The sequence below is a fragment of the Oceanobacillus polygoni genome, from assembly GCF_008304605.1.
Taxonomy (GTDB): Bacteria; Bacillota; Bacilli; order Bacillales; family Amphibacillaceae; genus Oceanobacillus; species Oceanobacillus polygoni.
This window is the reverse complement of record NZ_PIJY01000021.1, coordinates 1-57671: the sequence shown is the minus strand read 5'-3', so window position 1 is coordinate 57671 and position 57671 is coordinate 1. Positions and strand designations below refer to the sequence as shown.

General features: G+C 35.8%; 54 protein-coding genes and 1 riboswitch (1 of these 55 running past the window's edge). Of the genes, 18 read left to right on the top strand and 36 right to left on the bottom strand.

Features of this window, described 5'->3' with window-relative positions:
* The 5 genes from dapA to F1560_RS08070 form a co-directional block, all read right to left on the bottom strand.
* Positions 1-248 carry the 5' end (the start) of a 4-hydroxy-tetrahydrodipicolinate synthase gene (gene dapA, locus F1560_RS08090; protein ID WP_149474131.1) on the bottom strand. 646 nt of this gene lie to the left of the window's left edge, so the window shows 248 of its 894 coding nt (coding positions 1-248); the start codon lies at positions 246-248; its stop codon lies off the left edge, out of view.
* A gap of 16 nt (positions 249-264) precedes the next feature.
* Positions 265-1584, bottom strand: a complete 1320-nt coding sequence (locus tag F1560_RS08085) for a TRAP transporter large permease (protein WP_149474130.1) — start codon at positions 1582-1584, stop codon at positions 265-267.
* Positions 1581-2078, bottom strand: coding sequence for a TRAP transporter small permease subunit (locus F1560_RS08080; RefSeq protein WP_149474129.1), 498 nt, complete (start codon positions 2076-2078; stop codon positions 1581-1583). The genes F1560_RS08085 and F1560_RS08080 overlap by 4 nt, the downstream gene beginning before the upstream one ends.
* 12 nt (positions 2079-2090) lie before the next feature.
* On the bottom strand, positions 2091-3173 hold the full coding sequence (gene dctP / locus F1560_RS08075; RefSeq protein WP_149474128.1) for a TRAP transporter substrate-binding protein DctP: 1083 nt from the start codon (positions 3171-3173) through the stop codon (positions 2091-2093).
* A gap of 608 nt (positions 3174-3781) precedes the next feature.
* Entirely contained in the window at positions 3782-4387 is a 606-nt protein-coding gene (locus tag F1560_RS08070) for a hypothetical protein (protein ID WP_149474127.1), read from the bottom strand.
* 373 nt (positions 4388-4760) lie between these two features.
* Here F1560_RS08070 and F1560_RS08065 point away from each other — a divergent pair, with 373 nt between their 5' ends.
* A complete protein-coding gene (locus tag F1560_RS08065) occupies positions 4761-5303 on the top strand; it encodes an NADPH-dependent FMN reductase (RefSeq protein ID WP_149474126.1) in 543 nt (180 codons plus the stop codon).
* Between the two features lie 164 nt (positions 5304-5467).
* A complete protein-coding gene (locus F1560_RS08060; protein WP_149474125.1) occupies positions 5468-6514 on the top strand; it encodes an AbrB family transcriptional regulator in 1047 nt (348 codons plus the stop codon).
* A gap of 265 nt (positions 6515-6779) precedes the next feature.
* On the opposite strand, the gene F1560_RS08055 is transcribed toward F1560_RS08060, so the two are convergent.
* The 3 genes from F1560_RS08055 to F1560_RS08045 form a co-directional block, all read right to left on the bottom strand.
* Positions 6780-7703, bottom strand: a complete 924-nt coding sequence (locus tag F1560_RS08055) for an LCP family glycopolymer transferase (protein ID WP_149474124.1) — start codon at positions 7701-7703, stop codon at positions 6780-6782.
* Between the two features lie 86 nt (positions 7704-7789).
* Positions 7790-8242: a VanZ family protein gene (locus F1560_RS08050; protein ID WP_149474123.1), complete on the bottom strand. Its 453-nt coding sequence runs from the start codon at positions 8240-8242 to the stop codon at positions 7790-7792.
* A 584-nt stretch (positions 8243-8826) separates the two neighbouring features.
* Positions 8827-9057, bottom strand: a complete 231-nt coding sequence (locus tag F1560_RS08045; RefSeq protein ID WP_149474122.1) for a hypothetical protein — start codon at positions 9055-9057, stop codon at positions 8827-8829.
* 466 nt (positions 9058-9523) lie between these two features.
* On the opposite strand from F1560_RS08045, the gene F1560_RS08040 reads away from it, so the two are divergent.
* Positions 9524-10741: a YeeE/YedE family protein gene (locus F1560_RS08040; RefSeq protein ID WP_149474170.1), complete on the top strand. Its 1218-nt coding sequence runs from the start codon at positions 9524-9526 to the stop codon at positions 10739-10741.
* Positions 10742-11128: 387 nt separating this feature from the next.
* A complete protein-coding gene (locus tag F1560_RS08035; RefSeq protein WP_149474121.1) occupies positions 11129-11320 on the top strand; it encodes a hypothetical protein in 192 nt (63 codons plus the stop codon).
* Positions 11321-11427: 107 nt separating this feature from the next.
* Here the strand turns inward: F1560_RS08035 and F1560_RS22095 are convergent, their stop codons facing one another.
* Complete coding sequence (locus tag F1560_RS22095) at positions 11428-11601, bottom strand: hypothetical protein (protein WP_187773663.1); 174 nt, start codon at positions 11599-11601, stop codon at positions 11428-11430.
* A 228-nt stretch (positions 11602-11829) separates the two neighbouring features.
* On the opposite strand from F1560_RS22095, the gene F1560_RS08030 reads away from it, so the two are divergent.
* Positions 11830-13278 (top strand): DEAD/DEAH box helicase, encoded by a 1449-nt coding sequence (locus F1560_RS08030; protein WP_149474120.1) that lies wholly within the window; start codon positions 11830-11832, stop codon positions 13276-13278.
* Between the two features lie 1144 nt (positions 13279-14422).
* Positions 14423-15607: an endonuclease gene (locus F1560_RS08025; RefSeq protein WP_149474119.1), complete on the top strand. Its 1185-nt coding sequence runs from the start codon at positions 14423-14425 to the stop codon at positions 15605-15607.
* A gap of 402 nt (positions 15608-16009) precedes the next feature.
* Here F1560_RS08025 and F1560_RS08020 read toward each other — a convergent pair whose 3' ends face one another.
* Together F1560_RS08020 and F1560_RS08015 are read right to left on the bottom strand one after the other, a co-directional pair.
* Entirely contained in the window at positions 16010-19030 is a 3021-nt protein-coding gene (locus F1560_RS08020; RefSeq protein WP_149474118.1) for a M14 family metallopeptidase, read from the bottom strand.
* 94 nt (positions 19031-19124) lie between these two features.
* Positions 19125-20726 (bottom strand): glutathione ABC transporter substrate-binding protein, encoded by a 1602-nt coding sequence (locus F1560_RS08015; protein ID WP_149474117.1) that lies wholly within the window; start codon positions 20724-20726, stop codon positions 19125-19127.
* 334 nt (positions 20727-21060) lie between these two features.
* Between F1560_RS08015 and F1560_RS08010 the strand changes: the two genes are divergently transcribed.
* The 9 genes from F1560_RS08010 to F1560_RS07970 all read left to right on the top strand — a co-directional run bounded on the left by F1560_RS08010 (position 21061) and on the right by F1560_RS07970 (position 29719).
* Positions 21061-21408: a cupin domain-containing protein gene (locus F1560_RS08010; protein WP_149474116.1), complete on the top strand. Its 348-nt coding sequence runs from the start codon at positions 21061-21063 to the stop codon at positions 21406-21408.
* A 24-nt stretch (positions 21409-21432) separates the two neighbouring features.
* Positions 21433-22470: a TRAP transporter substrate-binding protein gene (locus F1560_RS08005; RefSeq protein WP_149474115.1), complete on the top strand. Its 1038-nt coding sequence runs from the start codon at positions 21433-21435 to the stop codon at positions 22468-22470.
* Positions 22471-22509: 39 nt separating this feature from the next.
* Entirely contained in the window at positions 22510-23025 is a 516-nt protein-coding gene (locus F1560_RS08000; protein WP_149474114.1) for a TRAP transporter small permease, read from the top strand.
* Positions 23022-24314, top strand: a complete 1293-nt coding sequence (locus tag F1560_RS07995; protein ID WP_149474113.1) for a TRAP transporter large permease — start codon at positions 23022-23024, stop codon at positions 24312-24314. Before F1560_RS08000 ends, F1560_RS07995 begins: the two co-directional genes overlap by 4 nt.
* A gap of 26 nt (positions 24315-24340) precedes the next feature.
* The gene (locus F1560_RS07990) at positions 24341-25108 is read left to right on the top strand and encodes an IclR family transcriptional regulator (protein WP_149474112.1); all 768 of its coding nucleotides are present in this window, start codon (positions 24341-24343) and stop codon (positions 25106-25108) included.
* A gap of 52 nt (positions 25109-25160) precedes the next feature.
* Positions 25161-26324: a CaiB/BaiF CoA transferase family protein gene (locus tag F1560_RS07985; RefSeq protein ID WP_149474111.1), complete on the top strand. Its 1164-nt coding sequence runs from the start codon at positions 25161-25163 to the stop codon at positions 26322-26324.
* A 561-nt stretch (positions 26325-26885) separates the two neighbouring features.
* Positions 26886-26985: riboswitch (TPP riboswitch) on the top strand.
* A gap of 137 nt (positions 26986-27122) precedes the next feature.
* On the top strand, positions 27123-27875 hold the full coding sequence (locus F1560_RS07980) for a 3-oxoacyl-ACP reductase (protein ID WP_149474110.1): 753 nt from the start codon (positions 27123-27125) through the stop codon (positions 27873-27875).
* 81 nt (positions 27876-27956) lie between these two features.
* Entirely contained in the window at positions 27957-29267 is a 1311-nt protein-coding gene (locus F1560_RS07975; RefSeq protein ID WP_149474109.1) for an LLM class flavin-dependent oxidoreductase, read from the top strand.
* Positions 29268-29524: 257 nt separating this feature from the next.
* The gene (locus F1560_RS07970; RefSeq protein WP_149474108.1) at positions 29525-29719 is read left to right on the top strand and encodes a hypothetical protein; all 195 of its coding nucleotides are present in this window, start codon (positions 29525-29527) and stop codon (positions 29717-29719) included.
* 252 nt (positions 29720-29971) lie between these two features.
* Here the strand turns inward: F1560_RS07970 and F1560_RS22305 are convergent, their stop codons facing one another.
* From F1560_RS22305 to F1560_RS07960, 3 genes are all read right to left on the bottom strand, one after another.
* Positions 29972-30430, bottom strand: coding sequence for a uroporphyrinogen decarboxylase family protein (locus F1560_RS22305; protein ID WP_210095887.1), 459 nt, complete (start codon positions 30428-30430; stop codon positions 29972-29974).
* Positions 30431-30578: 148 nt separating this feature from the next.
* Positions 30579-30746 (bottom strand): hypothetical protein, encoded by a 168-nt coding sequence (locus F1560_RS22300; RefSeq protein ID WP_210095879.1) that lies wholly within the window; start codon positions 30744-30746, stop codon positions 30579-30581.
* A gap of 126 nt (positions 30747-30872) precedes the next feature.
* Positions 30873-31274, bottom strand: coding sequence for a cupin domain-containing protein (locus tag F1560_RS07960; RefSeq protein ID WP_149474107.1), 402 nt, complete (start codon positions 31272-31274; stop codon positions 30873-30875).
* Between the two features lie 349 nt (positions 31275-31623).
* On the opposite strand from F1560_RS07960, the gene F1560_RS07955 reads away from it, so the two are divergent.
* A complete protein-coding gene (locus tag F1560_RS07955; protein WP_149474106.1) occupies positions 31624-32952 on the top strand; it encodes a flavin monoamine oxidase family protein in 1329 nt (442 codons plus the stop codon).
* 224 nt (positions 32953-33176) lie between these two features.
* On the opposite strand, the gene F1560_RS07950 is transcribed toward F1560_RS07955, so the two are convergent.
* Positions 33177-33326 carry an aspartyl-phosphate phosphatase Spo0E family protein gene (locus F1560_RS07950; protein ID WP_149474105.1) on the bottom strand — a complete coding sequence of 50 codons (150 nt, stop codon included), beginning with the start codon at positions 33324-33326 and terminating at the stop codon, positions 33177-33179.
* 233 nt (positions 33327-33559) lie between these two features.
* Here F1560_RS07950 and F1560_RS07945 point away from each other — a divergent pair, with 233 nt between their 5' ends.
* Positions 33560-34129, top strand: coding sequence for a helix-turn-helix domain-containing protein (locus F1560_RS07945; RefSeq protein WP_187773662.1), 570 nt, complete (start codon positions 33560-33562; stop codon positions 34127-34129).
* Positions 34130-34973: 844 nt separating this feature from the next.
* Here F1560_RS07945 and F1560_RS07940 read toward each other — a convergent pair.
* Positions 34974-35915: an agmatinase gene (locus F1560_RS07940; RefSeq protein WP_149474103.1), complete on the bottom strand. Its 942-nt coding sequence runs from the start codon at positions 35913-35915 to the stop codon at positions 34974-34976.
* 29 nt (positions 35916-35944) lie between these two features.
* Positions 35945-37177, bottom strand: a complete 1233-nt coding sequence (gene gltS / locus F1560_RS07935) for a sodium/glutamate symporter (RefSeq protein WP_210095880.1) — start codon at positions 37175-37177, stop codon at positions 35945-35947.
* Between the two features lie 125 nt (positions 37178-37302).
* On the opposite strand from gltS, the gene F1560_RS07930 reads away from it, so the two are divergent.
* A complete protein-coding gene (locus F1560_RS07930) occupies positions 37303-38196 on the top strand; it encodes a LysR family transcriptional regulator (protein WP_149474102.1) in 894 nt (297 codons plus the stop codon).
* A 511-nt stretch (positions 38197-38707) separates the two neighbouring features.
* Here F1560_RS07930 and F1560_RS22295 read toward each other — a convergent pair.
* The 19 genes from F1560_RS22295 to F1560_RS07845 all read right to left on the bottom strand — a co-directional run bounded on the left by F1560_RS22295 (position 38708) and on the right by F1560_RS07845 (position 57414).
* Entirely contained in the window at positions 38708-38812 is a 105-nt protein-coding gene (locus tag F1560_RS22295; RefSeq protein WP_223116401.1) for a putative holin-like toxin, read from the bottom strand.
* Between the two features lie 249 nt (positions 38813-39061).
* Positions 39062-40408: a sodium/glutamate symporter gene (locus tag F1560_RS07925; protein WP_149474101.1), complete on the bottom strand. Its 1347-nt coding sequence runs from the start codon at positions 40406-40408 to the stop codon at positions 39062-39064.
* A gap of 369 nt (positions 40409-40777) precedes the next feature.
* Entirely contained in the window at positions 40778-42172 is a 1395-nt protein-coding gene (locus F1560_RS07920) for a M24 family metallopeptidase (protein WP_149474100.1), read from the bottom strand.
* Between the two features lie 562 nt (positions 42173-42734).
* A complete protein-coding gene (locus tag F1560_RS22655; protein WP_338112758.1) occupies positions 42735-43061 on the bottom strand; it encodes a substrate-binding domain-containing protein in 327 nt (108 codons plus the stop codon).
* On the bottom strand, positions 43049-43597 hold the full coding sequence (locus tag F1560_RS22650) for a LysR family transcriptional regulator (RefSeq protein ID WP_338112759.1): 549 nt from the start codon (positions 43595-43597) through the stop codon (positions 43049-43051). Before F1560_RS22650 ends, F1560_RS22655 begins: the two co-directional genes overlap by 13 nt.
* 160 nt (positions 43598-43757) lie before the next feature.
* Positions 43758-44162, bottom strand: coding sequence for a VanZ family protein (locus F1560_RS07910; RefSeq protein WP_187773661.1), 405 nt, complete (start codon positions 44160-44162; stop codon positions 43758-43760).
* A gap of 85 nt (positions 44163-44247) precedes the next feature.
* Positions 44248-44700: a JAB domain-containing protein gene (locus tag F1560_RS07905; RefSeq protein WP_149474098.1), complete on the bottom strand. Its 453-nt coding sequence runs from the start codon at positions 44698-44700 to the stop codon at positions 44248-44250.
* A 237-nt stretch (positions 44701-44937) separates the two neighbouring features.
* Positions 44938-45501, bottom strand: coding sequence for a hypothetical protein (locus F1560_RS07900; protein ID WP_149474097.1), 564 nt, complete (start codon positions 45499-45501; stop codon positions 44938-44940).
* Between the two features lie 153 nt (positions 45502-45654).
* Positions 45655-46554 carry a hypothetical protein gene (locus F1560_RS07895; RefSeq protein WP_149474096.1) on the bottom strand — a complete coding sequence of 300 codons (900 nt, stop codon included), beginning with the start codon at positions 46552-46554 and terminating at the stop codon, positions 45655-45657.
* A 527-nt stretch (positions 46555-47081) separates the two neighbouring features.
* Positions 47082-47183: a flagellin gene (locus F1560_RS07890; protein WP_425466043.1), complete on the bottom strand. Its 102-nt coding sequence runs from the start codon at positions 47181-47183 to the stop codon at positions 47082-47084.
* Between the two features lie 358 nt (positions 47184-47541).
* Complete coding sequence (locus F1560_RS07885) at positions 47542-48270, bottom strand: flagellin N-terminal helical domain-containing protein (RefSeq protein WP_149474095.1); 729 nt, start codon at positions 48268-48270, stop codon at positions 47542-47544.
* Positions 48271-48343: 73 nt separating this feature from the next.
* Entirely contained in the window at positions 48344-48532 is a 189-nt protein-coding gene (locus F1560_RS07880) for a carbon storage regulator (RefSeq protein WP_149474094.1), read from the bottom strand.
* Positions 48533-48662: 130 nt separating this feature from the next.
* Entirely contained in the window at positions 48663-49208 is a 546-nt protein-coding gene (locus tag F1560_RS07875) for a sigma-70 family RNA polymerase sigma factor (protein WP_149474093.1), read from the bottom strand.
* A gap of 151 nt (positions 49209-49359) precedes the next feature.
* The gene (locus F1560_RS07870) at positions 49360-50298 is read right to left on the bottom strand and encodes a DnaD domain-containing protein (RefSeq protein ID WP_149474092.1); all 939 of its coding nucleotides are present in this window, start codon (positions 50296-50298) and stop codon (positions 49360-49362) included.
* Positions 50299-50778: 480 nt separating this feature from the next.
* Complete coding sequence (locus F1560_RS07865; protein WP_210095881.1) at positions 50779-51486, bottom strand: toxin regulator; 708 nt, start codon at positions 51484-51486, stop codon at positions 50779-50781.
* Between the two features lie 447 nt (positions 51487-51933).
* Entirely contained in the window at positions 51934-53100 is a 1167-nt protein-coding gene (locus F1560_RS07860) for a nucleotide sugar dehydrogenase (protein WP_149474091.1), read from the bottom strand.
* 51 nt (positions 53101-53151) lie between these two features.
* Positions 53152-54177, bottom strand: a complete 1026-nt coding sequence (locus tag F1560_RS07855) for a GDP-mannose 4,6-dehydratase (protein WP_149474090.1) — start codon at positions 54175-54177, stop codon at positions 53152-53154.
* Positions 54178-54999: 822 nt separating this feature from the next.
* Positions 55000-56460 carry a lipopolysaccharide biosynthesis protein gene (locus tag F1560_RS07850; RefSeq protein ID WP_187773660.1) on the bottom strand — a complete coding sequence of 487 codons (1461 nt, stop codon included), beginning with the start codon at positions 56458-56460 and terminating at the stop codon, positions 55000-55002.
* 240 nt (positions 56461-56700) lie between these two features.
* Positions 56701-57414 carry an O-antigen ligase family protein gene (locus F1560_RS07845; RefSeq protein WP_149474088.1) on the bottom strand — a complete coding sequence of 238 codons (714 nt, stop codon included), beginning with the start codon at positions 57412-57414 and terminating at the stop codon, positions 56701-56703.
* Positions 57415-57671 lie beyond the last annotated feature (257 nt).

Sequence of the window (57671 nt, the reverse complement as noted above, 5' to 3'; positions counted from 1 at the left end):
GTTTCAGCAGCAGTTCCAACGATTAGTGGAATCCGCCCATCCACTTGTTCGACTGCAATTTCTACCGCTTTAAATCGCTCTTCTTTCGTCAGACTTACAAATTCACCTGTACTACCATTAATTGCAATCCCTGCAACACCTTCATTGATAAATTGTTCAATATTTTTTTTGAAACCTTCCCAATCAATATCTTGTTCATTTAACATTGGTGTAATTAGAACTGGAAAAACACCTTCTATTTTTGTCATTTACTTTTCCTCCCTATTAATTATTTAGTAGATTTGGCAACCATACAGCAAGTATGGGAAAGATAATTAAAGTAATTGCTACAAGTAACTGTATTGCTATAAATGGTAAAGTTGCTCGATAAATCTTGTTGATTGCAACTTTATCTCCGACTGCGCTCTTCAAATAGAAAATTGCAAAGCCAAACGGCGGTGTCAAAAATGCCATTTGAAGAACGACCATAAATAATACGGCCCACCACAACGGATCGAAACCAGCTTCCACTATAATTGGGGTTATAATTGGAGCCGCAAGCATAATCAACGCCATCGTTTCTAGAAACATGCCAAGCAGAATAATAAACAAAAGTGAAAATACTAAAACTCCCCATCTTCCACCCGGAGCTGCTTGAGCCAAATCAGAAACGAGCTGGTTCCCGCCAACCCCGGAGAATACTGCACTAAATGTTGCAGCCCCAATCAATATCCAGCCAACCATTCCAGTCATTTTGGTCGATTCTTTAATAGCCTCTTGCGTTTTATTCCAGTTTAAGCGCTTTGTTCCAAACCCTATCAATACCGTACCCAAAACCCCCACAGCTGCTCCCTCTGTTGGAGTGGCCACACCAGTGAATATGGAGCCAATGACAATAATAATCAATATGATGGGAAGTGTGATGGATTTAAGAGAGGTCACCTTTTCTTTAAATGAAGCACGATCTTCTTTAGCGAGTGCAGGTGCTGCATCCTTCTTACGGTAGGCTTGTATCAAAATATACACAATGAAAAAGAAAATAAGAAGGAATCCTGCACTTAACCCCCCAGCAAATAAACTGGATACAGATACCCCCGTGATTGCTCCATAGACCACCATATTAAGATTAGGAGGGATGATTTGCCCAAGAGTACCTCCACCCATAATTGAACCCAGACTAAGATTTTCGTTATACTTGTATTTCATCATCTGAGGTAAAGCGATTAATCCCAACCCGATGACACCGGCTGCAACAACACCAGAAATTGAACCGATAATTGCTCCCACAATAATAGCAGCAATTGCAAGTCCTCCACGAAAACCGCCGGACCATTTATATACAGAATCGAATACTTCCGATATAATGTTCGTTTTTTCCAGCAAAACAGACATCAATATAAATAAAGGTATTGCAATGAGTGTGAAGTTATTCATTACACCCCAAACAGCACTTGGGAGGAGAGCTGTACTGTCAATTCCCCACATTATTAAAGCAAAAAATACTCCCACTGCTCCAAGAGAGAACGCTATTGGAATTCCTAAAAACAACAAAACCAACAATAAAACAAACATAGCAATTGGTGCATATTCAAAAAACCACATCATTCTTGCTCACCCTCCCGCCAGACTTTATAGATTTCAGCCCATGCCTGAAGCCATAAGAGCAGTCCTCCGATGGGAATAAACCATTTAAACCACCAAATTTGCGGATTGAATGAACTCTGATGGGATGAATGCTCAAGTATTCGAGTCGACTCAACAGCCACTTCCATTCCTTTGAATAATAGAAATGAACACACAACTATTATGATAAGTAAAGAAAAAGTGTACATTATGCGGCCCCAACGTTCTGAGAGATGGGCATAGATAATATCTACTGCAACATGCCCTTTTAATCTTAATACATCTGCACCGGCAAGCAGGATTGAAATACCAAAAATGAAAATTGACACTTCAAAACCCCAATCGGGAGAATTTGAAAAGATCCTACGCATAATAATGGTATATATCATAACTAATGTTAATGGGATTATAAGATAGCCTGAAATTTTACCAGCGATGGAAGATAATGAGTCAATTCCTTTGATAATTGGTTTCATTCTTCCATCACCTCAATCCTCATATCCGAGTATTTTTGCTTCTTCTAGATACCCTAAATCAGCTAGAACCTTTGCATATTCTTCTACATACTCTTTACTTGCCTCACTCTTGGTTTTATAATTATTCAAAAGTTCAAAGGCTTCTTCCCGCATTTTTTCAACGTCTTCTTCAGGGAGTTGAATGAACTCTATGTCAGGGTTTTCCATCCATTCTTGTTTCGCTTTTTGATTTTCAACTCCATAGGCAATTGCGGACTCATAGCGAATCTTATCACGAGCCACGTAAAGAGCAGCTTTAAGGTCTTCCGGAAGCTCTTCCCACGCGTTTGGATTGACAATCAATTCCTTATCTGTGCTTGGTCCAACATGAAGGGCGGGCTCAATAACGTATTTAGTTACCTCATCCAATCCCATTTCTCCATTTACAAGATAGTCATTAAATTCTGCAGCTTCAACAGTCCCTAATTGAAGTCCTGTATAAATTTCTGGAGCAGATAAGGAGATTGCTGATGCACCGAGCTTACTGTAATACAAACTTGCAACTCCTGCAGCTCTAATATTTTTACCTCTGAAGTCTTCTATTGAACGAATGGGTACTCTTGAGATCAACACTTCTTCAGGCGCATAATCAAACGCCCCGAGATTTTGAATTCCGTGCTTTTCATATGCCTCATCAATAATTGGTTTTAATTGATCAGAACGATAGAAATGCTCTTCAAATCCGTTAATCGGATCCCCAGGTATGGTTCCACCACCAAGTGCAAATACTGGATCTTTCCCTGTCCAGAAACCTGTATATACAGCGGCTATTTCTACTACCCCATTTTTCACCATATCGAATGATTCATTTGTTGGGAAAAGGATATCTGCGCCAAATGGTTCAATAATAAGTCGTCCATTAGAAATTTCTTCCACTGCTTTTGCAAATTCCCGAATTGTACCTTCATAGCGAGCTGTCCCCGGAATTTGATGTGTTACCATTCGCCATTCATAGACCCGTTGTTCTCCTTCAGCAATTGTTTGATATGGTTGACAAGCACTTAATACAACTAATAAAGACAAAAGTAACAATAGTACAGTGCTTTTTACTCTCATTTCATCCCTCCTACTTTAGTAATCGTTTACATTTAGAATTATCGCTCTATTTAAAAAGTATTATAATTAAGCTGGAGTGAAAAGTCAATAGAAAATTCACTCTCACTGTAAAATATTTAAGTATTGAAAATTGAGATGCAGAAGTTCTTGTGTATTTTATACACATAATTTATAGAGTGCCTATTACTAAAAGTAAGATAAATAACCAAAACAGAAATTGTACTATTAGAAAAATTTATCCATAAGAAATATACACTAATTGTACGTGCAATCACTCTCAAAACATCTCTTATATACTCCGTCATCAGTTAGTAAATAAGCACCTTTTAATTTCTAACAGACCTAACTTTGATTCATATTGATAATAAGATCCCCTTATTTTTCTTTCCTTTATCAATTTGCCCCCTCCCCCAACACACCAAATTAAACTTTAATTAAAGTGGGTATTCTAAATATTTCCGATTAAATTAATCATTATCGTAAATAAATTAATCAAAGATCGTTGTAACTAGTTCCAAACAATCGTCTTAAGAAGATAAATTCTCCCCTAAAAAATCATAACAAAATAAAAGGCATTTACCACCTAACGTGGCAAATGCCTTTCACTCTTAAAGAATTAAAAAAATAAGTCGATAAACGAAATAGAAACCAGCAACGAACAATACTGCTGTCTTTAAGTTATTTTTTGCAACAAAGAAGTAAGAAATCAAAAATATAGATAAATACAAGAATGTATATGCTAATGAACTAAACCATGAATAGATGGTGATATCTACAAGCTCTAACGGAATGGACACTAATAATAATATGCTTGGAAACACAAGCAGTGCACCTAGTTTTTCAAAGAAAAAGTTCAGGTCATATGTTTTTCCATTTTTATTAGCGACATTTTTTAAAACAAACAGCAATAAAGCTAGTGCTACCGCGTAAGCAATAGTACGTTCAAAGTAATTGAAGTAATCACTGAATCCAAGGTAACGCAATGCATCTAAATATGTAAAAATACCAATAACATTACTTAGTAATATAAGACCAAGAAAAGCTATTAACGTAATAAGACCGAATTGCTGCTTGCCTTGCGTTTCATCTGAAAGAAGATGATCTGGCTCCTTTATGACTTGCATCACATATTGAAAGTAATTACCTAGCTTTCCTTCTTTCCCTTTATTATCTTCCTGTTTTTCAACTACTTCATTTTGGTTTTGGTTTTTCATTTTTCCTTTCATCCCTCCAATGTATTTACTACTTATGATATATAAGTTTTAGGAAAATTTATATACAAAATCGGAAGAATGAATCGTTAGTACCCCTTTTTCCATTTCATGGGTATAAAGTATGTAATCACCTTAAAATGGGATTTTTAGCCTTGTTTTAATCATCCATCACTTTCCTTTTAATTAATGGGTTAGGCGTGTTCTCCATACTTCACAGCTTTAATGGAAATTATAATGCAGTAACTTTACACAACATCATTCAAGAAGTAACTACGAACACCTTCAAGTTAATCCTAAGAATAGAACCTTCTCTCCTTAAATGATAGACTCGTACTAGACATCCAATATAATAAATTGAAATGAGGTAGAAACGATGAAACTAGTCGGAATATCAGGAGCACTCGCTGGTGAAAAGACATCTATCGTTGTAAATGATGTTCTAGTCGCTGCTCAACATCTTGACTCAACCGTACAGACTGAATTAATTGACTTGAGGGACTATGAAATTGATTTATTTAATGGTTCCCCATTAGTAGCATATAGCGAAGATACTTGGAATGTTGTGCAAAAGATTTTATCTGCTGATTTCCTCGTATTCGGTACCCCCATTTACCAAGCATCTATTTCAGGAGCTTTGAAAAACCTGTTAGACCACTTACCAGAATATGCATTTAAACATAAAGTAACAGGTATGATTGCGACTGGATGGTCAAACAGACATTTTCTTGTAATGGAATACCATTTGAGATCTATCCTATCTTACTTTAAAGGATTAGTTCCAACAGGTAATGTCTTTGTCCACAATCATTCTTTTAATGAAGATAGTGATGAAATTATAGATGAACGCGTTTCGGAAAGGATTCAAGCGCTGGCGGAAGAAATCGTCTATTTACAACGTGGAATAAACAATAGGTAATCACAACCTGTCTGAGCGAGGACATCGTACCATTTATTAATGTAATTCTACTAAAGGGATTCCTGTTGCATGGTGTCTTCTCTCTAGACGAGACAACAAATAAGATAACAAACTAATACGTGCTTAAAAGTATGCTTAAGCGACCATAGAAAGAAGGACATAGCGTGCTGTATAAGAAAATTGCAATCATCCTATGCGGATTCCTATTCGGTAGTATATTTAATTTTTTTAATATACCAGCAGGTTGGCTCTTAGGAGCACTATTTGCAGGTATTCTTTTTTCTATCACATTTGGAAGCGTAGAAAAAACACCTATCATTTTTAAAATTGGCTTCGCCATTATTGGTACGGGAATAGGCATAAATGTCGATACAAGTTTTTTCGTCTCCATTAAAAACTATATATTACCTTTATTCATTAGTATTCCTTTAACGATTTTATTTTCTGTTCTACTAGCAGAAGTTTTATTTAAAAAATCCAACTTGGATTATAAAACTTCTTTATTTAGCTGTATTCCAGGTGGAGCTTCTGAAGTAATCGCTATGAGTAAAGAAGTTGGTGCAAATGAACAAATCGTTGCAGCATTCCATACCGCAAGAATATTATTATTCGTTTTAACCATTCCAATAATTGTCGGAACAACAAGAGATTACCATTCAGCATCCGTAAATGCGATAGCAACAGATTTATTGCCTTTAAACGCTTATGAAATATTTTCCATACTAATCATTATCTTTATTTCAATTTATCTTTCGAAGCTGATCAAAGCTCCGATTGGTACGCTTATTTATGCAATGCTGCTTGGTTTCCTAGTCAATCAATTTATGAACCTAGAAGACTTCTCCACCTTTCTTCCGATAATCGGACAGGTAATTATTGGCTCAATTATTGGTCAAAAATTTGATATAGCTACTGCTAAGCAATTAAAACAACTTGGCTTTGCTGTGGTCAAAACAATCGTATTATTATTTGGATTTAGCTTAGTGATTGCACTTATATTCTCACTGATTTCCCATTTATCCTATGCTAGCAGCTTATTGGGAACCGTTCCCGCAGGTGCTGCAGAAATGTCATCTACTGCGTTTGCATTAAACCTGGATCCATCTATTATAGTAGCATTACAAACGATACGTTTATTAACTATTTTTCTATTGCTGCCTTTCCTTATTTCATATGCAGAAAATAGGGAAATAAAGCTTAGGGGGAGATGAAACCCTATATTTCGAACAAGATTGGTAAACACATAGAATATTAGATTGTTGTAATAAACCAACTACTAACTCTAAATGATATTAGGATAATAGTAAGCATACATGTAAACGACCACTTATTAAAACAAGTGGTCGTTTACCGTTTTAATGAACCGAGATTACAACAATAAAGGATTGCCCTTCTTTTCAAAAAAAGCAATCCCCTTTTAAATGTTCCCACTAACCTATCAGAAGTATAAACCTAAATTAATAAATTCCTTCTATCCTAAACCTCTCCCTCAATCATCCCTCTCACCTTCTCAATCTCCTCACCCGATACAATCAAATAATAAACGCCATCAATCGTCGTTCCGTCCCCTTGCAGCTGATAGCTTTCAATATTCTTTCTTGTATTTTTATATCCGGATAATAGTTTCTTCATATCATCAAAATCCAGATTTGTTGCCATGTTATTACCTAAAACATCGATTGTGCTGTTGATTTTTGTAACGGAACCAACAGAAGCTCCTTTGTTAATAATGCCTTCAATCACTTGTCTTTGTCTAGATGTTCGGCCAAAATCACCGTTTGGGTCTTGCTTGCGCATTCGAACGTAAGCCATTGTTTGATCGCCATCGAGTTCAACTGGGCCAACATTAAAGTCATATGTATGATCATTCCAAGCAATCTCATTATCTACTGTAATCGTTCCGAGTTCATCTACCAGCTCTGAAAGACCATCCATGTTCATTCGAACATAATAATCTAGCTCAATATCCAAGAAATTTTCAATGGTTTCTATAGACATTTCTGTACCGCCAAATGCGTGAGCGTGATTTATCTTATCTTCAATTCCTTTACCGGCGATAGTTGTTCTCGTATCTCTTGGGATACTAATTAGCTTCATCGAGTCGTCTGTTGGATTAAGTGATAGAACCATCATTGCATCAGATCGGCCGCTTGTCCCTTGCTCGGAATCAATTCCTAACAATAATATATTCAACTGTTCCGTTTCTTTCATTTTCTTTTTCGTTGTTTCCCGATCAATGGACTCTACGGGCTCATGCATTTTTTCGTTTACTGTTTTAGCAGCGTTATTATAAATGGTAAACGCATATGCCCCGACTCCGAGGATAAGCACCCCGATAAGAATCAAGGGGATTTTCAACCATAGCTTGCTAGATTTTCTGCGGTTTGATTTTCTACTCATGATCTGTTTACCTCTTTCAGAATCTAATTTATTTCTTTTACGCTAACTCTTGCAACCATCCTACCAAACTATAATCCTGCCTGCAATCATGTCCTGCGGGCAGGATTTATCAATCGACTTAACACCAGATATCCAACTATCCCAACGCCCGCGCCTGCACTATCAATAAGCACATCCTTCACTTGAGCGCCTCTGCCTGGAATAAAAAGCTGGTGAATTTCATCTGAAATTGCATATAGCACACAGAAGAGTAACGCCAACCCGATTGTTTGGTATCTTGTGTCTTTGCTCGTTCTTAATGCATGAAGTACGAGCATTCCGAGGAAAAAATAAATGAAGAAGTGAGCGTTCTTTCGGATGAGATGGTGAATGCTGCTAACATCTAAATCCTCATTTGGAACAACTTTTTCTATTATCCTTAACACTATTTCTGTAACTCCTGAACTAAGTTCACTAGACGCTGCAGCAGGTTGATGTGATAAGTAAAAAATTAACCCCATCCAGAGGATAACGGCTGCCCAGGAAAGGGTTTTATACATCGAAATCTTCCTTTTCTATTTATATTATGTTGGTCCCATTTCCGCAAATTTGCGGATTATACGTTTGGGTACGATTTATTGTATTAAATCAATTTCTCTACTTGATTTATTCATAGCTTATAAAAATGTAACATCCTATATATTATCAAATATAAGAACAATTATGAAGAAAACTATTATATAGAGATATTGGCATCTAAAAGCTTTCTTTTCGAATCGTACCTACTAATACCGGAACTACTGGTGATTGATTGAATTTCATCAATATAATGAGGGATTAATCTAGGGGCTTCTGATATGGGTGACGGATTAAAAACACTTCAATGTTCTGAGAGGTTATTCTGTAGAAAACTTTATAAGGGGCAGATTTCCCAATTGATATAAACACCATTCGCAGATCAACTGGCAATTTATGAATGATAACTTGTTGACCAGGAATATGAAAAGTGAAATCTTGTTCTTGGAAATATGCGTGGATTGTATGTTTAAGGTGTGTTGCTAGTGGTGGGAGTTCAAAAGTTTCCCTCCGTCGATCTAATTCTAATAAGGATTCAATAGCTGATTTCCGCAAAGTACATCCATTGCTATCTCCTTAACGATTTATTCATTTCTTCTTCAGATAAAATCGGATTATATTTATTTAATGCTTCTAATAACTTTGTTTCCTCTTCTTTATCTGATACTACATAAAAATCGTTTTTGTTTACTTCTTCAACCTCCACTAATAAAAATTTTTTGTTACCGACTTGAATGTAAGTTTTTCCACTTTTAATTGCTTCTTTAAGCCCTTCTTGTTCAATCTTAATTGGTTTCATTTTTTCAACTCTCCCTTTAAAAGCATTGAGGTAATTATAAATGATTTTAGTGCAAAACGAAAGAGGGAAACGGGCTCTGTTGGATTGTTCATCCTCTTCTTTAAAGTATTTCCATGCTTCATATGGTTTAGATTTTCCTTTAACACCGTCCAGATATTCACCTTTAAAATTTGAAATTGTAACAAACGTTTTTATAACTATCCTCTTTTCTCACCCTACTTTTACTTGTTCTATAATTAATTCATTTGTTGTCTACGCACCATTTTAACTTTTTTGCACTTTCTCATGGTAGTCGGATTATCAGAATCTCCTGTCTAAATAGACATCGTAAGCGTTAATCAAATCCAACACCTTTACAAACCTCCCTATTTCTTATAAACTTATTACTCATAAACCCTATTATTTTAATAGGAATAAGGAGGTTTTCAACTTGGAACAGCAGGTAGCTGAATCACCAAAGACATGGATGAAACATCCAACAACCGCTATTAAAGAACTGCAGCCTGTCCAAAAACCATTTTTAACACTCGGAATTATCGCTGCAGTTATCTTATTGATTACGATTGTTAGCACTACCAATATCGTTCAAGGAGTGCTTTATATAATAGGAATTGCATTGGGTGTAACTTTATTGCAGGCCCGCTTTGGATTTACATCCGCATTCAGACGACTTATGTCCGTTGGAAATACACAGGGGCTCCAGGCACATATGATTATGCTCATGGTTGCAACCACATTATTTGCCATCATTCTGAGTACTGGATTTTCATTTACTGGAGCCGATCCCGCAGGATATGTTTCGCCAGTAGGGATGAGTGTTATATTTGGTTCGTTTATATTTGGTATTGGCATGCAGCTAGGAAACGGCTGTGCCTCTGGAACACTATATAATCTCGGTGGTGGTTCCACTTCGATGATTCTTACATTGACAGCCTTTATCATCGGATCAACAGTTGGCGCACTTCATTTTCCATTTTGGATGAGCACACCGTCGCTTGAGCCATTCTCCCTGGCTACATCTACAAGCCTAGGATATGGTGGAGCTTGGATTGTACAAATAATTATGTTCGTAGTGATTTACTTTATTCTCGTTCAATTTGCGAAGCGAAAGAATCCTCCGATGATGAAGCCGCTCGCGACAACAAGCGGATGGAAGAAAATCTTTCGAGGTGCATGGCCACTAATTGCAGCTGGAATTATTCTAGCAATCTTAAATGCTCTGACACTAGCTGTCCGTGGACAGCCATGGGGAATCACATCTGCCTTTGCTTTATGGGGTGGAAAAGCACTGGATTTCGTTGGTGTCGACGTTGCTTCATGGGGATATTTCCAAGGGGCAAATGGCATGGCACTGAGCCAAAGTGTTTTAGCTGACTCTACAAGTGTAATGAACTTTGGAATTATCTTAGGTGCCTTCATTGCCGCAACTGCACAAGGTAACTTCAAACCTAAAAAACTAAAAGTTGGTCCTGCCAGTGCCGCTATTGTCGGTGGGTTATTAATGGGATATGGCTCACGTCTTGCCTTTGGTTGTAATATTGGTGCATACTTCGGTGGTATTGCATCGTTTAGCTTGCACGGTTGGGTATGGATGGTTATGGCAATGCTTGGCACAGGGGTTGCCTTATTTATTAGACCGTTATTTGGATTAAACAATCCGAAGAAGAATGATTTATTTTGTTAGGAAAAACCTCGTCCGTTAGTGGGCGAGGTTTTTTTGATAATCATAAACAGGTATTGGAGGAGCACGGGAACAGGCTGTTAATAGTAACTGGATATGACTCTCTATTATTAATATCAATCAGGTACATTCATCCTAGGAATATGATTTTCCATCAATGACTAAATTCGGTTTTTCCCAAGAAGGTTCACTGCTTTCTCCCCTACCTATCAACAAATCTCTGCTCATCGTTTAATAGTGCTGATCACTTGGAAATCTTCTCTTTTAATAGGTAATTACAAGCTCCTTAAATCAAAGGTTGTGTAAGCAATTATTAGGCAATCATGCAATTACACAGTATGAGTGCTATACTTACTGAACAATTGGATACAAAAGGAGTTAAGGTAGCAGATGAAATATTATACATCTCACATGAAAAAACTAGTTAAAAATAATGAAGAATTACAAGAAAAGCTAAAAAGTATAATGAAAGAACATGATCTTGAAAAGACCTTTGCGCTTAAGGCTTTGTACCATAATGAGGTTGCTTCAGGCGGAAAATATCAGGATGCATATCGGGAACTTGACTTACCTAATAGGTAGGTCATTTTTTATTTGTATACATTAAAAGCAGTAGCGTCTTAGAGCAGAATCTGTGAAAACAGAAAAAAGTACCGTTTATATAGAAACGGTACTCTCTAAATCAGTTATTAACTTCCCATTTTACGGCGGGTGACACTCGGTTTCTTCGCGAGTTGGCTTTGCATATGCTTTGCTGAGCCTTTGCCATTTTGGGTGTTTCTATTGTTTGCTTGCGCTTGTTTTTTTCGTTCCAGTTGCTGCTGTACAATCTCTCTGGTACTAAGCTTTTTTTCGTTGGACATGTATTGTCTCCTCTTCGTGCGTGATACTCTTATTATAATATGTTTTTGTTACATTTAGCTATCTATATTTTTAATTGTTTTTGCTGCTACCAATCAATAACTTAATATTCAACCTGATCCGAGCCGGGAAGTGACAGGCACCCGATGTTAATGTTTCATGATATACTGGTCTTTAAGTCATACTAAGAACGGAAATATAAGAAAAAATAACATAAAAGAGGTTAACAAATGACAGAGATACGTTTCACCGATTATAAACTAAGCGAAGACATAATGAATGCACTAAAAAGTTTAGGTTACGAAAAGCCAACAGAGGTGCAAAGCAAGGTTATTCCACTTGTGTTAGAGAAGAAAGATCTCGTTGCGAAATCGCAAACTGGAAGTGGGAAGACAGCTTCTTACGGGATTCCAATCTGTGAACTAGTCGATTGGCTCGAAAATAAACCACAGGCACTTGTCTTAACCCCAACAAGAGAACTCGCTGTCCAAGTGACGGATGACTTGACCAATATAGGAAGGTTTAAACGGATTAAGGCAACAGCCATTTACGGCAAACAGCCGATTGCCATTCAAAAGACCGAATTGAAACAAAAAAACCATGTAGTAGTTGGTACCCCAGGACGTGTATTTGATCATATTGAAAGAGGTACACTTTCCCTCGATAAGATTCGCTATCTTGTTATTGATGAAGCAGACGAAATGTTGAATATGGGATTTATTGAACAAGTAAAAGCGATTATTAATAAGTTACCTAAAGAAAGAGTAACTCTGTTATTCTCGGCTACCCTACCAGAAGCAGTAAAAAGCTTAGCACAGAAGTATATGAAAGACCCGATTGATATTGAAATAAAAGCTTCTGGAATGACGACGGATAAAATCGAACATTTTCTTTATAACGTTCGTGAACAAGACAAACTCTCCTTGCTTAAAGACATAACGATTGTAGAAAATCCAGATAGCTGCATCATTTTTTGTCGAACAAAAGATAGAGTCGATATGCTGTGTGATGAATTAACCGATTCAGGCTACAGCAGCGATAAAATCCATGGCGGCATGGAACAAGACGATCGTTTAGCAGTCATGAATGATTTTAAAAAGGGAGAATTCCGTTATTTAATTGCGACCGATGTGGCTGCAAGAGGAATTGATATTGAGAATATTACCCATGTCATTAATTATGATATCCCATTAGAAAAAGAAAGCTATGTCCACCGAACTGGAAGAACGGCACGAGCAGGCTTGAGCGGAAAAGCGATTACCTTGGTAACGCCATTTGAAGACCGCTTTTTGAATGAAATAGAAGAATATATTGGTTTTACAATTCCAGCGAAGCATGTACCGGCAATGGAAGACGTTACACGTAATAAATCTGCTTTTAAGGAAAAAATGAACAAGCGACCAATCTTAAAAAAGTCTAAAAGTGAACAACTAAATAAACAAATCATGAAGTTATATTTTAATGGCGGAAAGAAAAAAAAGCTTCGAGCAGTTGATTTCGTTGGCACAATTGCAAAAATAGATGGTGTTGCAGTAGAGGATATTGGTATTATTACAATCCAAGATACGGTATCCTTCGTGGAAATACTAAATGGAAAAGGGCCACTTGTGTTGGAAACGATGAAGCATACGAAAGTAAAAGGGAAATTGTTGAAAGTGTATGAAGCGAATAAGAAATAATCAGGTGAGATTAATAATAAACCCTGATGCTTTTGAAAAATCATTTATTAGGCGAAAGCAAACCATAGGTAAAGAGATGGAAACAATCATGGTTCAAGAAGTTACTCCGGCCGAACGTTGCTGACCAACGAGGTTTAAAGTTATTAGGAGATGGTCGCAAGTGTTTTTTCATTTATGTATGACCTTATGGGGGCCATACATTGTGGGCAGGGTTTTTGGATTGGATTTTCATAAATAGGTATCGGAGGACTTTGGAAACAAGAACTGTAATTAAGGTTAATCATTGATTTTCTCAATACTTTAGAGCTACTTCTACAAAATCACATACAACTTTTGATGTTTATTATGTAGAGACTATTTATGTTACTTTTAGATGGAGTATGGGCAATCTCCGAATCACTTAAATCTAGAAGCCTGGAATAAATTCATGTCTAATGGATACAGATATAGAGAGAAGTGCGCTAACACTTCTCTCTGCAACCTCTACCGTTAGGGTGATGGTTGTCAAAAAAATTATTTGTTTTGAGAACCAACCTTTTGCTGTGACGGCGCGGGGTGGTTTTCTTTCGTTCAAGAAAAGTTTCTCTCTAGCTGTAAACTTCACAACATCTGAGACTATTCATCCTATATGCTTCTTTTAATATCAAAAAATGCCACTAAAAACAATGAACTACATGAACTTCATTTGTTCTAGCAACTCACTATTCTAATAAAAACAAACTAGATATTTAACATAGTTTAGAAAGTTACAATTCAGACATACTTATCAATTTACTTAGGGGTTATAGCTGTCAGAATTGAATATCGATGCTCTGTTTTATTCATTTCTACATGACTTTTCTCGATCAATCTGCATGTAGAGCGTGATAATTTTTTTAGCTGTGAGCTACCCCCGATAATCAAATCTGCTGCGTTCCATTCATGAAACGCTGAAAAACAGAGCAAGCACTTATTTACTTGGAAACTTTTAGATGTCGTTAGTTTCTTTTATACCGCTATTTTTGATAATAAATCTACCAAATCCAGTATTTCTAACTACGACATATCTCATATTTTTTGTTACAGCAATTTTATACTCCGGTAAACCTAACTTTATAACCGTGTTATATAATACAGGTGAACCAACCAAAAGGAGGAGAATCAATTGCAAAGTAATCAAAAGAGAATACTGATAGTAGCTGTTTTATTGCTTGCGTCTGTACTGTTGTTTATCAAACCGGTAACAAATACTTTCGTGAATGCATCCTCAGGTAATGGGTCAGACTCGTCTCCATACACAGTCACACGGGCGGTGGCCAATCAAGACAATTCGACTAAAACGGTTGAGGGATATATTGTTGGTCAACCAGTCTCCACAACTTCAGTCATCACGACTAATTTTCCAAATAATTATGCTTTTGCCTTAGCTGACAGTCCTGCTGCAACGAACATAGAAGAAATGATTTATGTTCAAATATCATCTTCATTCCGCACTTCATTTGGGCTAAAATCTAATCCTTCCTTATTAGGAGAGAAAGTAAAAGTAACTGGTACACTAACAAACTACTTTGCACATGCTGGAATAAAAAATGGCACTGCTTTTGAACTACAGGATGACGGCGCAGAGCCACCAGAAACAGATCCAGAGCCTGAAGCTCCAGACACTGACGGCTATTATGATGATGCAAACGGTAAATCAGGCGAAGAATTAAAGTCTGCTCTACATAACATCATTGATGATCATACAGAAATCTCCTATGACAATGTTTGGGAAGCACTGCGTGAAACAGACGAAGATCCAAACAACTCAAATAATGTACTCCTGCTTTATACTGGACGTTCACAAGGGAAAAACGAAAATGGCGGAAATGCGGATGACTGGAATCGCGAACATGTTTGGGCAAAATCGCATGGAGACTTTGGTACATCGATGGGCCCTGGCACAGACCTCCATCACCTCCGACCAACAGATGCTTCCGTAAACAGTTCCAGAAGTAATCTCGACTTTGATGAAGGCGGCACAGAGCATGAAGAGGCAGCTGGAAACTACTATGACTCCGATTCCTGGGAACCAAGGGATAGTGTAAAAGGCGATGTGGCAAGAATGCTTTTTTATATGGACGTACGTTATGAAGGAGATAGCGATGAACTAGATTTGGAATTAAATAATGAGGTCAATAATGGATCTGCACCATACCACGGCAAGCTGTCCGTATTGCTGGAGTGGCATGAGGAAGACCCGGTTGATGACTTTGAAAGAAGAAGAAACGACATCATCTATAACGATTACCAGCATAACCGTAATCCATTTATTGATCATCCGGAATGGGTAGCGGAAATTTGGGAATAAAATTGTTGGTAGATAATCTGATGTGAGTGTTGATTTTTCGGCTAAGTAAGGTGCCTTTATATGGGGAGATTTATCTAAAATCGAAGTATCTTTCATTTTTTCTTAGAAACATTGTAAGGCTTAAATGCTTGATTGGAACAGACAATGGATACAGTATCAATAAACAGAAATACGACATCCATTGCCTGTTCTTTTTTAAAACATAGAAGATATCCAGTTCCGATTCAAAATTAACTCCTCTATACTCAAAAACCTCTGATATTGTTCATAATTATGAAATTAGCATGGAAATTACCCCACCGTTGATTCATTACTCCACGTCAACTGTCATATCAAAAACTTCTATTCTAATCTGAAATCCTTCGTTACTCATCAACTTCTTTTCTACAATTATTCAACAACCTAAGACAAAATACGAGAAGTAACAGGCACCTTTAACGGTCGCGATCGCTCGATACGGATCCCTTCTAAATCATAGTTTTTATAAACCTCTTGTATATCACTCCTAATCCATTCTATCGCTCCAAGATTAAACAGTTTTTGTGCTTCTTTACAGCTATCTAAAGCATCACCATAAACTGTTTCATCAGCCGCTTCTGATATTAGATCCGCACTTACCCATTCTGGAAAACGAGAAATTGCACTTGTACTTGTTGAATCTGTTTTTGTTTCCCATTTATAAAAAATAAGCTCTTCCGTCAGTTCAATTGGAAATAGTTCTGGCATAAATTGATTTCCATACTTTTTATACCTTTCCATCCAATAGTTATTCATATCCTGTAATTTGGATGCTTTAACCTTTTGTTGAATCCCGTGCGTAATCTTGTTCAATACAACTGAATGTTCAGGGTACGTTTTTTGATTTAACATACGGGAAATACCATAAATCATAGCATTTGGAATCCAATACGACATATGAAATCTTGGTGGAATATGATATCCAGCAAACGGTTGTGTCCATTCATGACTTGGGATGCCATGATTATCAATAACGATATCAGGAGCCCAGCGATTCATAATCTTTGGTACAACATTCCCCTCGCCGAAAATAGTATCTTGATATCTAACATCTGAATATTCTAACCCAACAGCATTATATCTTGCTGCATGGTGCTTCCATTCCGGATTATCAAGAATCATCTGCTTATGTAATTCAGTCCCATCAGGATTGGCACGGGGGATGATTACCAGGTTCATATTTTCAGTAATGTAAGGGTGTTTTTCAATGATTTCGTCAATTAATTCAGCAACTGCTGGCATACTGGAAACTTCATTTGCATGATGCCCTGTTTCAATAAGTATCGTTGGTTTACTGGCAGATAATTTGATAGCCGAATAATAGGTTTCTTCTGTATTGGCAACTATTTCATATACAAATATTGGTTTATTACGATACGAATAATCAGCTATCCATGTATGGAATTGAGCTTTCGTTGGACGTGGAAGATCATCTGGCAGTTTTTCAACTTGTACATGACTGTTAATGCTTTCATTCATTAACTTTTGTCCTTTTCCAAATCGGTATTTTACCTCAATAGGTGTTCTCTGTTCATGATTAAAAAGCAGTTGCTCTGTTAAAATGGATTCTTTTGTTCTATCTATCCATTTGTATGCTGTTATGTCAGCTTTTGGTTTGATGCCTTCCCTGACACTTATAAAAGGATAGATACCTCCAGGAGAAGTATATCCGTTTCCAACGGTTTGTTCTCCTTTTACAAGAAAATAATCTAATGTGTTAAAATAAAGATCCTCATGCAATGCCTCCAGCGATGAAATCCTTTCCTCTCCTACCGGTAGTTTTAACTCTTCTTCACTCATTTCAACATTTATTTCAATCCGATCAAATAACGGTCTTGTAAACCCTCCATTTGCAGAAGTACGATCTGTCTTAGCCCATAGCTCAGATAAAATACTTTCTGCATAAAATGTATAAAATCGTTCCCGATCTGTCTGGAAGGTGTGCTGAACTATTTGCTTCTTACCTTCGCAAATTGATAAATGAGCCGTTGTGGGATAACTATATTTCCCTTCCTCCACATAAGGGACTTTCGATACTGGGATTACGATTTGGTTTTCATAGAGCTGATTACCGTCAAGGTCTTTTGCGATTACTTCGTATGTAGCATCTAAAGATTCACATAAATTAAAGTCAACAAAGCAAGAATCAATCTGTAATTCCTTAGCCATTACTTCATCAACTGGATAAATTTCCTGTATCCATCGAATCGGCAATTCAAGTCCATCTGCCCTTTCCTCTTTTAAACAATTGATGACAACTGACCCAATTTGTTGTTTGAGTTTCAATAAATTCGGCAAAACTTCTTCGGTCAGCCAAAAATAACCTGGTTTAAATGCGGAACGAACCAAAACGTTTGCCATTGGAAATTTACTTTCAATAGTCTTTTTGATATCATCTCGTATTACATTCGGTTCTGAAATAAAAATATTTATGTCAAGGTCTTTTTTATCCTCTATGTATCTGTTCCATTCTTCAACCTTATCAAAGAGTTCCTGCTTTTCACCTTCGTCTTCCCACGTAACCTGAAAAAGTACCTCATCTTTATTATCCAGCTTTTTAAATTTTTGTTCCCAGCTACCAAAGTGTCCACCAAACGTCCAGTGTCTTTCCCTAAAAAAGTAGGAAATAGCATTTGTTAATGATTTACTTGCTCCTGTAAATTGAATAACATTTCCATCCAATTGTATGCTTGCATTCTCTGCTTCACGAGACTGAAATTGAAACGTCAATGCATTTGTTGAATTCTTACCAGTAATCGGAAAGCTCAACGCAGTGGATTCCATTCCTATCCGGGAAGCCCCATAATAAATTTCAATCCAGGAATGATGTTCCAGAGTATCCTCCGTTAAAAATAAAACATGATGGTTGTTTATTGGACTCGCTTTTTCATTATGCATGAAGCCAATTTCATTCCAGACCTTTGTTAAACTATCTACTTTATATATCTTTTCAGAGATAGTAGTATTCTGACTTTCAACTGGACTAACTGTAATGTTACCGTCTTCCACTTCAATCCAAATTTCACTATCATTCAATTTAATCCTTTTAACAGGAACATCACCGACAAAATTCCGATGCCACTTTCCAGCTAGGAATCGTAATAATATCGAAACTGCTTCTTCATTTTGATAGTAAATTAGGAGGTGGTTCAAATTCCACTCCACATAAGTTTCCTCTTCGTCTTTTACAAAAGATAACCGATTTGAATAACGATTATTTTCCTGAAGAAAATCAAATGATAAGCTGGTAGTTTCAAAACCAAGTCTGGCGCAAAAGTCGATTAAGCCCTCTGGATGAAGTTCATCATTTAAGTCAAACCATATGTTCACTTGATCAGCAACCCTATCTTGATTCTGATCTTGGACTAGACCACCGATTTCCCACATATCCCTTAAGTCTCTCATTATATCAACATACCTTCCTATTAAAATGATTCTATTTTATTGCATTTCACAAAACATCCCACTATATTTAGTGGGATATCCTTACAGTCACCAATTATTCAATATAAACATCTTTCAATTGAAGATATTGTGTAGGTAGCTGCGATAAACCTTTTACTTCGTCACGGACAGCCATCAAATATTCCTGATAGTTAATATTGATGGTTGGAGCAATATCAACTAACTTTTCTTGTAACTGACTGTAAAGATCTAACCGTTTTTCTTCATCTGTCATTTGACGTGCTTCCTCGATCAGTTCATCCAACTCATCATCCTTTGTAAAGGTTCGATTACCAGGAGAACCCAAACTATCCGAATGGAACAGCGGATATACAGAATAATCAGGATCCCCAGTACCAGTCACCCAACCTAGTACAAACATATCATGCTCACCATTTGCTGTTTGCTCAAGATATGCTCCCCATTCTAGAACTTCTACTTCTGCTTTAATACCAATTTCAGCCAATTGTGCTTGAACGCTAGTTGCTGTATCTATTCTTTGACGATCCTCATTTGTCCATATCATTGTGGAAAAGCCATTTTCATATCCCGCTTCTGCTAATAATTCTTTTGCCTTTTCTACATCATAATTGAGATCCTTAACGTTTTCATCATGGCCTTTCAAATCTGGAGGAATCGGACCATTCGCTAACGCACCATAACCATCATAAATCCCATCAATAATTTGCTCTTTATCCACTGCCATAGAAACGGCTTGACGTACGCGTTGGTCATCAAACGGTTCTTTTTCCATATTAAATCCGATATACTCCCATCTTACACTGCTTTGTTGGTGTAAGGATACACCATCCGTTGATTCTATCTGTGCAACATCGGAAGGGCTAAGCGGATTTGAGATGTGGCTATCTCCCGTATTCAATTCCGCAATACGTGTCAAATCTTCAGGAACGACTTTAAATGTTACAGAATCAAGTAGTGCTGTTCCATCCCAATATTCTTCATTTTTTACTAAACGAACGTATTCACCAGTCTTCCATTCATCAAATAAAAAATATCCTGTTCCTATTGGTTTTGAATTTATGACAGTTCCTGGATCTTCACCATTTTCCATTGCCGCATAATCTTCTTCAATTACATCTAAAGAAACCATTCCACTTACTGGATGAGCCAAATGAGCAGGAAGTGGAGCAAACGGATATTCCGTTTCAATATGTATGGTATATTCATCCACTACTTCGATATTTGTAATCATCTCAAACATGGAACTTTGGGACGATCCAACATCAGGATTTTGAATTCGTTCTATGTTAGCTTTAGCCACTTCTGCATTAAATGGAGATCCATCATGGAAGGTTACTCCTTCCTGTAATTTAAACTCCCACACATTATCTTCAATATTTTCCCATTCGCTTGCAAGACCTGGGATTAGTTCCATTTCTTCATTCTGCTTTACCAATGTTTCAAAAATATTTCTCTGAACGTCGTAAGAAGCAATATCATTGGAACCGTTAGGGTCTAAGGATACTACATCGGAGACTTTGGCAATAATTAAATCTCCTCCTTGTCCTTCATTACTTGCATCATTGCCCTCTGCATTACTTTCATCATTATTTCCCGGTTCATTTGCACAAGCTGCAAAAACTATTCCTATTAATACTATTAATGTAATTAAAAAAACCCTTTTGGGTGCTATCATCTCGTAACCCCTTTTCGACAAATTTTATATATTTTAGTTTAAGTTAAAATAATTAAAATAGCAATTTAATTTAGATTATTTACTTTAGACATGGTCTTTATATTATTCGAATCGAGTGTTTAAAGAAATCTCTTACTATATGAACATAAAATAAACACAAAAATTATCTGTTCAACTAAAATAAAATGTTTATTCTGTTTATTCAAACCCTTGAAATATTACTGACAATATGCTAAGTTGTATTTATCTAATTGGAATACTATTCCGAATAATGGAACATTATTAGTTATAACTTATTTGTAAGCGGATACAAAATGTGAGAGGAGCAAATAAAATGGTTTTTTGGAAAAACGAGAAAGATGTTGAGGTCTATTCACCTCCAGGTCACGAAGGCACTTTCAATAGACGTCTAGTAGGGATTGCTGAAGGTATTGAAAATGTGGAGGTAATCATCGGAGAAATGGAGCCAGGTGGTCTAGCAGATCCCCACTTGCATAAAAACATAGAACAAATCATGTATATATTATCGGGAGAGATGTATGCAATCATTGAAGGACAAGAAGCTAAATTATCAGCAGGAGATATTGTTTGGATTCCGAAAGAAGCAACCCACGATATCAGAAATACAGGTAATGAAAATTTACGATTTGTACTAATTTATTCTCCACAGAAAGAAAGATAAAACTAAGCAAAAGGAGGAGTAAAAATGAGAAAAATGACCATTCTCACCCTCTTATTATGGAGTAGCTTACTAATAGTATCTAGTTGTAGCCAAGTCGACGGGAAGAACAATGAGGATAAAATAATACTCAAAATCGCCGATTCCCTACCAACAACAAACTATTTGTCCTCAGAAGGAACCGTGTTTTTCATGAAACGTGTGAAGGAATTAACTGATGGTCAAGTCGAGTTCGAACATTATCCCGCAGAGCAGATTGGGAAAGCCAGTAGCTATCTTGATCTCACATTGTCCAAAACAATAGATATCGGATACACATCCTATTCAACTGAAAGACTTCCATTGACCGAAGTTGTTACTTTACCAGGTGCTTACAATACGGCACAAGAAGGTTCTGAAGTTTTTTGGAAACTCATGCAAGAATATCTAACGGAAGAAGAGTATATGAAACATAATGTGCGTCCAATATTTGCAGTTGCTCTCCCTCAATATCAATATGTAACAGCTAATAAGCCAATTCGTAGTCTGGACGATATTAATGGAACAAAAGCTCGTGTGACGGGGACAATGGAATTTGGTTTCGATTTACTCGGAGCTTCTCCGGTATTCATGCCTGCATCTGAAGCGTATACAGCTTTGGAACGCGGAACGGTAGATGGGGTCACCTTCCCTTACACTAGTTTCGAAGCTTATCAGATTGAAACAATTACGAACTATACAACCAAGGATGCCAACTTTGGAAGTTTTGTCGTTGTATATGCCATTAATGAAGAAATATATGAATCTCTTCCAGAAAGTATTAAAAAGGCCATTAAAAAGGCGGGAGATGAGACCGTTGAGCATTTGTCAAAATTTCTAGACGATAAGAATGAAGAATTAGCACAAAAGTATAAAACGGAAATGGAAGTCTACGAATTGACGGAGGAAGAGTCTGCTGAATGGGATAAAGCTTTTGAACCAGCTTGGGATCGATGGGCAGAAGATTTGGAGAATCGCGGATTTAATGCATATGAAACAATTAAAAGGTATAGAGACATTCAAGAAGAACTGGGTTATGCACAGTAATCAAACTGATGAACTACTAAATCCAGAAGAGGTGAGAATATGGGGTTATTCTTAAGATGGTTTGATCGATTGGAAGTGTTATCTTTACGACTTTCACAGGTCGCTTTAGTAATAATGATGTTATTGACAACTAGTGACGCGGTTAGCAGATATATTTTCAATCAATCCATTGTTGGAGCCTATGAAATAACAGAGATGTATGTGATGGTTGCTCTCGTATTTTTAAGTATGAGTTTCGTAAAGAAAGTTGATGGACATATTCGTCTGGATATATTATTTGAAAAATTCCCGATAAAAGTTCAACACTTTTTAGATGCCTTTTACAGCCTATTAGCAGCAGCAATGTTTTTCTTTATCGGGCTGAGAGGGTTGAATATGACATTAGAAGCAATCCAATACCAATATGTTGCTGCGGGACTGATTAACCTTCCCTTATGGCTTTCTTACATCTGGCTTCCTATCGGTTCATTCCTGTTTGTTATCCGTCTATTGATCTCTTCTATTCGATTGATTTTATTCAGAAATAAAACAACATTGAAGGGTGAGATATTATGACGGTAGCTATCCCATTACTTTTGATGCTTCTATTTTTAGCTTTCGGTATGCCCATTGCTTTTGCTCTAGGGGTATCCGGGAGTATCGGTCTCTTAATAAACAGTGGCTGGGATTCTTTTTTAGGTATCATGCAGACAGCGCCTTACGACAGTGTAAAAAGTTTTATTATGAGTGCAATTCCAATGTTTATTTTGATGGCATCGTTAATGACAGTAAGCGGAATTATGAAAGATTTATTTGAAGCAGCGTATAAATGGTTAGGCAAATTACCTGGTGGACTTGGAATTGCCACAGTATTTGCAGGCGCTATGATGGCTGCCGTTTCTGGTTCAAGTCAAGCTGCAGCTGCAGCGATGTCGAAAGCGGCAACACCTGAAATGAAAAAGTATAATTACAGCACCCCCTTCACTATGGGAGTAATTAGTATGGCGGGAACACTAGCTGTTATGATCCCACCTAGTATCATCCTTATCCTTTATGGAATCTTAACCGAAACCGGGGTAGGATCTCTTTTAATTGCTGGGATTATACCTGGTGTCATCACTGCACTCGGTTATATAGTAGTCATTTTTATTTGGGTAAAATTAAAACCTGATATCGCTCCAAAGATTGAAATCAATCCCACACTAAAAGAAAAGGTTCATGCGCTTAAAAGTGTTTGGCCAGTCCTGACTATCATCCTTTTTGTAATGGGAGGTATTTACAGTGGATTGATTACGGCTACAGAAGCAGGAGCTGTGGGTGCTTTTGTCACTTTTTTAATTATTCTTTTTATGGGTAGGCTAAATAAAAAAAAATTCGGTGTTGCACTCAGTGACACAATAAAGTCTACAACAATGATTATGACAATCATTATCGGTGCCCACATTTTCAGTTATTTCTTGACATTAACCCAATCAACCCAAAGGGTTGTTGGATTGATTGATAGTTTAGATGTTTCTCGATACTTGATTCTAATAACCATTGTTATCATATATTTAATTTTAGGTTTTTTCATGGACCAAATTGCAATTCTCATTTTAACGTTGCCATTAACTTTCCCAATTATTATTTCTCTCGGTTTTAACCCAGTATGGTTTGGAATCATCATCACGAAAACTGTAGAAATCGGACTGGTTACACCACCGGTAGGAATGAATGTTTATGTAGCAACTGGAGCCGCGGGAGTCAAACCGACTGAAGGCTTTAAAGGGGTTATATGGTTTGTTATCGCGGATTTGATTATCTTAGCGGTTCTCATTTCCTTACCTGCATTAGTACTTTGGCTTCCAGAAATGATGGTCAAGTAAAAGTGATTTAGAAAGGACTGTTTAATTTGGGTTCAAATGTCATCTCTAAAACGTTTAAAATACTGAGAGCCTTTACAGATGAAAAAAACGAATGGGGAGTTAATGAGCTTTCCAGACACTTGGAGATGCCAGTCAGCAGTCTCCATAGAATGATTACAACATTAAAGCAGGAATATATATTAGAGTATTCTGAACAAACAAATAAATACAGAATCGGAATTGATTTTATTCGGATGGCATCCATCATATCCTCGAATGTGAATATTAATAAGATCGTTCGACCTTATTTGGAGAGTTTGTCAACAGAATTACATCACTCCATTTATTTTGCGATGTATTATTCGCAGTACAAAAAGCTTTCATTTATAGATAGTGTTAAAAGTTCCTCCGCCCTTCAATATGTTCTTGACCTTGGAGTATTAGAACCCATCCATATTGCAGCAAGCGGGAAAACTATCTTGGCCTATCTCAGTAATCTCGAGGTAGCAGCTGTATTAGAATCAGAAAAAGTATCAGTGAGTGAGAAAAATGAAATATTGGAGGAACTTGCGCGAATAAGGTCACAGGGTTATGCGATTACAGCGAATGAACGGAAAAAGGGAGCAATGAGCATAGGTTCGCCAATCTTTAATTCAAGCGGAGAAGTGATTGGAAGTGTCATTTGTGTCATTCCAATCAGCGACTATAAAAAAGAGCTCGAAAATCAATATATCAAAAAAGTTAAAGATGCCGCTGAAGATATTTCCTACTCATTAGGATACTTGGGTAAACCGATGGAACGTTTGCCTAATTAATATGGTTTATTAAGATATCAGTTTCAAAATATATTTTTAGGAGGAGATAATGATGAATGGCCCACTAGATGGAGTTCGTATTCTTGATTTGACTTCTGTGGTTATGGGCCCGTATTGCACCTCATTATTAGCAGATATGGGAGCAGATGTCATTAAAATTGAAAACCTAACGGGAGATTCGACGCGTTACCTAGGCCCTTCAAAACACCAAGGAATGGGAAGCCTTTTTCTTCATTTAAATCGTAACAAAAGAAGTGTTACTTTGAACTTGAAAAAAGAAGAAGAAAAAGCGGCACTGCTTGAGCTCGTGAAAGAAGCAGATGTTTTTGTTCACACGATGAGGCCAAAGGCTATTGAAAAGCTTGGTTTATCATATGAACATTTGAATTCCTTAAATAGTCGGCTGATATACTGTGGTATGTACGGATTCAGTAAAAAGGGGCTTTATAAAGATAAGCCAGCATACGATGATATTATCCAGGCTGCCTCTGGTATAGCGGCTGCCCAAGGTAAAATTACGGGAGACCCTCAGTACCTTGCAACTGTCTTAGCCGATAAAACTGCAGGTTTGTTTGGACTGAGTGCAATCTTGTCTGCTTTATACCATCGTGAACAAAACGGATACGGCCAGGAAATTGAGGTGCCAATGTTCGAAACAATTGTTTCTTATACGATGTTAGAACATATGTATGGAAAGACTTATTCACCTGCTTTAGGGCCTGCTTATTATTCCAGGGTCACTTCACCGAACAGAAAGCCTTACAAAACCAAAGATGGTTTCATAAGTGTTCTGATATACAATGACAAGCACTGGAAAACATTTTTTGAGGTGGCTGATCGAAAGGAATTAATCAACGATAAGCGATTCAGTGATATGACATCAAGGACAGAACATATTGATTTTGTATACGGTACAGTAGAAGAAACCTTGCTGACAAAAACAACGGAAGAATGGCTTTCTTTATTGAATGCAGCAGATATTCCATGTACAAAAGTCAATACACCTGATGATTTATTTGAAGATCCGCATCTGAATTCCATTAATTTTTTCGAAAGTGTCCAACATCCGACGGAAGGGGAAATCTGGAATATGAAGTTTCCAGTGACCTTTTCAAAAAACCCTCTTGAAGTCAATCGTTATGCCCCGAACTTAGGGGAGCATAACAATGAAGTATTGAATGAATTAGGTTGGCACTTAAAGCAAAAAAATTATTGATTTTAATGCTTTATAATTATTAAAAGGCGAGTAAAACTATACGACGTTCAGACTCGTTTTTCGATCCATGGTTTAAGTTGTAATACGCTAAATTTGTCTCGGTTCCCCCTAGTAATAGATAATGAAGCATTTTCGGCGTACCATCATTGGTACTGGTACTGTCCAATATAAAGCTGAGTAATTAAAACAGATGATGTCAAATTCATAATGTAGATTCTTGAGCCCTCGCTAACCCAATGAGAGTTGCTGAGGGCTCTATTAAACTCCAACTATACAAACAGCAACCATAATTTCCATAATATTGGACATGATATCATATAATTCTGCCCCTCTATTAAAATACATTTGAATAAAATCTGTTAAGACAGCTTAGGATGCCGAAATTAAGATTAGCGTTCGTAAGCCAAACATTTATACCTTCAAGTAAGAAGGTTAAGCATATTACTATAGATTAGTTATGAAAGTAGATATTTAAAACAACAAAACTGTACAAACACATTAACCCTCCCTATTCCCTTGACATAAATTTCTAAAGATTATAACATAAGGATATAACTTAATTATATGCACTAGGGGTGTTATTTAACTGAGATGAGTATTACTCAAACCCTTTGAACCTGAACTAGTTGAAACTAGCGTAGGAAAGTGTAAACTCTAAATACATACTTAAAGAACGATTACACCTTATTCTTAATATGTAGTTATTTGTTTTTACGCAACTTTCCTATGGGAAGGTTGCGTATTTTTTATTTTATTATGTAAGTTTCGCTCTAAATTAAAATTATAGGAGTTGTTAGGATGACTAGAACAGTATTAGTAACAGGTAGTAGCAGAGGGTTAGGAGCAACTATTGCAAAGACATTGGCAGAACAAGGATTTCAAGTGGTTATCAACTACTATCAAAGCAAAGATGCTGCTGAGAAGCTCGTTTCTGAGATTGGTGAAGAGAATGCTATTGCCATTCGGGCTGATGTAACAAATCGTAATGAAGTAGATGAATTAATAAAAAAGGGAACGGAATATTTTGGTCAAATAGATGTTGTAGTCAATAATGCATTAGTAGACTTCAAATTTGATCCGAACAAACAAAAACCTTTCACAGAACTTACTTGGGATGATTATCAAAAACAACTGGATGGTACGTTAAAAGCAGCATTTAATATAGTTCAAAGTGTGATCCCACAATTTATTGAACGGCAAAATGGAAGTATTATAAGCATCGGTACAAATTTATATCAAAACCCTGTTGTACCCTATCACGAATATACTACAGCTAAAGCTGGATTAATCGGTTTTACACGGAATATCGCTTCCGAATTAGGAGTATATGGCATAAAAGCGAATGTAGTTTCAGGTGGATTATTAAAAACAACTAACGCCAGTGCTGTTACAACACCAGAAGTATTCAATTTAATTGCTCAATCAACGCCGTTGAAGAAGGTGACCACACCTCAAGATGTAGCCAATATGGTCGCTTATTTATCTTCGGAAAATGCAGACGGTATTACAGGTCAAAATTTCACAGTAGACGGCGGTTTGACAATGAACTAATAGCATAAAATATACTAGATAATTCTTCAAAAACGGAATACACAAGTCAGTTAATCATGATGTGTTTTGAGGTGTAAATAAATGACAAAAACGAAAGAAAAACAACTACATTTAGGTGTTTTGCTGTATGGTTGTGGACATCATCAAGCTGCTTGGTTAATGCCTAACTCAAGCGTTGAACATATTGGGGAGATTTCTTATTATCAATCTTTAGCACAGGTAGCAGAAAAAGGTTACTTTGATGCAGTATTTTTTGCAGATAATCAATCCTTTCCAGCTAAAAATGCCAGTGATATGCCAGCATTTTGGTTTGATCCAGTAGTTAATTTAACAGCTATTTCTCAAGTGACAAATCATGTTGGATTAGTTGCAACAATTTCAAGTACTTTCTCTAATCCTTTCACAGCTTCACGACAACTCTTAAGTTTAGACCATATTACAAAAGGGCGCGTTGGTTGGAATCTCGTTACCTCCATGACTGATTTTGAGGCGTTGAATCATAGTATGGAAGAACTGCCTCCTCGTGACAAACGTTATGAAAAGGCAGATGAATTCGCTGCTTTAATGAATAAATTATTTCTTTCATGGCACAGTAATGCGTTTCTGCATCAGCGGGAAGAAAGAAAATTGATAAACCCATCAAACATTCAGCCATTTCATCACGATGGTACGTATTTTAAAGTGCATGGCCCATCCACCACGCCAAAAAGCCCGCAAGGCAAACCAGTATCCATGCAAGCGGGTGCATCAAAACAAGGCATTGCATTAGCCGCAAAATATGCGGATGCAGTCTATTCCGTGTCGTGGAACTTAAAACAAGCAAAAAATTTCCGTAAAAAATTAGATGAACAAGTTAAACAAAGCGAAGACAGCAGCAGACATATTAAAGTATTTCCAGGCCTAGTAACGTATGTAGGACATACACGTGAAGAAGCTTTAGCCAAAAAAGCAGCATTAGATGAGCAATTACCTATTGAAACTGCTTTAAAACAGTTGAGTTTCTTTATTCAACAAGACTGTTCAAATTGGGAAATTGATCAAGAAGTACCTCCATTACCTCCTGTAGAAGAATTTACTGGTCCAGTTGGACGTTACGAAACGATACTGGAAATTATTCATGATACACAACCTACAGTAAGAGAATTATTAGGATACCTTAGTGCAGGCGGTGGACATCACACACTGATAGGTACACCCGAAGAAATTGTGGATCAGATGGAAGTCTGGTTTGAAGCTGGTGTGGCTGACGGATTTAATCTTATGCCTCCTACATTACCCGGCAGTTTAGAAGACTTTGTGGAACTGATTGTTCCTGAAATGCAAAAAAGAGGTATTTTCAGAAAGAGTTATGAAGGTCATACCTTTCGTGAACATTTAGGATTAACAAAATAATTAGATTGGACTTACGTTATTATACTTTGCATCTTCACCATTATGTTTGTATAGTTTATTAACAAAGGGAATTTCATAGGCAGACCAACCTTTCTCAATGATCTTTTCAATTGCACGATTGAGATTTCAGATGAGAGTGGAAATAACAGTGTTCATTACCAAGGGAAAGAACGATTGCGCAACAATAAACCGTTGCAACTGGTACATTTATGAAAAAAGAGCGCTAACAAGACAATTCCTTTTGGAGGTAATAAGAATTGAAACGACAAACAAAAATTCATATTATCGGATGGATACTAGCTCTCATTCTAGGGTTCCTTAAATGGCAGTATCCAGCAGAAACTTCTCTTATAACTTCTGGACTCGGAGGACTGATCACTTTTCTATTGGTTGGAGCGTTAATATTTTATCCTTTAAAAAGTAAATCTAAAAGTGATAATAAACCGACTTGAATTATTCAAGATTAAAGGGAAAACAACCTTAATAGGTTGATAGTCTGTTGCTTTGCCGTAGAGTAACTACTACATTAATTGAAAAACGGCCCACACCTTTTTTATGATGTGGGCCCACTTCTACAGTTTAATTAAACCTTCCCTGCCGAGATTGAAAGTTATTCATACCTCGATTTATTTTTTATAATATGTCCCATAAAATTCAACTTTGTTATTGCCAGCAACTCGGGATGTTGCTTCACTTGGATCATATTATGGGGCAACTAATTCCCTAATTCCACCAAGTAAACATTTATCTGTTTTCGAACGAGCTTCTGCTAGAGATGGAGATACCCAACGATCATGCCAATTTAATACATTTACAGGATATTTCTCAATTAGATCAAACATAATCCTATCCCCATGCATATGAGCGATATTTAAAAAAGTTGCTTGATTATAGCTTTCTATTACCTTTAAGTCATAAGATACTCCAAACTCTTTACATTCTTCCTCTGTTAATAATTCGGTAGTTGCGCATTGAGTTGCAAAGAAGAACCCGTCTACATCAGCGTTAACATTTGCTTCAACAAAATTAACCGTAGTCTCCGTTATTACATCAAGTGCTTGTTTAAATAGAGCCGGATTTTCCTTCATATCCATTAAAATTCTATCCCAAGCTAATTTACGCGCTACTGTTAAAGGACTGAAAATAGTTTGAACAAACGGGATATCCTCTTATACCATCTTACTTACATGTTGAGCTAATTGAAGTTGCTTTCCGTACGTACCATATATTGCTGGTAAAACTTTTAATTTACTCCAATTCTTAACCGACTCTATTCCATTTTTTTTAACCACTGGAGGTTTATTAGCTTTACTATAGTACTGAACAACCGCTCCCCCAATCTTCAAAACAGTATAATCCAAATGGCATTAATTTAATAAAATCAATAGCATACTTCTTTGCAAATTCAACTTGATGTTCCGCAAGACTTCTAGGGTTAATATCTTCTGCCGAAATATGCATCCACATACTCACCGGCACACGGTCAACTTCCTTTATATTTATAGCTGCTTCCAAACGCTCAAATTTATTCAGCTATAAAATATGAATAAAGCCAATGTTTTCTATTTAAGAAAACATTGGCTTTATTATTTCAATGTATATTAATTAATTCATCATTCCTGGATCAGCTGGTGCATGTTTCGTGTAGATTGCCTCTCCATCACTTTCACCATCAAATACAACTGGTACATTTGGTGAGAATAAGATTATATCTCCTGTTTCTGCAACGTGACGGTTGCCTTCTTCGTCACGGAGGACAAATTTCCCTTTTGTTACAACTTTGAATTCTAGTGTTTCATATAAGAAATCAAATGATTCTCCTGGCTTCATTGAGAACAAGCCGATTGTAAGTGGATTTAACGATTCCGTTACTGGGATATCTACAATTTCGCTGTTTACTCCTCGTTTGTCAATCATTTTACCTAAATCTAGTAATGGATACTTTTTTTCTAAATCTGCTACTTTAAAGATTTCAAATCCTGGTTTGCTAGCTAATGGTTTAGTCATGATTATCCTCCTATAATTTAATTATTGGTAAGCATTATTAAGCTATACTTAATAGTTACTAGTATATATCTATTTTTTACATTGTACAGTATGGTTTTTTTATTCATATAGTGTGATTATGTATACTATAATGTTAAAAAAAACGTACTACTTTTAATGGTATATATTATATATATGCGTATAGTACATTTTTAAAAAAATCTATATGATTTTAAAATTCCTACTTTTCATTAAACTATTAATGTTTATAATATAAAGTATATTAAGTATAGCTTAACTAAGTTATACTTAATAGGAGGAAATATAAGCTATTCAATTTTTAAAAAATAATAAGAGGAGGGTATTAAAAATGACAAGTACTAATTATGATGTAATCATTGTTGGAGCTGGATTTTCTGGAGTAACAGCATCAAGAGAGCTAAGTAATAGAGGGTTCAAAACGTTGGTCTTAGAGGGAAGAAATCGTATCGGTGGTCGAACTTGGACAGATAATCGATTGGGTAAGAACATTGAAATAGGTGGAACCTATGTTCATTGGAACCAGCCTCATATGTGGGCGGAACTTACACGCTATAACTTACAAGTAAGAGAAAGTCCAACAATGGAGAAAGCGTACTGGATTAAAGACGGTAAAGTGAAGTCCGGAACATATGAGGAATTGCAAGAAAAACACATGATTGGTATGGAAGAATTCTTAAAGGGTGGCCGAGATTACTTTCCTCGTCCATATAATCCTTTCTTTGACAATACTTTAGAGGAAGTCGATCATCTTTCTGTGGCAGATAGATTAAAAGCAATAAAACCATTGGTAAGTAAAGATGTCTATAGTATACTAGAATCTACTTGGAGTGAATATACTAGTACGGATGACTTGGATCAACCTGGCTTGGCGCAAGCTTATCGATGGGCTGCCCTCACAGGTCATGATATGAATCAGTTTCAAGACACGTTTGAATTATTTAGTATTGAAACTGGTACTAAATCACTAATCGAATCTATCGCCAATGATAGTAAAGCAGACTTGCAACTATCTACTCCTGTATCAGTAATTGAAAAGACAGATAAGGGTTATAAAGTGACTACCAGAAATGGAAGCGATTTCACAGCCAAATCTGTGATTGTTGCAGTACCAGTAAATGTAATTAATAATATTGAATTTAAGCCAGCTTTACCGGCTGAGCTACGCCAATTTTCATCTGAAAAACAATCAAGTAGAGGGATTAAAGTATGGGCAAAAGTACGTGGACTTACTACTTCAGTTAAATTGAAAGCAGGACCAGAATATCCAGTAAACAGTGCTCATGCAGAATATATAGACGGAGATGAAGCTATCCTAATGGGCTTCGGTAACGATTCTACTCTGAATATGGAAGATCCTAAAGAAGTTGAGAAAGCATTTCGTCACTGGCTACCTAATATTGAAGTAATTGAAAGTGCTGGACATAATTGGGTAAAGGATGAGTTTTCTCAAGGAACATGGGGAGTATTAAAGAAAAATCAGTTATCAAAATATGTTAAAGAAGTTCCTAACACGGAAAATGGGTTATTCTTGGCTGGCTCAGATTTCGCCAAAGGCTGGGTTGGTTATATGGATGGAGCTATTGAGAGTGGAATAACTACTAGTAAACGTGTAGAAAAATATCTGCAAGAACAGGAACTAGCTTTGGCAAAAAATTAAATTAGATTGTCATGTAATATTAACTAAGGGAGCAAAGAAATGAAAACGATTTTATTATTACCTACAATCAGAATAATTTGTCTCCCTATAACATTTAAAGATCCAAAAGGTCTACTAAACTCTAAGGTTTAGTAGACCTTTTAATATTGCAGTATAAGGAAAAGAACTCATGTCTTTTTTTATCCGTCTATTAATAGTGTAATCATGGTGATGTTATGTGATGACTATAAAAGTTTTTGATATTCATTAATTAATTCATCTAGTTCCATGCTGGATTCAATGACCACTGTAGAATTCAAATCATTATAATCACTCAATGAAATCATTATCTCTCTATATTCTTCAATTTTTTCTAATAAAGCATCTTTAACCACGATAATTTTCCCCCAATTTTATTCACTCACGACCTATTAAGTATGAGTTAACTAAGTTATAATTAATATAACATATATATTAATTCAAAAAAACATTTTTTGTTAATCCCCAACTCATAGCATAACCGATACTATGAGTTCAGTTAGCTACCATTTAATTATGGCGTTTGGAGATATGAAATTTGTTATTATATATGCAGTCAATGTGTTTTACATTAAGGGGGGGTAAAAAATTGGAAGAATATTCTCAAGTAGAGATTGGAAAAAAAATTAGAGATATGCGATTGAATAAAAATATTTCTATTAACAAGGTAAGTAAAATAACTGGATTAACTCCTAGTTTTATTAGTCAATTTGAAAGAGGTCTTACAAGTGCTTCTATCGATTCTATCATTAAACTAGCTGATGCAATTGATGTTAAATTGACTATGCTTTTTAGTGACAATGTTAATCAGGAGAGCCAAAGTAAAAACCCAGTCATTATTCGAAAAAGCGAAAGACCTTCTTTATCCTCTGGATCAACAAATAATATGCTAGAATATTTACTGACACACCCTGATAGCAAATTAGAGGTATACCTTTCTAAGCTAAACCCTGGTGCATCAACTTCTAGTAAGTTTTCTAACAATGGAGTGGATGAATTTTTATTAATTCTAGAAGGGAAATTGGAAATTGAAGTGGAGAATGTAAATTATGTTCTAAGTGAAGGAGATACCATGACAATGGATGGTTCGCTATCAAAATCTTGGGAAAATAGTAGTGATTCTGTAACAACAATTCTATGGATATATAACAGAGCATAATCCGCATTTCTCTGACGATACCCCAAAAAACAATATGCAAAAAATAGCTGATAAAGACGGATTCGGTAAGTCCTTTAAAGAAAAGACAGAACAATTTGATAAGCATATTCAACAAAAAAAGGAAAAACAGAATAGTAAAGAACAGAAGGTAGAAAAGAGAGCAAAAAAAGATAGAGGTCTTTCATTATAAGTATTTCTTCGAGAAATTTTACAACCACCGGTTCGGTGGTTTTTTCTTTATAAGGCATTCTTTAGTGATTCAAAGCATTGATATCGTGCACGAGAAACAACTTAGAAGAAACCAGAGTTTCTTAAATAAGAGATAAATTCCGCTCCCCCCAACTTTTCAACACTGATATTCTCTATCTCGGCTATTTCCTTTATAACAGGCGCCATTCTATATCTCTTATTATTTGTTAACCCGCAAAGAAATGTATGTAGATATAGGCGAAGACTACTTTGATAAACAGAAATGGCAATCCATAGGTCGGCATTCCTTACGTCACCTTGAAGAACGCGAGATAAATTGCATGAGCCAAAATTGGTATTGGCAAAGCGCATTAGCGAGAGAAGCAATGTCATTAGTTGAAAATAGAATTGCTTCTCCAGCAGATGTCGATACAATCTAGAAATGGAGTATTGGAATGCGTTTGCCATTTACAGGTCCAGTTGAACAGCGAGATATCAGTGGTTCGGTGTTTCGAAAATAACCTTAATAGATTGCTAGTCTATTGTCTTGAAGTTGATTATGTACTACTCAATAATTAAAAAGTGGTCCACACCTATTTTTAGATGTGAACCTACTTTAAGATTTAATGAAAACTCCCCTGCACGTGTTTGAAAATTACTCATACCTCGGTTTATTTTTTATAATATGTCCCATAAAATTCAACATTGTCATTGCGGCAACTCGAGATGTTGCTCCGGTTGGATCATACTGAGGGGCGACTTCCACTAGGTCAAAACAGATAACATTTCCTTTCTCAGCAATCCCCACTAGGATATCGTTTAAAAAGTCAAAGGAAAAACCACCAGGAGATGGAGATCCTGTACCAGTTGCAAGAGAAATATCAAAACAATCGATATCAATTGTCACGTAGTACTTGTCCGCCTTAGGAATGCGGTCAATAATCCCTTCCACACCTAATTTAGAAGCTTCCCTGGCTGAGATAAGTTGACTATTATAAGCTTTAGCCGCATCAAAGTCTTCTTTCCGACTGCTTCCTAGTCCACGCAGACCAATTTGCACCATGTCTTTAATATGTCCCATTTCGGACATTCTTCTCATTGGACTGCCATTTCCTAACGTTTGACCACCTGGAGTATCTGACCAGTCTAAATGAGCGTCCAGTTGAATAACTGTAACATCCCCCTCATCTTTTAACCCGCGTGCCACCGGGATAGAAATCGAATGATCTCCCCCCATAATGGCAGGGATTACTCCTTGCTCGCGAATTTTCCTGACAGCATATTCAATCGCATCAAATGAATGCTCAATTTTACCATGTACAACATCTGCATCACCGACATCAACAATTTTCGCAGGGGCTCCTAACAATACCTCATCACTTTCAGGATCATAAAAACCAGCATCCCCCCGTGCATAATGGGTGGAAACTTCACGGATTCTTCTCGGACCAAAACGACAGCCTGATAAGAAGCCTACTCCTGTATCATAAGGTATACCCAATACGGCGATATCTGCATCAATCTTCTCCCAATCGCTCACAATTGGATATTTTGCAAATGAAGCAATTCCTGTAATTGGCATATTATATTTTTCCATTTGTAATACCTCCCTAGAAATGAATTAAATTATAGACCTGCAAATAAATTGGCAAGAAAAACAAACAGTGGTACTCCTACAACATCCGTTAACACTGTACCTGCGATTGGAATAATGATGAAAGCCTTTCTTGAAATGACACCGTATTTTGTACAGATTGCATTCATGACAACCAGTCCATTTGGTGTCGCACCAAGACCGTGACCAATAAATCCAGAAGACATAACTGCCGCATCATAATTTCTGCCTAAAACTCTATACATGATGAATATAGCAATTAAAACAGTAACGATTGTTTGCATGATAAGCAGAACCATGAGTGGCAATGCCAATTCATACAGTTCCCATATTCTCAGATTCATCATTGCCATTACTAAAAACATGTTTAAAGAAACTGTTGAAATCATTTCCATGGCCTTGTTTGAATCTTTAACAAATGCATGCTTTTCAAAGAGTGATCGGAAAATGATACCGAGAAATAAACTAAAAATATGACCTGGGATAGAGAAACCAGTTAACTCCGTAATCCAATTTGCGGTAGGTAAACCAATCGCGAGGATAACAAATATGACAGCGCCCGCAACTGTCACAGATCGAGCAGTAATTTTTTCATTTTCTTCCTCTTTTAACTCCTTGGAAAGTTCGTCCAGGTTTCCTTCTTCTGTTTCTATTTTTAGCTTGTTTCGCTTAATGAGCCAGTTTCCAATAGGTCCTCCCAGCAAAGAGCCTGCTATGAGACCATATGTAGAAGCTGCCATTCCTACAGTAAGGGCATTATCTCCACCAAGCGATTCAATGAGTGGAGCCAGTGAAGCAGCCATTCCATGACCACCTTGCATCGAGGCTTGCCCTGCCATCATACCGATAAGTGGGTCCAATCCCGTTAACGAGGAAACACTTATGCTGATTCCATTTTGCATCAATGCTAAGAACCAACAAACAAGCATATAAATAAGGAGTAATTTTCCACCCTTTTTTAACAAGGTTAAGCCACTTGTTAGTCCAATCGTTACGAAGAAAATAAACATAAACAAATCATAGAGCGTATTATCAAACTCAATTTCAAATAGACCAAATTCATAAACGATCCACATCAAAATAGCAAAACCAAATCCACCAATAACAGGGCTTGGAATGGTATATTTCCAAAAGATTTCGTATCGATTTACCACCCACTTCCCTATCATTAAAAGGATTGCTCCAATTGCAGCAAAGGTAATCATATCAACTTCAAGAATTAACATTCCACCTGATTCTTCCAAACCATTCACCCCCTAACTTTATAAAGAAGACGCTTACTTATGTTGCAATTTTAAATGTTTAGTCATATAATAACAAATACTATTTTCTTATAAATTCATAGCTTTAAGCTATAAAGGAGTAGCATATGGATATTCGAACACTTAAGTACTTCCAAGTCGTCGTAAAACATAAACAATTTACACGTGCAGCTGAAGAATTGCATATTTCACAGCCTTCTTTAAGTAACGCAATTAAAGCTTTAGAAAAGGAGCTTGATTGCATATTATTTGAAAGAAGCACCAGAAATTTGACTTTAACGGAACCCGGAAAAATCTTATATAGGCATGCTTGTAAGATATTAACTTATTTCGGTAGTATTTATAAGGAAATGAATGATGTAAAAAATGAGGGTGCAGGGATTTTAAGCATTGGAATGATTGAATCATATCGCTACTTTATCACTCCAATCATTTATCGTTTCAAGAAGGTCTATCCGAATATCCGAATAAAAATCCATGAAATGGGGCCAAAAGAAATAGAACAAGCATTGGAAAGTTATGACCTACATATTGGGATTACATCTAATATAAATAAGGAAAATGAGCTTAAATATGAACCTATTTTCCAAGAGAAATATGTACTAATCACGCCAATTGATCATCCATTTGAACATCTAAGCAATAATATTGATATAACAGGTTTGAAAGACGAGATGATTATTCATAGTCTTGAGGGGTTTGAAGTTAGAAACACTTTTATTGATGTCTGCCAAAAAGCAGGCTTTACACCTAATTATGAATACGAGGTAGAAAGTTTGGAAACAGCGCGCAGCATGGTAGAGGCCGGTCTTGGTCTAGCAGTTGTGCCGGAAAATTTTATAACATCCAATTCATCCGATAAGATTAAATTAATCTATTTAAATAACCTCTTACCTGAAAGAACGGTTTATTTTGCCTATCACTCGGAACGTTATCTATTACCTGCGATAGAAGTTTTTATGGAAATCGGTAGGACTGAGGGTCATTCTTTCTTCCGTTAGCTTACTCATTAATCTGGCTATGGAGAGAAAAAACGGGCAAAGATCGGAGGGCACTGAAAATCATAAGATTTTCAGTGCCCTCATCAAAGCCAATACGTCTCTTTTCTCCCTGGAGCTGGCTCAACCAGTACATAAAACGCATCGTTGCATGCTGGAGTGACAGGTAACTAATTATGTTACAGTTACGTTAATGGATTCAGTCATTCATCATGAATATATCTTGAGGTTTACTGAGAACAGTTATCGCATTACACGAGTATCAAATCATCAATCAAAATGTTTTTCTTGAATTCAACAATATTCTTGACCTTCACAAATCGATTATAGAATTATTGCATATAGGTAATGAATTCATGTATAATAAGTTAAGAAGCAATATATAATAAAATAGACTGAGTGCTACTAACACTCAGCCAAAGCAACTACATGCCGCATGAAGAGCGGCTGACCAGAATAGTTGGTTAAGTTTTAAAAAGTAACCTATCCTAAACTTTGATCGGGCGAAGGACGGTTACTTTTTTCTTGTTTCTTTGACGATCTGCACAACTAGTGCTAGCACATTTACTAGAACTATACTCGATGTCAGTGCAATGATGATTGCTTCATATGTCGTCATTTTATACCACCTCCCCTCATGGGAGATGGTCAACCGTCCATCCGCTTTATGTGGTTGCTACAACTCTAATTATAGCAATATTCTTAAACAATATCTATCGAATCTATTGAAAGGTAATTCGTTCTCTTATTTTTTTAACATTAATTCACTCTGTAGATCACCTAAAGACATTTATAACCCTCCTCCACTACTAGTACTGAGAATTTTACCTAAAAGGCAAGACAAAATAGTCATGTTTAACTTTAATTGTCAACCAGATTTCCGCGAAGAGTTAGAACTTCCACTAACTTTCTTCTTTCTGAAGAGAAGAAAGGCTAACACTAACGGAACAACCATTAAACCAATTCCTATGAGATAAACAGGAACTACCGTACCTACGAGTATCAAGGATGCAGCTAGAGGCAGGAGGAGTTTATTCCAGAAAAAGACAGCATTATAGACACCCAGTGCCTCGTAAATACTAGATTCATTATTAGGATCAACAATGCGCACAAGAGAAAGTCCCTGCGGGTTGGAACCCGTTGCCATACCATAGTTCATCAAAGACTTTTCAAACCATTCAGGATTATTAATTTTCCTATACCATAAATGGATGAAAATGAATGTAATACCACAAATAATAATTGTTAAGATTAACAGAGGCATGAAGAATTTGCTAATAATACTTAACTGAATAGAAGCGCAAGCAGTTAAAATAATAATTTCTAGAGAGAAATTACTTATTTCATTAATGGTCGGCTTATCAACATACCCATCAAACTTCACCATTTTCATAAGCGGCCATAAAATAAGTGAACCGACAATACCGTAAATCATCGAAGGGATATTACCCATGAATGGAATTAGCGCCCCAATACTCGATAAAACGAGCTCACCAAACTTAAAACTGACAGCAAGAATACCTAGCTGGAAAGCGAGTGACGTTACGTTACTTGGATTGACAGTAAGTCTGCCTATCGGCTTACGGTCTTTTTCAGGCAGAATACCGCGGAAGAAGCTCTTATCTTTATTCTTAATATCCTTCGTAAAAGTACCCCATCCACGACGAATACCATAGTTGGCTAAAATAATACCTGGTATGATAGCTATTAATACACCTAATGTAGCCATAACCATCCCCATACTCTGAGCACCAAGCTCTCCAGTGGGATCAATGACACTAGAGACAATCGGAACACTACCATGAGAGCCGAAGAACGCTGCAACAGCCATCAAGCCCCAACCATCAGGCAGACCGGGCCAGAAACGGAGAAGTATAATCCCGATTAAAACACCAAAAGCTAATTGGAATCCATACATAACCATGTTACCAAAGGCAAAATCCATATGCTGTACAATTTTCTTACCTGTAACGGTAATCCCCAAAGGTACACAGGTCATCAAAATATACATTGCATAAATAGGAATAGATTCGAATGATTCAGGAATCGTAATCCAACCTAACACTTGTTGGCCAAGAATTAGTCCTAAAAATCCAGCAATTACACTGGACGGAATCAGAAACCGTTGAAAAAAAGGAACAGTCTCACGGATAGCTACTCCAGCAATCAATAACATACCGAATATCATCAACGTATCAAATATTTCTTCAACCATAAACACCCACCCTTTTCAATGAATTGAAATTCAACATGATTTGATTTCAGTAGCTTTACTTTCTATCATATAAGAAGTAGATTTAATCCCTTTATTTTATATAAAATATTCTGAAATTAAACACAAGGAAGCTTTAGAATAACACCAAGCAACGATGCACATCTTACACAAATAAAGAAGTATTATTGATTTATCATTTAGGCAGATCGTTTGGCATTATTCCCCTTAGAAAAAGCAGTTTTATAGGCATACAGGTATCTATATCTACACCGCTAGCATTGCATAGATATCGTTGAATTTTCTCTTTTTACAATTTTCCAGTTGTGAGTTAAATAAGTAATTATACATTTGTCAAAAGCACTTCTCAACTTAGTCTTTAATTCGAACTGTTTCAAGTGCTGTATGACAATTAAGGTTCTCGAATCCATCCTCTGTAATTAGATAACAATTACCTATATTAGCCCCCGAATTCAATGGATCGAGCCATTGAGCATGCAATACAAAGACCATTCCAGGATCCATAATATCTGTATTGTGGGATGTGATGTTGAATTTGGGATTACCAGACATACCCACAGAATGTCCCAAATTTGGATTATGCGGTCCAGCTACTGCCGGATAAACGTGATTAAGTTTTCTCCCCTTAATTTCATAATCCACTTCTCGAACATATTCTATCGGAATTTCTCTAGCCGATAAATCATCATTTGGAGCCCAGTTATAAGGCATTGTAGCTGTTAGGTCATCTTTGAGATACCCATGCTCCACGTACACGGAAAATGCAGCTTCATGAAGATCACAAAAACGTGCACCAGGACGCATCTTAGCTTCTGCTCGGCGAACCGCCTCCGTACATACTTCAAGCGTTTCTTCTTGTTTCGTAGTAATATCGCCAACAGCAATCATTCGAGCAGCTTGAGCTGTGTATCCATTATATGGCAAAGCAGACATATATAAGTTGATGAGATCACCAGAATCCACCTTATGGCCATAAGGCTTCCCGCAGTGAGTACCAAATCGATTAATTCCAATTTGATAACCATCCCCACTTTCGCCACCACGAGCCATCTGCGCAAATGTAAAAGCAGCATAAATTTCAAAATCCGTTACCATCGGCTTTGTTACATGACACGCAGCCTGGAATCCAATGTCCATAAGCTGAGCAGAAGCCCTAATCTGAGCCTGTTCGTTTTTCGATCGGATTGTCTGCATATCTATTATTATCTGAGTCTCATTGATTGTTTTTAATTTTGGTAGTTTCGCTCTAAGCCCTTCCCAATACTTCGTGGACGAATTATCACCAATCAACCCAATGCTTGTCGAGCTATAACCTAAATCTGTTAAAATTTTAGCTACAGCTTCAATCAGTTGAGCTTCAGACGTACCCGAACGTCCTGAGTATTCCTCACCTAGCGCTCCAACTTGCCATAGCTTTTCAACCCCAATCGGCTCACCAGGAGGTGGAATAATCACAGATTGGGTAAAGAAAGAAACTAAGTGAATTTCTTTACTGCTATCCGTAGGTATGATTAATACGCCCTCACGTGCCCAATCACACGCATATCTTAAAAACATATTTGTAGTTTTAAACGTTTTAACACCGTCTGCATGTATAAGAAGAACATCGTGTCCTCGTTCTGCTGCTGATTGGCGCAAGCGCTCAATCCTATCGTGAAATTCCTCATGCGGTATAGCCTTTGGGGCTACAAATTCAAATCCTGGTTCAAAATCCTTCAATAACTTTTCGTAATTTACGGATGACATTATTCGTGACAACTCCTTCACTAAAGATATAATTATTTTTTATTCATCATTTTAAATACAAACGGTGCAATATTACTTTCAAGCGCTTTATCTACATTGGAAATTTATTTAGATCTACTAACAATTTTTAAATAAACTTTTGTCCTTTCATACTTTAGAGAAATAAGTAAAAGTTAATAGAATGAGATCGTATCATTTAGTCTCCTTTCGTAAACCTCCCCTCAAGATGGACTCTTATTATTAGATACGTACTTACTTGACGCCAATTTTCGAAGCAAATCTTAAAGAATGAGTGATATTATTTCCCTTACTTTACTAAACCGTCCATCCTCTCTCCTTAACGGAAGCGCTTCCATTAAGGTGTAAAGATTAGCCTCGAATAGTCTGTCTTAGAAAATAACTTAAAGGGTTAACCCAGTTGTAAATAAATTCTTCATGGTTCAATTATAGTTCGTCTTTAGATATAAAAAAAATATCCATTTAGAATGGATAACTATAACTGTTGGGAATATCTAAAATAAAGGACATAAAAAAAGAACCAAACATTTCTCTTTTGGTTCCATTATTCCAGGTCTAACTTTTTAATAAAGTTGACAAAGGCGTTTACCGTATTCAGTTCGAGCGTTTCATTATGATAGTACATCCATGTTTGTCTTAAAATCTGCTTGCCCTGTTTATCTCTGATGTCTATTTTTTTCACTTGTTCATCGTGTTCTAATATTAACTTCGGTAATATTGCATAGCCCAAACCATTGATGATCATTTCCCTGCACGTATCTACATTATCTACTCTTATCCCAATATGCGGCGGTCGGGAGTAGTTTTCCATCCACCAGTTGTCTAGTATGGTTTTAACTCCGTGTTCCGTATGATAATTTATCCGCGGCAATTCCGGGAATCTTCCAGGTTAATATTGTCAACGGAAGCGATACATAAAGGCTCTTCAAATAACAAATGGCTTTGTCCAGACCAATTATAATTTCCACGAAGAAATCCTACATGGACCTCCTTGCAATAAACCAAATCGTAAATTTCCCGTGAACTCCCAGGAATTACTTGAAATTCCACATTTGGATTTTTCACTTTAAACATTTTCAGAATACCTGGAAGCTTTTGTTTCGTAGAGTAATTAGATATACCTATTCTTAAAGTTCCTGCAACTTGATTATCCATATTTTGAACTTTCTCTTTGATTCTACGAAGGTCTGAAAGGACATAATCTGCTGACTTGGCCAAAAATTCCCCCTGAGGAGTGAAATGAATACCCCTTCTCTCCCTTTTCACAATGGTAACAGCATACTCAGCTTCCATTTTACGAAGACGTTTCGTGATAGAAGGCTGAGAGGTGAATAATTCCTGGGCTGTTTTTGTAATGTTTTTATGTTTATAAAGCAGCTGAAGTATTAGCCAATCATAATCCTCCATTGTACGAGTCCCCTTTATGTATGTCATGTATAAATAAAACTATATCACAACGAATCAAGTGGACAAGCTAAAATAGCAACTTGTGAAAAATTATTATCAGTTTCTATTTTAGTTTCAGGTCGATAGCCAGCGATCAATCCATAACTAGGTTTCTCGTTTTTTACGTAACCTCTCCATGCCTACTAACAACTCTATAAACCCCAATAATACAAACAGCAACCATAATTCCCATAATATTGGCCATGATATCATACAATTCAGCACCTCTATTAAAATACATTTGAAGAAATTCTGTTAGGATAGCGTACGATACCGAAATTAAGATTGTCGTTCGTAATCGAACATTTATATCTGCAAGTAACAAGGTTAATCCAAAAAACAAAAGGAAATGTGCAACCACTTCAAACTCACTAATCTGCTCGATTGGATAAAATAAAGTGAAATCTTGCCAAACTGGTTTTGGCTGGAATGTAAAGGATACACTGAATTCATGAATAAATGCGTGAACATCATTCGTACAAGTTTCTATGAGTATGAATACCATCCATAAGACTACTAGAAACACTATCATCACTCCCAAAGGTTTTTATCATTATCGACTGAATGCAGAGGATGTATTCTTGATAAAAATATAATACAAATAATACAGTTCAAATCATGATACCCATCATATTCCCAGCTTCTTTCAATATTCGTGTAACATGAATATCTTCTTGACTTGGTTCGGGCTGCCCCGAAGGATGATTATGCCCGATTAAAATAGAAGCAGCATTAGATAGAATAGCTGGTTTCATCACTTCTCTTGAATGAACAAGACTTGCATTCAAACTACCAATGTAACAGATGTTAATGGCTGTCGGCTGATTCTTTGTGTCTAAGCAGACCACAATAAAATACTCTCGGTCTACTTCACCAAGTAATTTCTTCAACAACTTATACCCATCTTCTGGACTACTGACAGAACGATTCTTGTACAACATACTTGATTCCTTCACTAACCTTAGGCTAACAATATCTACACGCTTTGCAGGTATTCGCTTTTCTTCTTCCTCTCTCACATGTAACAATTCCAGTTGTTCCGCATTCGATTCATATTTTCTCATTAACTTTTCCTCCCCAAATTAAAATAAGCCCTAATTCCAGCAATAGGAATTAGGGCTATAATTGATTCAGGGATATAATATATATTTACTAATTGGGTTGATTCAAAATTATTTTCCATATAAAAATTATACCTCAGCTAAAAGGCAAAGTTCTATTTATTTTAAAATTTTCACTCCTTTAAAGTTCTGGCTATACTTTAAAAGATTCATATCTTATCTTGCCAATATCAAGTAGCTCTATTTTAATAATCCCTCATTAATTAATTTACTAATCATCTTCTCTAACCAATCAATAGAGTATAAACAAAGAGAAACAATATCCTCTGGTCCCTTATCCCATTCTTCAAAAAAGAACTGATGGCTTGTCCTCACGTAATCTTCATTATTGAATTGATCATCAATAAAGATATTATTGTATTCTGGTTCTGTTTCAGTTGTGATCTCAACCTTTTTTCCTTCAGTATTTTCTTCGTATGTTTCAATTTTTATTTCTTCTTTAACATTCACAGTTATTGAGGATTCAATATCAACGTTAACCATTGCTGATGTTTCTAATAATTTTTCGTGAACTGTAAAATTGCGTTGTTCTTTTAAGAATTTCATTTTATAATCTTTATTTACTAATTGGAAAACATCTATTTCTTTAATATTATCCCCTAAGTATGCACTAATACTTCTAGTTGATGTCAAAAAAGCATTTAAGTTATAACTAAAATCAGTTAAATTCCCAACCTGTTGCAACTTTTCCATTTGTACAAGAAAATATTTAGCTTCGTCTAGTTTATAATTACAATATTCCATAAGGCGTAATACCTCCTTTTTTATTATAAATCCTATTTTAAGTTTTTGGATTTAAATGCTCTCTAACGCATTGGCTGCGCTCTATTCGAAGACCTAGAAAGAATGGACGAGGTGTGCCTGTCCCTCTGTCCTTCCAATGGTAACAGTAAAATACTAATCATTACTTCTTCTCCAAAAAAGTATTGCACTACCAATTTTTTTTATTTTGTAATAAGGGATAATTAATTCCTTTGCACTTTCATTCAGTATGTAACTTAATTTATTTATATCTTTCGTTAAACTATCTGCTTTCTTTTTAACTATATTAAATTCTGTCTTTTCAATGAATTTATCATTAATTTTTTCTTCCAATGAATCCAGAAAATAAGTTACTTCATCTAATTGATGCATTTCCTCAGATATATTTGATTTTTTGGTATTTTCTCTCAAATATGTATCTAAAGTAAGCCCTTTAGACTCATCGTAATAAATATCTTCATTTAGTATATTTACATATTTTCTACCTATCCAACATACGATTTCTATTTCCCCCATAAAATAAGCAGCTTTTAAAGCTTTCTTGTTTATAATATTAGAAAAAAGGTCTTTTGTAACTTTTACATCCACATATAAAAATTCAAGTGAATCACTTTTCCATTTTGGAAGTTCTGCTGATAAAATTTCTTCTAGCGCCTGTTTGGCTCTTATGTCTGCAACGTTTTTAAACTGATTTATAAAATTAGCATTCTCAATTATTTCGTTCATAAGGTTTTGTTCTTTTTTACCGAATGCAGCATGAATATAACTTTGTTTAAATTCTGTTATAAAATCAATTTCATACCTATCAGTATTATACAATCCAACTTTGTTGTTTTCTTTTAACTTTTTTAATAAAGGGTCATAACTATCTTTGACTATAAAGGACCTTTTACTAAAATTTAAAGTGTTGATAGCAATAATAACAGCGGATAAACCAACAATATTACCTATAGTAAAATGTTCATTAAATATGCTTACTGTAAAAATCCATAGTTCATTCAGAATAGCTAGCAATTCAATAAAACACTGACTCATTCTATCACCTTCTTAATTAATATTTTTTATCAAATTTTATTTCCAGAATAAAAGTCGTTAAGTAGTATAAACTTTTAAATCACCCTTTTTTATTAACTATAAAAAAAGACCCCAGCCGAAGCTAGAGTCTCTTTCAATATCAATATTACTGAAGTAACTGTAATACCCCTTGAGGCATTTGGTTGGCTTGCTTCGCCACTATGTCTTTCGATCATAGAATAGACTATATCTTCACCCTTAAAATTCTTAAGGGGCTGGGCACTTCGAATGATCAACTTCTGATCACCCTACGAATCTCATTGCCATGAGCTTGAGCTGTTAGGCAGCGCATTCTAGTCGTTGAACCTTCGCCAGGTTTTCACCGTAGGCGCTTGGCTGCTGATTATCCATTGTTGCATTGTTTTGTTTTTCAAACCATCACGCCTGCCGTTTCCAGCTACGTTGTGGTACAAAACACTTTAGGAACTTCCAGCAATTCACCCAGTTATCCTCTAATCCGTTACCAGATTAGACGCCCTGCTCAACAATTACTGTAAGAGTTGTAATACTCCTTGAGGCATTTGTTGAGATTGAGCTAACATTGATTGTGCCGCTTGTGAAAGGATATTGTTCTTAGTGAACTCCATCATTTCTTTCGCCATCGTGCGAACATTTGCTTTAACAAATGACTAGACTATATCTTCACCCTCTAATTCTAGTAGGGGCTGGGCACTTCGGATTCGGATGGGTTTGCGGCTCCATCTTTCACCTACGAATTTCATCACCATTGCATGTGCGTTAGGTGGTATATTCTAGTCGTTGAACCTTCTCCAGAGTTTCCTCACAGGAGCTTGGCTGCTGATTGCCCAATCTTGTCTTTTTTCGAACCTTCACGTCTACTGTTTCCAGTTGCGCAGTGGTAAGACAAGCTCTAAGGGGTTTCCAGCAATTCACCCAGTAGTAATCTCTAACCGTTCCCAGTTAGGACGACTGTGACTATTCCTGCTATTAAGCAGCTAAGTCATAATCAACGTCACGGATACGTGATTCTGCAGCTGTTAAGTTTTCTGCAGATGTACCTAGGTTGTTAATAGTGTGCTCTAGACGATTTTGTACTGCTCCAAGATTTGAACGGTTTTCAGAAACTGTGTTTATTGCATCTTGAACTAATGTTAAGTTAGCTGAAGCTGTTGCGTTTGTTCCATCTAAATCTGTTAAAGCGCCCAATCCTAGCCCAGTATCGGATGTATTATCACTCAAAGTCAATGAAATAGTTTCAGTTGCATTTGCACCTACTTGCAATACAATTGGTTCAGTAATTGACCCATCCAATAATTTCTTCGTATTAAATTGGGTTTGGTCAGCAATACTATCAATTTGATCTGTTAGTGCAGTAATTTCAGCTTGGATTTTTTCATTATCATCTGCTGTTAATGTTTCATTAGCTGCTTGAGTGTACAATTCAGCCATACGTTGTAAAATTGCATGTGTTTCATTTAATGCACCTTCTGCAGTTTGGATTAGAGAAATTCCATCCTGTGCGTTCGTACCTGCTTGTTCTAATCCACGGATCTGGTTACGCATTTTTTCAGAGATTGCAAGACCTGCTGCATCGTCTGAAGCTTTGTTGATTTGTAAACCTGAAGAAAGTTTCTCCAATGAACCTGCTACTGCGTTTTGGTTTGCTCCTAATTGGCGATGTGCATTAAGAGCAGAAATGTTGTGATTGATAATCATAATTTACTACCTCCATGTTTTTGTTTTTTAGCAAGTCACATCCATTTGGCTTGCTGATTTATAATAACTCCAATTAGTTGGAACTACTACCACTGTAGATTTCTCCACGAACAATTTGAAATTCTTGTGGAGCGCTAATCCGTAATTGTGTAAAATTACTTAGCTTTTCTTCTCTTTTTACTACTTCAATTTCAATCTCTCGTCCCTGAGTATCTACAATATAGATTTTTTCACCAGGTTTTCTTCCTAACGTTAGGGCCATACCTATCATCCTCCATGATGATCTATTATTTATATCGGATGACTTAAGAAATGTTTAATAGTTTTTATCAAAAATTTTATATTTCTGGTAAAATTTTTTCATTTCCTATCGGAAATAACTGTCTCATCATTCAACCCCACCTCTCCACATCAACCCTACTCCTCAGCTTCCGTCTAGCCTCTTTCCCCCAACTTTTAACTGCTTCAACACTAGTATTCTCTATCTCGGCTATTTCCTTTAAAGGCATGTCCAGCATAATATGGTAGTATAGCCATTTTCGCTGTTTTGTCGATAAGCAAGAAGAGATATCTCTCCAGTATTTCTCATCTTCCAGTTCAATGCCGGATGAATCGACTATTGGCATTTTACTATCACCATGACGGTTGCCATGATATTCCGTTATGTATTTTTCCATGGTGGTTTTTTCAAGCTTTTCCTGTTGTCTTGTTTCCTTACGAAGTGTGTCTATGAGGTGATTGCGAATATGGTAATTAAAGTAGGTGGATAACGGTCCTTTATCTGGTTGATATTTCTTGTAAGCTATCCACATCGCATATAATCCTTCCATATAAAATTCGTTATGATGATCCCTGATGCCCAGCTTCTGCAAGTGATAATAAATCCTGTTCTCATTCTGTTTAAAAACTTCTTCAAAACTGAATTTATTCTTTTCCATTGTTCTCTTCCCTCCTAGGATTTCAAGCGTAATTTCACCCAAATTAGTCTGTTATTCCAGTAGTGTGATAGAGATCAAGTAGACTGCGAGAGTCTAATTATTAAATTAACGTAAAAAAACTGATAATTATTCTTAAAAAAATTATCACCCCCTAATCAGCATATGCCTGCAGCCTGCTCTTTACATCTTCCATCAATTGTTGCTGATCCTTATCCTGTTGCTTTTTCATATTCGATTCATGTTTTTCTTGTTGCTCTCGCTTATGCATGAAAAACCAATCAGGAACAGGTTCAATTTGCGGCGTACTCATACGGTTTGGTATTTGCCGCGAGCGCTGATTTTGCGTTTTTTTGAATTTCACCTCCTCCAAATTGATTTGATCAAGGCTTAATAAACCTTTGCTCTTCCAATCGGTTAAGATGGCTTTGGTATAGTTCCAGTTTGTTTTCCCACGATCTAACGTTTTTTTCATGGCATGCAAAACAAGATCTTCGCCTAAATCGTGGATTTGCTTTGTAAGTTCATTTTTCATATAGCCATTTAGCTTCCCGAAATGCTGCTGATAATATTCATACGTCGCTTCCAACTTCCTGCTTTCTGCTGTTGTATAGGTATTGTTTTGTATTGTATTATTTTGTTTAATTAATGCGTCCGCATTGCGGTCCAGTTTACCGTCCAGCTTGTGGTTCACATTGTCGTCCGGATTAGGCTTTAGATTGTCGCTCGATTTATCGCTCTCTTGTAACATCTGTCTAGCTCCTTCCGTTTTGTTAGATGGCTGATAGTGGCAATATTCTTCCTCTGAATAGAAATCCAGGGAAATCATTTCATACAAAGCTGCTTGATTTCCAAGTTGCTTTTCATAATGAATATAACCTTTTTCGTAGAGTTCTTTTCGAGCTCGTTTAAAGCTGCTTTCACTCAGTCCGGCTTTGTAACACAATACAACTACGGCAACCGTGAATTTCTTTTTCCATCTTGCGCGATTATTCACCTGCATTAGTGCATGCCAAAGCGACACCGCTCCTCCTGATAATGGATTTGTCTCCAACCGATCATAAAATGCGTTTATCTCTTTTAAATAGTTCAAATTATTCACTCCTATTTCAATTATAATTCCCCCTACCTATATAATCGAAAGAAATAGTGTTTAGGGGGTGAAAAAATTGAAAAAATTTAAATTTATTTGTAATATTGGGTGCTGTTTTGTTGTTTTGGGAGAAATCGTAGCAGAAGGCGCAAATGGGAATACAGATAAAGCCTAGATGAATGTAAATAAAAAGTGATTACTAATGCAAAATCAAAGTGCAGAATGCAGCAAAGAAGTTTTGCATAGTATTGCAACAGAAAATACATAGTGTCCAATATCTGATCTTCATTGGATAGACGGACATGCTAGCCTCTTACAGTATATATAGCCAGATCCTTTGGGCAGTATCAAGATAATCCCTGAAGAAGTTGAAAGTCTTTAAAATATGCTAAACAGCCATTGGAATATTTACCTTTTTATTCTAAATAAAATAGGGAAATGACAGCATTTTGTCATTTCCCTATATTTTTTAATTTTATTTTACTGTTCCACTTTCTCAATAAGTACACTTGGAATGGTGATATTGCCACCCATTGTAGATTCGTAAGATAATAAACCACCTGATAGCCCCATAATTGTAATGTGGTCATCTTCTAAAATTCTAGATTCCACAATGCTTGAGTCAAATTCACCGTATAAAACAGTATCATAATTATCATCCACTGCAAATCGAATTTGAGTTGAACCATCACCTTCAATAACCTGTATCACTTTACCAGAGAATTTAATTTTTTCACCGATATAATCATCAGGTGTTCTAGCTAATTGATCATAAGTGATTCCTGTTTCATATCCCTTTTTAGCTTCTTCTTCAGCCTTTTTCTCTGCTTCTGCTTTTTTCTTAGCTTCCTCTTCTTCCTTTTTCTTTGCTTCCGCTTCAGCAGCCGCTTTTTCTGCCTCTTCTTTAGCTTTTTCTTCTTCTATTTTTCTTTGCTGTTCTTTCTCCGACATGTCGAACCAGGGCTCGGCTTCAGCCACTTTTTCTTCTAGTGTAACTATTTTAGAGTCCATCTCATCAATTGTTTTCTCATTTTCCTCTAGTTTTGTTTTTAAACCACTTAATTCTGCGTCCTTTGCAGCAATTTCTGTATCCTTTTGTTTTGCTATGCTTGTAGTACTGATAAAAAATATGATTATTAATATAATTACAAGAATCCACAATTTTTTACTCTTAAAATTAAATTTCAACCTTTGTTCTCTCCCTAATAAATTCAATAATAAATATACATGATTATTATAATGCATCTTTATGCTTATCTACTAAATGATAATCACTTCTACACAATACTTTTTATTCATAAATATCTAATGAAAATCAATAAAAAGGTATTTTGAACTATATAAATTCCAAATAATTCTACATATCTTTATGATATGTAGAATATAGTATTTATTAATTTCTCCATCGTCCACTAATTTATATTCCTGTTTAGCAACCCTATTATTCAATACGATTGGTATACAAAGTCTATCTTCATAAATAGTCTGGTAATCTTAATCCAAAATGAGCCGGTCTATAGAGGACAGGCGCTAACGCTTAAGCTCCTCTTCAACAAACTTCCTTATCGTATTTCAACAAAAACATAGAAGTGTAAGTTACCTTCACTGCAAATATCAGGTTAAAAATTAAAAACTTTAATCCCGACTAAACACGTCTCGTGTATATACCTTCTCCCTCACATCTTTCAACTCATCAGACAAACGGTTAGCAACAATTACATCTGATTCCTGTTTGAATGCTGCAAAGTCCTTAATTACTCGTGAGTTATCAAATTTATCGGCATCAAGTACTGGTTCATAAATGACTACTTCTACTCCTTGATCCTTTATTCGATTGATAACACCTTGAATAGCTGACTGTCTAAAGTTATCAGAACCTGTCTTCATTGTTAAACGGTAGATCCCAACGACCTTAGGATTTCGTTTTGTAATCATATCAGCAACATGGTCTTTTCTCGTATCATTGGCATCAACAATTGCCTGAATAATATTGTTTGGTACATCTTCAAAGTTAGCAAGTAGCTGCTTTGTATCTTTTGGTAAGCAGTAGCCACCATAGCCAAAGGATGGATTGTTGTAGTGATCACCAATTCGAGGATCAAGTCCAATTCCTTCGATGATTTGCTTACCATCTAGACCTTTTACCTCTGCATAGGTATCAAGCTCATTAAAGAATGAAACACGCATAGCTAGATAGGTATTCGCAAATAATTTAATTGCTTCAGCTTCCGTAGAATCCGTGAATAATACAGGGATATCTTCCTTAATCGCACCTTCAGCTAATAAATCAGCGAACTTCTTTGCACGTTCTGATTGTTCCCCAACGATAATTCGAGATGGATATAAATTATCATATAGTGCTCTACCTTCTCTTAAAAACTCTGGAGAGAAAATAATATTCTCGGTATTAAATTTCTCACGTACTGACTTCGTATATCCAACCGGAATTGTTGATTTGATAATCATGACAGCATTCGGATTAACACCGATAACCGTTTCGATAACTGACTCAACTGAGCTTGTATCAAAATAGTTCTTCTCCGGGTCATAGTTTGTTGGTGTTGAAATGATAACAAACTCAGCATCTTTAAAAGCTGCTGTTGAATCCGTAGTAGCTGTTAATTTTAGTTCTTTTGTTTCTAAGAACGTTTGAATCTCTTCATCAACAATTGGTGATTTCTTATTGTTGATCATGTCTACTTTTTCTTGGATAATATCTAGTGCAGTTACTTCGTTGTGTTGTGCTAGAAGTACTGCGTTGGATAGGCCGACGTATCCGGTTCCTGCTACGGTTATTTTCATGAGAACTCACTCCTTCTTCAAATTTAAATGCACATGGCGAACTATAATAAACTATTTCTTATCATAATACTCTACATACCAATCAGCGAACTTCTGTAACCCTTCTTCAATAGAAGTTTGTGGTTTAAAACCAACTGCTTCATGTAGGCGATCTGTTGAAGCATAAGTAGCTGGGACATCACCGGGTTTAATTGGTTCAAATACTTTGGCGAATTCTATTTTTCTACCAGTGGCATTGCTTAGAGCTGTCTCCAATGTCTCGATAAATACCATCAACTTCTCTGGATTATTGTTTCCAATGTTGAAAACTCTATGTGGTACTCCATCTGTAGGTGGTGCTCCAATAAGACGTTCAATACCAATTACAATATCATCAATATATGTAAAATCTCGGTAAAGATCATTCTCAAAATCTCCATTGTTAAATATCTTTATAGATTCCCCAGCAAAATACTTATCTGTAAATCCAAAGTAAGCCATATCTGGTCTTCCCATTGGACCATAGACTGTAAAGAAACGAAGTCCAGTAGCTGGTATATTATATAAGTGACTATATGTATGGGCCATTAATTCATTAGACTTCTTAGTAGATGCATATAATGAAACCGGAGTATCAACAAAATCGGTTTCCTCAAAAGGAACTTTCTTATTAGCACCGTATACCGAACTCGATGAAGCATATACCAAATGGTCTACAGGATGGTGTCTACAAGCTTCTAAGATATTATAAAAGCCGATAACATTGCTTTGAATATAAACATCAGGGTTTTCGATAGAGTAACGTACACCAGCTTGTGCAGCTAGATTTACGACTACATTTGGCTTGTACTCTTCAAAAAGTTTGTTAACCATTTCTTTATCAGAAATGTCACCTTTAATGAAGGTAAAATTCTCATATGGTTTTAGTTGATTTAAACGGGTATGTTTAAGGTTTACGTCATAATAATCATTTACATTATCAATCCCTATTACAGTACAGCCTTGGTCTAGGAGTTTTTTGGATAGGTAATATCCGATGAAACCAGCTGATCCTGTGATTAGATAGGTTTTGGTTAGGTCTATTGGTTTGTAATTCAAAGTTATTGACTCCTCTTAATTTATTTTAGATGATTTCAAAATTGAAAGAGAAAAGGCTCAATCAGGAAATCTGGATGGATACAGTAGAACCAGTTCTTACTACTAATCATTATTACATTGCTATAATGGTGCTCTGGGCTCTTTACTTCCTCTCTAAAATTATATTTAAAATCCTAAAACTTAGGAAATTCACAAGACACCCATATTCACCATTTTATAACCTTAAACTTGTCTATTTCTCAAATATTATTAGTGTTGCATTAGATAGTATTTGGTCAAATAAGGGTTAAAAAATTTGCTTATCCCCTTACGGCAATTGTCACAAATACTTTATCAAAGATCCTTTAATAATACGTTTTAAATTCTCTTTTTATAATAAATTATATCCAATAACAGCATCAGATTTCCAATAAAAGGGACCATCTAAGAAGGGAGTTTGTTAATTAATCTAGTAAATTAATATTTGATTTTCTCACCTTTACATCTCTGGCTAAAAATTTTGATTCATAGGTGATACATCACTCATAATTTAAAGAGAAAAATACTCTCCCAATCTCTATTTAAAATTCATTAGTTGACGGGCAGTAATATCGAAAATTATTATATTCTAAAATCACAGCAAAAGTAGCCTGTTAACATTAAAAGTCCATATAATTTAGCACTTTAACGAAATGAAGCCAAGTTTCTAAATAAATTCTAAGATACAAAATAAAATCGTTGCATGCTACTAGTGGTTAGAACTAGTTTAATGATTAGCCTCTTCTACTTCTTGACTCTTAACGGAGTCTTACCTTAATTAAAATAATTTATATTATAATTGATTCATGCCTTTCTTGATCTAATCTTATTGAAGATTTTTATTATAATTTTATTGGTATCATTGAATATAGAATAAGGTGCCCTATAAAGAATCATAGATGTAATAATTAAATATGTAATTCCCGTAACACTAATAGTAAAAAAGCTATTAAAATCAATAATTTGGAGTACCTCATATAATATAAAAGTAGGTGTTATGCTAACTATAGCTAATTTAATACCTGAAAAATGTGCTTTGGAAAAATCTTTCCATTTCAATTGACTTAAAGATAGAGCTATTTGGGACATATAGAGATAGTTTATAAAAATTGCAACCGATACACCTATACAAGCTCCCACTAATCCATAAATCTGGCCAATTAGTACACCAACAATCATGGTAACCCCATATACTAATTGTCTATTTGCCGACTTAAAAACTTTACCAAGAGATTTTGTTAAAGAATCACTTATTTTGTAGCTTACTCTTGGAAGTAGAGCTAAAATTAATATCTTAAATGGAACCACTGCTTCTAGCCATTTATCACCAAAAAGGAACACTATAATATCTTCTGCCAAAATAAACAACAATAGACTAAGGGGAATACATATGATTGCTACTAAAGAGATAGCATTTTTATAAGACTCCTGTAAAATTTCCTTATCAGATTGCAACCTAGAAAATGAAGGGAATAAAACTTTCTCAATTACTGTACCAATCAAATTAACAGGCATAGCATAGAATTGATATGCCCTACTATAAATCCCTAAAGGTACTGCACCTAAAAATTTACCAATTACAAATGTATCCCCTTGCAAGGCCACTTGATTGTAGATAGAACTTAATGAATAGCCACCTCCAAAAATTAACAACTCCTTAGCTGCAGTAAAATTAAAACTTATCGTTTTTGAATGGGAATTCATTAATAGCACTAATAAAGTTTTAACAGCTATATTTAAAATATACGCATATACAAGTGACCAAACTTCTAACCCTATAACTGATAAAGTTACTCCGACAATTCCATAAACCAAATAGGAAATTATCTGAACTAAAGCCAATTTTTTAAATTCAAGGTTTCTTTGTAGCAAGGCTTCAGAAACAACTGAAAAACCTTGTATCAAATGAACATAAGCCAAGACTTTTAAGACTGAACTTAATTCTGCCATATTAAAGAAAGTAGCAACCGTGTCTGATGAATTATAAACCACAACAGTAATCACAAAGGAGAAAATAATTGAAAGTGTAAATCCTGTTTGTATATGTTCTAGATTGATTTTTTCCTTTTGAACTAATGATGGTCCAATACCTATTTTAGCAAATACTGAAAGTACGGTTATTAATGCGAGTGCAGTTGACATTACACCAAAACTTTCAGGTTGAAGTAATCTAGATAATATTATAAAGACCAGAAATTGTAAAATTACCTGAATTCCTGTACCTGAAAACGTCCAAAGTACCCCACTGACAATACTATTTTTCATTTCAATCATTCTTCCTAATTTATTAGTCTAATTAAAGTAATTCTATTTGTTAATTATAAATCTTTCTAATTCTATGTCTCCCTTTCTTTGTGAGGATAAATTTCTAGCAGACAATTTGACACTTAAATACTTTACTGGGATTCTAAACTGGTGAAATCGCCATAGAAAAACTGTCCAATATTTTTATCAAATTCATGAAAAACCTTAATACTTTCAAAGCAACATATACGAGATGTTTAATCATACTTTAATAGTTTTAGCATCGAAGCAATCTATTATTAGAACTACAGCCATCCAAAAGGAGAGCATAGTAATCAAATCTCTAAAAAGATTCATGATCAAGAAAACTAAAAAAGAAGTAAATAAAAGAACAAAAATATCCTGTTTTCTGTTTTCATATATAATACTCTTCTCACCTATTCCTTTAAACGCTATAAAGGAAAAAAAGAGCACTATTATAATGACTGGAATTACTCCAAAGTTATTCATCATATATAAATATCCATTATGCGTATGCATACCTAATAATGATACTTGATGATAGGTACCCGGCCCTGTACCAAACAAAAGATCATTTTTCACATCATTTATTGCCTCTATGTAAATATTAGTTCTGATATCTCCATTCGTTAGCTGTTCTGTTGTCTTATCAATGAATCTATCTTCAATCCATCTATTTACCTCTTCAATTTGAAGGAGATTTAAGATAATGAACATAAATACGATGGTAAACATAATTCCTTTGAAATTAACGCCTTTAACTCCTCTCATGTGCCTATTAATTATTATGATTATAAAAATAGAAAATATAATAGCAATCAAAGATTGTCTTGAACCACTAACAAAAGCTAAATAGAAAGAAAAAATTACATTTATAAGAGAAAACAAATAAATAATTTTAGTTGATTTGGATATTCCAAGTACAACAGCAGTAGAAATTACGTTTAAAAACATTACTCCATTTAAAAACCTATTTAATCCTATTTCAAGATTCCAGTTTATAAATAACCTAATTGCTAAAAAGTCCGTAAAACTACCTACATTGGATATACTCCATATAGATATAAGGAAAAGCGCTATAAGTTGGGAGTAAACTATTGTAGCTATAAATACTTTTACTGTTAAGTATTGATGCTAGTATAGTTTCATGGACACATCTAAGTTAAATTTATACAATGAATTTCAAGGAGGATGTGTCCGATGAATACAAG

Coding starts and splice junctions, on each gene's coding strand:
- F1560_RS08070 (WP_149474127.1), bottom strand. CDS start 4,387: ATGAAAAACCAAAACCAAAATGAAGTAGTTGAAAAACAGGAAGATAAT.
- F1560_RS07940 (WP_149474103.1), bottom strand. CDS start 35,915: ATGGAAAAATATAATATGCCAATTACAGGAATTGCTTCATTTGCAAAA.
- F1560_RS07995 (WP_149474113.1), top strand. CDS start 23,022: ATGACGGTAGCTATCCCATTACTTTTGATGCTTCTATTTTTAGCTTTC.
- F1560_RS07960 (WP_149474107.1), bottom strand. CDS start 31,274: ATGACTAAACCATTAGCTAGCAAACCAGGATTTGAAATCTTTAAAGTA.
- F1560_RS08005 (WP_149474115.1), top strand. CDS start 21,433: ATGAGAAAAATGACCATTCTCACCCTCTTATTATGGAGTAGCTTACTA.
- F1560_RS07895 (WP_149474096.1), bottom strand. CDS start 46,554: ATGAGTCAGTGTTTTATTGAATTGCTAGCTATTCTGAATGAACTATGG.
- F1560_RS07925 (WP_149474101.1), bottom strand. CDS start 40,408: ATGGTTGAAGAAATATTTGATACGTTGATGATATTCGGTATGTTATTG.
- F1560_RS07885 (WP_149474095.1), bottom strand. CDS start 48,270: ATGATTATCAATCACAACATTTCTGCTCTTAATGCACATCGCCAATTA.
- F1560_RS07860 (WP_149474091.1), bottom strand. CDS start 53,100: ATGAAAATAACCGTAGCAGGAACCGGATACGTCGGCCTATCCAACGCA.
- F1560_RS07985 (WP_149474111.1), top strand. CDS start 25,161: ATGAATGGCCCACTAGATGGAGTTCGTATTCTTGATTTGACTTCTGTG.
- F1560_RS07930 (WP_149474102.1), top strand. CDS start 37,303: ATGGATATTCGAACACTTAAGTACTTCCAAGTCGTCGTAAAACATAAA.
- F1560_RS07905 (WP_149474098.1), bottom strand. CDS start 44,700: ATGAGAAAATATGAATCGAATGCGGAACAACTGGAATTGTTACATGTG.
- dctP (WP_149474128.1), bottom strand. CDS start 3,173: ATGAGAGTAAAAAGCACTGTACTATTGTTACTTTTGTCTTTATTAGTT.
- F1560_RS07880 (WP_149474094.1), bottom strand. CDS start 48,532: ATGGCCCTAACGTTAGGAAGAAAACCTGGTGAAAAAATCTATATTGTA.
- F1560_RS07920 (WP_149474100.1), bottom strand. CDS start 42,172: ATGTCATCCGTAAATTACGAAAAGTTATTGAAGGATTTTGAACCAGGA.
- F1560_RS07850 (WP_187773660.1), bottom strand. CDS start 56,460: ATGAAAAATAGTATTGTCAGTGGGGTACTTTGGACGTTTTCAGGTACA.
- F1560_RS22095 (WP_187773663.1), bottom strand. CDS start 11,601: ATGTCCAACGAAAAAAAGCTTAGTACCAGAGAGATTGTACAGCAGCAA.
- F1560_RS07980 (WP_149474110.1), top strand. CDS start 27,123: ATGACTAGAACAGTATTAGTAACAGGTAGTAGCAGAGGGTTAGGAGCA.
- F1560_RS08010 (WP_149474116.1), top strand. CDS start 21,061: ATGGTTTTTTGGAAAAACGAGAAAGATGTTGAGGTCTATTCACCTCCA.
- F1560_RS07975 (WP_149474109.1), top strand. CDS start 27,957: ATGACAAAAACGAAAGAAAAACAACTACATTTAGGTGTTTTGCTGTAT.
- F1560_RS22650 (WP_338112759.1), bottom strand. CDS start 43,597: ATGGAGGATTATGATTGGCTAATACTTCAGCTGCTTTATAAACATAAA.
- F1560_RS08050 (WP_149474123.1), bottom strand. CDS start 8,242: ATGTATAAAACCCTTTCCTGGGCAGCCGTTATCCTCTGGATGGGGTTA.
- F1560_RS07875 (WP_149474093.1), bottom strand. CDS start 49,208: ATGGAAAAGAATAAATTCAGTTTTGAAGAAGTTTTTAAACAGAATGAG.
- F1560_RS07955 (WP_149474106.1), top strand. CDS start 31,624: ATGACAAGTACTAATTATGATGTAATCATTGTTGGAGCTGGATTTTCT.
- F1560_RS07890 (WP_425466043.1), bottom strand. CDS start 47,183: ATGATGGAGTTCACTAAGAACAATATCCTTTCACAAGCGGCACAATCA.
- F1560_RS07900 (WP_149474097.1), bottom strand. CDS start 45,501: ATGGAATATTGTAATTATAAACTAGACGAAGCTAAATATTTTCTTGTA.
- F1560_RS07845 (WP_149474088.1), bottom strand. CDS start 57,414: ATGTTTTTAAACGTAATTTCTACTGCTGTTGTACTTGGAATATCCAAA.
- F1560_RS08065 (WP_149474126.1), top strand. CDS start 4,761: ATGAAACTAGTCGGAATATCAGGAGCACTCGCTGGTGAAAAGACATCT.
- F1560_RS22295 (WP_223116401.1), bottom strand. CDS start 38,812: ATGACGACATATGAAGCAATCATCATTGCACTGACATCGAGTATAGTT.
- F1560_RS08015 (WP_149474117.1), bottom strand. CDS start 20,726: ATGATAGCACCCAAAAGGGTTTTTTTAATTACATTAATAGTATTAATA.
- F1560_RS08035 (WP_149474121.1), top strand. CDS start 11,129: ATGAAATATTATACATCTCACATGAAAAAACTAGTTAAAAATAATGAA.
- F1560_RS08080 (WP_149474129.1), bottom strand. CDS start 2,078: ATGAAACCAATTATCAAAGGAATTGACTCATTATCTTCCATCGCTGGT.
- F1560_RS08000 (WP_149474114.1), top strand. CDS start 22,510: ATGGGGTTATTCTTAAGATGGTTTGATCGATTGGAAGTGTTATCTTTA.
- F1560_RS08030 (WP_149474120.1), top strand. CDS start 11,830: ATGACAGAGATACGTTTCACCGATTATAAACTAAGCGAAGACATAATG.
- F1560_RS08055 (WP_149474124.1), bottom strand. CDS start 7,703: ATGAGTAGAAAATCAAACCGCAGAAAATCTAGCAAGCTATGGTTGAAA.
- F1560_RS08020 (WP_149474118.1), bottom strand. CDS start 19,030: ATGAGAGACTTAAGGGATATGTGGGAAATCGGTGGTCTAGTCCAAGAT.
- F1560_RS08040 (WP_149474170.1), top strand. CDS start 9,524: ATGAAACATCCAACAACCGCTATTAAAGAACTGCAGCCTGTCCAAAAA.
- F1560_RS08045 (WP_149474122.1), bottom strand. CDS start 9,057: ATGAAACCAATTAAGATTGAACAAGAAGGGCTTAAAGAAGCAATTAAA.
- F1560_RS08085 (WP_149474130.1), bottom strand. CDS start 1,584: ATGATGTGGTTTTTTGAATATGCACCAATTGCTATGTTTGTTTTATTG.